This is a genomic window from Sorangium sp. So ce124, assembly GCF_051525235.1.
In the GTDB taxonomy this organism is placed as follows: Bacteria; Myxococcota_A; Polyangia; order Polyangiales; family Polyangiaceae; genus Sorangium; species Sorangium atrum.
The window spans coordinates 2,415,762-2,473,432 of the sequence record NZ_CP150312.1 but is presented as its reverse complement, the minus strand read 5'-3'; the positions used below and the strand labels follow the sequence as shown (position 1 = coordinate 2,473,432).

At 72.9% G+C, this 57,671-nt stretch carries 37 protein-coding genes (2 of these 37 cut by a window edge); 16 read left to right on the top strand and 21 right to left on the bottom strand.

Going from position 1 to position 57,671, the window contains the following annotated elements; all coding sequences use genetic code 11:
* The 9 genes from hemC to WMF19_RS09340 form a co-directional block, all read right to left on the bottom strand.
* Positions 1–661: the 5' portion of a hydroxymethylbilane synthase gene (gene hemC / locus WMF19_RS09380; protein WP_437328409.1), read on the bottom strand. Its footprint begins 245 nt before the window's first position; only the first 661 of its 906 coding nucleotides appear in the window; the start codon lies at positions 659–661; its stop codon lies off the left edge, out of view.
* A complete protein-coding gene (hemA, locus tag WMF19_RS09375; RefSeq protein WP_437898774.1) occupies positions 658–2,253 on the bottom strand; it encodes a glutamyl-tRNA reductase in 1,596 nt (531 codons plus the stop codon). Before hemA ends, hemC begins: the two co-directional genes overlap by 4 nt.
* 5 nt (positions 2,254–2,258) lie before the next feature.
* Positions 2,259–3,170: a cytochrome C assembly family protein gene (locus tag WMF19_RS09370; RefSeq protein WP_437898773.1), complete on the bottom strand. Its 912-nt coding sequence runs from the start codon at positions 3,168–3,170 to the stop codon at positions 2,259–2,261.
* 153 nt (positions 3,171–3,323) lie between these two features.
* Positions 3,324–3,725, bottom strand: coding sequence for a hypothetical protein (locus WMF19_RS09365; RefSeq protein WP_437898772.1), 402 nt, complete (start codon positions 3,723–3,725; stop codon positions 3,324–3,326).
* Between the two features lie 161 nt (positions 3,726–3,886).
* The gene (gene pssA / locus WMF19_RS09360) at positions 3,887–4,705 is read right to left on the bottom strand and encodes a CDP-diacylglycerol--serine O-phosphatidyltransferase (protein ID WP_437328406.1); all 819 of its coding nucleotides are present in this window, start codon (positions 4,703–4,705) and stop codon (positions 3,887–3,889) included.
* A 160-nt stretch (positions 4,706–4,865) separates the two neighbouring features.
* Positions 4,866–8,408 (bottom strand): hypothetical protein, encoded by a 3,543-nt coding sequence (locus WMF19_RS09355; protein ID WP_437898771.1) that lies wholly within the window; start codon positions 8,406–8,408, stop codon positions 4,866–4,868.
* A complete protein-coding gene (locus tag WMF19_RS09350; protein WP_272101308.1) occupies positions 8,405–9,577 on the bottom strand; it encodes a hypothetical protein in 1,173 nt (390 codons plus the stop codon). The genes WMF19_RS09355 and WMF19_RS09350 overlap by 4 nt, the downstream gene beginning before the upstream one ends.
* Before the next feature lie 223 nt (positions 9,578–9,800).
* Complete coding sequence (locus WMF19_RS09345; RefSeq protein WP_437898770.1) at positions 9,801–10,595, bottom strand: hypothetical protein; 795 nt, start codon at positions 10,593–10,595, stop codon at positions 9,801–9,803.
* A gap of 192 nt (positions 10,596–10,787) precedes the next feature.
* Positions 10,788–14,786 carry a protein kinase domain-containing protein gene (locus WMF19_RS09340; RefSeq protein WP_437898769.1) on the bottom strand — a complete coding sequence of 1,333 codons (3,999 nt, stop codon included), beginning with the start codon at positions 14,784–14,786 and terminating at the stop codon, positions 10,788–10,790.
* A 620-nt stretch (positions 14,787–15,406) separates the two neighbouring features.
* On the opposite strand from WMF19_RS09340, the gene WMF19_RS09335 reads away from it, so the two are divergent.
* From WMF19_RS09335 to WMF19_RS09310, 6 genes are all read left to right on the top strand, one after another.
* Entirely contained in the window at positions 15,407–19,684 is a 4,278-nt protein-coding gene (locus tag WMF19_RS09335; RefSeq protein WP_437898768.1) for a HEAT repeat domain-containing protein, read from the top strand.
* Positions 19,681–20,271 carry a hypothetical protein gene (locus WMF19_RS09330; RefSeq protein WP_437898767.1) on the top strand — a complete coding sequence of 197 codons (591 nt, stop codon included), beginning with the start codon at positions 19,681–19,683 and terminating at the stop codon, positions 20,269–20,271. The genes WMF19_RS09335 and WMF19_RS09330 overlap by 4 nt, the downstream gene beginning before the upstream one ends.
* Positions 20,259–21,329, top strand: coding sequence for a tRNA (adenosine(37)-N6)-threonylcarbamoyltransferase complex transferase subunit TsaD (tsaD, locus tag WMF19_RS09325; protein ID WP_437898766.1), 1,071 nt, complete (start codon positions 20,259–20,261; stop codon positions 21,327–21,329). The genes WMF19_RS09330 and tsaD overlap by 13 nt, the downstream gene beginning before the upstream one ends.
* 266 nt (positions 21,330–21,595) lie before the next feature.
* Positions 21,596–22,615, top strand: a complete 1,020-nt coding sequence (locus WMF19_RS09320; RefSeq protein WP_437328399.1) for a hypothetical protein — start codon at positions 21,596–21,598, stop codon at positions 22,613–22,615.
* Complete coding sequence (locus tag WMF19_RS09315; RefSeq protein WP_437898765.1) at positions 22,605–24,365, top strand: hypothetical protein; 1,761 nt, start codon at positions 22,605–22,607, stop codon at positions 24,363–24,365. Before WMF19_RS09320 ends, WMF19_RS09315 begins: the two co-directional genes overlap by 11 nt.
* 11 nt (positions 24,366–24,376) lie before the next feature.
* The gene (locus WMF19_RS09310; RefSeq protein WP_437898764.1) at positions 24,377–25,417 is read left to right on the top strand and encodes a PEGA domain-containing protein; all 1,041 of its coding nucleotides are present in this window, start codon (positions 24,377–24,379) and stop codon (positions 25,415–25,417) included.
* A gap of 1,198 nt (positions 25,418–26,615) precedes the next feature.
* Here the strand turns inward: WMF19_RS09310 and WMF19_RS09305 are convergent.
* A complete protein-coding gene (locus tag WMF19_RS09305) occupies positions 26,616–26,900 on the bottom strand; it encodes a hypothetical protein (protein WP_437898763.1) in 285 nt (94 codons plus the stop codon).
* 1,069 nt (positions 26,901–27,969) lie between these two features.
* Between WMF19_RS09305 and WMF19_RS09300 the strand changes: the two genes are divergently transcribed.
* From WMF19_RS09300 to WMF19_RS09270, 7 genes are all read left to right on the top strand, one after another.
* The gene (locus WMF19_RS09300) at positions 27,970–28,551 is read left to right on the top strand and encodes a hypothetical protein (protein WP_437898761.1); all 582 of its coding nucleotides are present in this window, start codon (positions 27,970–27,972) and stop codon (positions 28,549–28,551) included.
* A 31-nt stretch (positions 28,552–28,582) separates the two neighbouring features.
* Positions 28,583–30,166: a PGRS family protein gene (locus WMF19_RS09295; RefSeq protein ID WP_437898760.1), complete on the top strand. Its 1,584-nt coding sequence runs from the start codon at positions 28,583–28,585 to the stop codon at positions 30,164–30,166.
* A gap of 344 nt (positions 30,167–30,510) precedes the next feature.
* On the top strand, positions 30,511–32,130 hold the full coding sequence (locus WMF19_RS09290) for a protein kinase domain-containing protein (protein WP_437898759.1): 1,620 nt from the start codon (positions 30,511–30,513) through the stop codon (positions 32,128–32,130).
* Positions 32,131–32,401: 271 nt separating this feature from the next.
* Complete coding sequence (locus WMF19_RS09285; RefSeq protein WP_437898758.1) at positions 32,402–33,433, top strand: PEGA domain-containing protein; 1,032 nt, start codon at positions 32,402–32,404, stop codon at positions 33,431–33,433.
* A 300-nt stretch (positions 33,434–33,733) separates the two neighbouring features.
* Positions 33,734–35,155 carry a hypothetical protein gene (locus WMF19_RS09280; RefSeq protein ID WP_437898757.1) on the top strand — a complete coding sequence of 474 codons (1,422 nt, stop codon included), beginning with the start codon at positions 33,734–33,736 and terminating at the stop codon, positions 35,153–35,155.
* A 154-nt stretch (positions 35,156–35,309) separates the two neighbouring features.
* Positions 35,310–36,329 (top strand): tetratricopeptide repeat protein, encoded by a 1,020-nt coding sequence (locus WMF19_RS09275; RefSeq protein ID WP_437898756.1) that lies wholly within the window; start codon positions 35,310–35,312, stop codon positions 36,327–36,329.
* A 294-nt stretch (positions 36,330–36,623) separates the two neighbouring features.
* Entirely contained in the window at positions 36,624–38,018 is a 1,395-nt protein-coding gene (locus tag WMF19_RS09270) for a hypothetical protein (protein ID WP_437898755.1), read from the top strand.
* A gap of 57 nt (positions 38,019–38,075) precedes the next feature.
* Here the strand turns inward: WMF19_RS09270 and WMF19_RS09265 are convergent, their stop codons facing one another.
* The 3 genes from WMF19_RS09265 to WMF19_RS09255 form a co-directional block, all read right to left on the bottom strand.
* On the bottom strand, positions 38,076–40,046 hold the full coding sequence (locus WMF19_RS09265) for a protein kinase domain-containing protein (RefSeq protein WP_437898754.1): 1,971 nt from the start codon (positions 40,044–40,046) through the stop codon (positions 38,076–38,078).
* 5 nt (positions 40,047–40,051) lie between these two features.
* The gene (locus WMF19_RS09260) at positions 40,052–41,677 is read right to left on the bottom strand and encodes a protein kinase domain-containing protein (protein WP_437898753.1); all 1,626 of its coding nucleotides are present in this window, start codon (positions 41,675–41,677) and stop codon (positions 40,052–40,054) included.
* A 251-nt stretch (positions 41,678–41,928) separates the two neighbouring features.
* Complete coding sequence (locus WMF19_RS09255) at positions 41,929–44,445, bottom strand: protein kinase domain-containing protein (RefSeq protein WP_437898752.1); 2,517 nt, start codon at positions 44,443–44,445, stop codon at positions 41,929–41,931.
* A gap of 361 nt (positions 44,446–44,806) precedes the next feature.
* Here WMF19_RS09255 and WMF19_RS09250 point away from each other — a divergent pair, with 361 nt between their 5' ends.
* Positions 44,807–45,172: a cupin domain-containing protein gene (locus tag WMF19_RS09250; RefSeq protein ID WP_437898751.1), complete on the top strand. Its 366-nt coding sequence runs from the start codon at positions 44,807–44,809 to the stop codon at positions 45,170–45,172.
* A gap of 50 nt (positions 45,173–45,222) precedes the next feature.
* On the opposite strand, the gene WMF19_RS09245 is transcribed toward WMF19_RS09250, so the two are convergent.
* The 8 genes from WMF19_RS09245 to WMF19_RS09210 form a co-directional block, all read right to left on the bottom strand.
* A complete protein-coding gene (locus tag WMF19_RS09245) occupies positions 45,223–47,874 on the bottom strand; it encodes a transglycosylase SLT domain-containing protein (protein WP_437898750.1) in 2,652 nt (883 codons plus the stop codon).
* Positions 47,875–47,990: 116 nt separating this feature from the next.
* Positions 47,991–49,073, bottom strand: a complete 1,083-nt coding sequence (gene cheB, locus WMF19_RS09240; protein ID WP_272101288.1) for a chemotaxis-specific protein-glutamate methyltransferase CheB — start codon at positions 49,071–49,073, stop codon at positions 47,991–47,993.
* 93 nt (positions 49,074–49,166) lie between these two features.
* Complete coding sequence (locus WMF19_RS09235) at positions 49,167–50,093, bottom strand: CheR family methyltransferase (protein WP_437898749.1); 927 nt, start codon at positions 50,091–50,093, stop codon at positions 49,167–49,169.
* Positions 50,090–52,207: a HEAT repeat domain-containing protein gene (locus WMF19_RS09230; RefSeq protein WP_437898748.1), complete on the bottom strand. Its 2,118-nt coding sequence runs from the start codon at positions 52,205–52,207 to the stop codon at positions 50,090–50,092. Before WMF19_RS09230 ends, WMF19_RS09235 begins: the two co-directional genes overlap by 4 nt.
* On the bottom strand, positions 52,204–52,695 hold the full coding sequence (locus tag WMF19_RS09225; protein ID WP_012234231.1) for a chemotaxis protein CheW: 492 nt from the start codon (positions 52,693–52,695) through the stop codon (positions 52,204–52,206). Before WMF19_RS09225 ends, WMF19_RS09230 begins: the two co-directional genes overlap by 4 nt.
* Positions 52,696–52,751: 56 nt before the next feature.
* Positions 52,752–53,288, bottom strand: a complete 537-nt coding sequence (locus WMF19_RS09220; RefSeq protein WP_012234230.1) for a chemotaxis protein CheW — start codon at positions 53,286–53,288, stop codon at positions 52,752–52,754.
* Positions 53,281–55,545 carry a chemotaxis protein CheA gene (locus WMF19_RS09215; RefSeq protein ID WP_272101285.1) on the bottom strand — a complete coding sequence of 755 codons (2,265 nt, stop codon included), beginning with the start codon at positions 55,543–55,545 and terminating at the stop codon, positions 53,281–53,283. The genes WMF19_RS09220 and WMF19_RS09215 overlap by 8 nt, the downstream gene beginning before the upstream one ends.
* On the bottom strand, positions 55,545–56,084 hold the full coding sequence (locus WMF19_RS09210) for a response regulator (RefSeq protein WP_437898747.1): 540 nt from the start codon (positions 56,082–56,084) through the stop codon (positions 55,545–55,547). The genes WMF19_RS09215 and WMF19_RS09210 overlap by 1 nt, the downstream gene beginning before the upstream one ends.
* A gap of 363 nt (positions 56,085–56,447) precedes the next feature.
* Here WMF19_RS09210 and WMF19_RS09205 point away from each other — a divergent pair, with 363 nt between their 5' ends.
* Positions 56,448–57,560 carry a VWA domain-containing protein gene (locus WMF19_RS09205; RefSeq protein ID WP_437898746.1) on the top strand — a complete coding sequence of 371 codons (1,113 nt, stop codon included), beginning with the start codon at positions 56,448–56,450 and terminating at the stop codon, positions 57,558–57,560.
* Between the two features lie 82 nt (positions 57,561–57,642).
* Positions 57,643–57,671, top strand: the beginning of a protein-coding gene (locus WMF19_RS09200) for a CHAT domain-containing protein (protein WP_437898745.1). It continues 2,758 nt past the right edge of the window; 29 of the gene's 2,787 nt are visible here — the first part of the coding sequence; its start codon is at positions 57,643–57,645; its stop codon lies beyond the right edge, outside the window.

Sequence of the window (57,671 nt, the reverse complement as noted above, 5' to 3'; positions counted from 1 at the left end):
GCGCGAGCGTCGACAGGACGTCGCGCACGCTGGCGTCCGCCGTGCGGCACTCGATGCCGAGCGCGCCCTGCCCGATCGCGGGCAACGACACCTCGGGCGACAGCACCTCCGTGGCGCGGCCTTCGAGGCCGAGCCGCTTCAGGCCGGCGAGCGCCAGCACCACCGCGTCGAACACGCCGTCGAACACCTTGCGGAGCCGGGTGTCGACGTTGCCACGGACCGGCTCGATCACGAGATCCGGGCGCGCCTCGCGCAGCGCGACCGCCCGGCGGAGGCTCGAGGTCCCGACCCGGGCGCCCGCCGGCAGCTCCGCGAGCAGGGCGCCGCTCCGGGTGACGAGCGCGTCGCGCGGGTCCTCCCGCGCGGGGATGCAGGCGAGGCACAGCGCCGGGGCGATCTCGGCGGGAACATCCTTGATCGAGTGGACCGCGAAGTCGGCGCGCCGGTCGAGGAGCGCCTCTTCGAGCTCCTTGATGAACAGCCCCTTGCCGCCGATGTCCTGGAGCGAGCGATCCTGCGTCCTGTCGCCCGAGGTCACCACCTCGAGCTCGCGCAGGGAGAGATCGGGCACCGCCGCTTCGAGGGAACGAGCGAAGGCGCGGGACTGGGCGAGGGCGAGCGCCGAGCGGCGCGTTGCGAGGGTGAGCTCCGTGGGCATCACGCTCCCTTTAGCCCAGCTGCGCTCACGGCCGCGGCTGGATTCGCGACGGCCATGACACCCGCCTCGGCGGGTTGGGGGCGCCCGCTGGGCTGCCGCGCGTAAACGCCGTTGTCCTCCGCAGCCTGGGGGCGCGGATCGGCGTGCCGGGGCGAGGCACCGCTCCGAGCGCCGGAGGCCGGAGGCGCTGCCCCGCGGGCGGAGCGAGGCGTGGGAGGCCCATCCACCACGCCGCGCAGCTCCCCCTCGGCGAGCGCCGGGGCGGTGGCGTTTTCGGCCTGCGCGCCGTCGATGTCGAACAGCTCCCGGAGCGAGTCGACGTGCTCGGCGACGCGGGGATCGCTGGCCATCGCGCGGAGCCGGGTGGTGGGCACGTGGAGCAGCTTGTTCGTGGCGGCGTCGATCATCATCGCGAGGGCCTGGCGCTCGGCCGCGCCGAGGTGCCGGAGCTTGCCAGAGAGGCTGCGCTCGACCTCGGCCGCGAGGATGGATCGCGTGCGGGCCCGCAAGCCCACGATCGTGGGCGTCAGGGCGCGCTCGAGCGTCCACGCCTCGAAGGCCTGCGCCTCGTCCGCGACGATCGCCTCGGCCCGCGCCGCCTCGGCGGCGCGCCCCTCGACGGACTGCGCCACGATCTGCGAGAGGTCGTCGACGTCGTAGAGGTACACGCTGTCGAGCTTGTTGACGGCGGGGTCGATGTCACGCGGGACGGCGATGTCGATGAGAAACAGGCTCCTGCCCTTCCTGGCCTTGCGGGCTCGGCGGACGAGGTCGGGCGTGACCACGTAATTGGGGCTCGAGGTCGACGAGATCACGATGTCGGCGTCGATGACGGAGCGCTCGAGGTCGGCCCAGGGGCGAGGCTCGCCGCCGACCTCGCGGGCGAGCGCGGCGGCGCGGTCCGGGCTGCGGTTGACAACGATGAGGCGGGCGCCGGCGCGGACGAGGAGCTTCGAGGCGGCCTCGGCCATGTCGCCGGCGCCGATGAGCAGCGCCGTGTGACCGGCGAGATCGGCGAAGATCTGGCGGGCGAGATCGATGGCGACGCTGGAGACCGAGACCTGCCCGGCGCCGATCGCCGTCTCCGTGCGCACGCGCTTGCCGACCTTGATGGCGCGGTGGGCCGCGCGGCCGAGCCGGACGCCGAGGGTCTTCGCCCCGCGGGCCACCTCGATGGCCTCCTTCATCTGTCCGAGGATCTGCGGCTCCCCGACGACCATCGAGTCGAGCGACGCGGCGACGCGGAAGAGGTGGAGGACAGCGTCGCTCCCGACGCGGCCCGCGAGGTGGCCGCGGACGGCGTCTCCGCCGAGGCCGACGAGCGTCGCGACGGCGGCGCGCAGCGCCTCGTTGTGGCGCGAGAGCTCCTCGTCCGAAGGCGGCGGAACGCTCCCGGGGCGGGACGGCGCGAGCGCTTGCTGGCGGGGAGAGGCGTAGATCTCGACGCGGTTGCAGGTGGAGAGGACGAGCGCCTCGCCGATGGCGGGGTGAGCCGTGAGGCGCGCGAGCACCTCGGGCAGCCGATCCCGGCCGATCGCGAGCCGCTCGCGGACCTCGATGGGCGCGGTCTTGTGGGAGAGCCCGACGAAGATCACCTGCGCTAGCCTCCGAGCCCCGCGGCGGGACGGACGAGATAGATGACGAGCACCGCCCCGGCGCAGGCGAGCCCCGCGATGGTGCCGTACGCCGCGCGGCGGCCGCGCCAGCCAGCGGCGGCGCGCAAGAGCAGCACGAGCGCGATGAGGAGCCACGTGGCGTAGCCGAAGATGGCGCGCATCACCTCCTCGGTGTTGCCCATCTCGAGCCGGTGCGCCCAGTACGTCCCCGTGACGATGCCGAGCGTCAGCAAGGGGAAGCCGGCGCTCAGGAAGATGTGGACCGCGCGGTCGAGCGTGTCGAGCGGCGGGAGGTTGCCCATGCGCTCCACGTGCCGCTTCTGCTTGAGCCGCTTCTCCTGGACGAGGTAGAGCGCGGCAGAGGCGCCGGCGAGCAGAAAGAGGGCGATCCCGAGCAGGTTGGCCATGATGTGGGCCGCGATGAACAGCGGGCTGAACTTCGGCTCGGGGTGCGGCTTGCCGAGGAAGAACGTGCCGAGCAGGAAGGCGAGCCCGAGCGGCCCGATGAGGAGCCCGAGCGCGTCGACGCGGAAGCGACGGCGGGCGACGAGGTAAACGCCGATCGCGAGGAGGGACGCGACCGAGAGCATGAAATGAACCGAGTGGACCGGGCAGACCCGCGCGACGAAGCTGGCGAGCGTGACGTAGGTCGCGTGCCCGAGGGCGCCCAGGCCGAGCAGCAGGGGCGCGTGCCGGGAGGTGGGGGCGGCAAGGGCAGCGCTCGGCCGAGCGCCTGGCTCGTGGACGCGGCCCCCGGCGCCGAAGAGGCCCGCGAGGTCGCCCGCGGAGGGGAGCCGCGCGCGGCTGCGCGCGACGTCGAGGAAGAAGAGCGCGCTGGCAGCGCTGTAGAACAGCAGGGCGAGCGCGAAGCTGATCCCGGAGATGACCTCGGGCATGGCCCCCGTTATAGCCTGCCTCACCGGGGATGGCCCGCCGGCCGCAGCGGCGGGAGCGTACTCTCGTAGGCCCAGGCCCGACAGCGCGGGAGCGCCGGGAGAGGCGGGCGCGGCGCGCCGGCGAAGGCGCCGAAGCAACCGGGCGGGGCGGCGCTACAGGTTGCTGGTGAGGAACGCGGCCAGGAGCTCTTCGTCGCTCGTCGGGCTGCTGCTGGTCGCGGTCCCCGCCGGCGCGGCCTTGCGGTGCTCGGCGAACGTGCCCACCGGGGCGCCGATGAACCCCGGGATCACGTCGTAGGCGTTGTCGCCGATGATCATGGACCCCTCGAGGATCTCCGCCCCGAGCTCCCGCAGGAACGCGCGCGTCTTGACCCTTCCGAGTACCTCGTGGACGTCCGCGGAGCCTGTCACCTCGCGGAGCACGCGGATCGCCTCGATGATCTTGTAGCGGCGGCCTTCGGTCTTGATCAGAAGCTCGTCGTTGTTCAGATCGACGCGGTCGCTCGCGATCCAGTCGTCGAGCGCGGCCTGCGGAAAGAACACGCGGTTCTTCATCTCCCGCAGTCTACTCAAAAATGAGCCGGAGCGGTTGGGCCGCGATGCCGGCGGCCAGGGGTGTGCCCGGGCCGACGCGTCTCAGGCCGCAGGCGTCTCAGGCCGCAGGCGTCTCAGGCCGCAGGCGCTTCAGGCCGCAGGCGCCTCAGGCCGCAGTCGCCTCAGGCCGCAGGGGGTACCCCGGGCGGAGGCACCGAGTCCCGCCGCAGGCCGCGGAGGCGCGCAGGCAGGTGCCAGAGCGACTCGAAGATCCCGAGCAGCACGTAGAAGCCGAGCAACCACACGAGCACGAACGCAGGCTGCAGCTGCGTCGAGATCACCGCGCTCGACCCGACAGCGAACGCCACGAAGAGCACCGTCCGAACGTTGAGCCGGAGGTCCTTGAAAGAGCGGAACCGGATGGTCGAGACCATCAGCAGCGACAGGATCGTCGTCGTGGCGAGGATCGCCGACGCGTAGCGCTCGCCGCCGATCTCGCCGGCGGCCGCGTGGTTCGCGACCACGATCGAGACAAGGATGCCCGCCGCGCCCGGGATCGGGAGGCCGACGATGTACTTCGAAGGCTTCGTGGGCTTGCCCGCCTCGCCCATGGAGAGGACGTTGAAGCGCGCCAGCCGGACCGCGCCGCACGCGGTGAAGAAGAACGACACGAGCAGCCCCGCGAGATCGAAGCGGTGCAGCGTCCACTGATACACGAGCATCGACGGCGCCACGCCGAACGAGACGATATCCGCCAGCGAGTCGATCTGCAGGCCGAAGGCGCTCTGGGTCTTCGTCATCCGCGCGACACGCCCGTCGAGGGTGTCGAAGAACATCGCGAAGACGATCAGCAGCGCGGCGCGGTAGAAATCATCTTCCGACTGCGCGGTCGCGGAGCGCCGGATCGAGTCGAAGCCACAGAAGATCGATGAGAGCGTGATCAGGTTCGGAAGCAGGAACAGCGTCTTCCTGAGCTCGAACCGCCGTCGCTTCCGGATCATGCCGCCTCCCGTTTAGGCAGGCCAGGCTATCGCCGCAGGGACCGCGAACGCAAGCGCCGAAGCGCACACGCGAGTCGCTAGAAGGTTACCGCGAGCCAGGATCCGGGATCGTTTCATTTCACCGTCGACTTCGTTTCATCGGTCGTTTTTCCGCCGTCGCTCAACGCGCGAGCCGCGCCATGCCCGGCTCACTCCATACCGCCTCCGGGACCTCCGCGCCGGGATCGAAGCGGCACACCATCGGGCGGAGCTCGACGGCCGGGCCGGTCGCTCCGCCCGCAGCAGCAGCCGAGCCCGCCGCCGCCCGGAACAACCACGACTGGGCGAGATCGCCTGGGATGATCGCGGACCGGGGAGCCCGCCCGATCGCTCGCGCCTCCCAGCCCGCGACGCACGGCGCCGCAGGCGTGCCGTGGAGCACCGTGGTGGAGGTCAGGAGCACCGTGACCTCGGGCGGGCCCGAGGGACCAGCGGCGTCGACGACGAGCACCGGGTGGCGTGTGCCCGGGAACAAGGCCGTGCTGCCGAGGAAGAACGGCGCCTCCTGGCGCGCGCTCGCCGCGCGTTCGGCGGCGGAGCAGGGGCGCGGCGCGTCTCCGAGGTCGAACGGCGTCGGCAGCGGCTGCGCGGGGCCGAGCGTGCCATCCGCGCGGAACGCCTGGAAGATCGACCACGCGACCGCGTGCCCGGGATCGGCGACCAGCGTCGTCACGCCGATCGACCGTCCAGCGTAGGTCCAGTCGGTGTGCACGATCCGATCGCGGTCCGCCGGCGGAGCGACCGAGACGGCGTCGACCGCCCAGTCGGCGCCCGGGCCCGGCGCGGCGGGCGCGCCGGCGGGAGGCGCCGGGCGGTGGGCGAGCAGCATCCCGATCATCGGGCCGTTCGACGCCTGCCGGACCATCCCCACGCCGACGGGCTGGCCGTCCGCCAGGACCGCGTCGGCGCGCACGTCGAGGCTGCCGTGAAGGCCCGCCGCGGGCCAGGACGGGAAGTCGAAGCGCTGGAGCTTCCCCGGCGGCTCGTAGAAGAACGTGAGCGCCGAGTGAGCGCTGGCGGAGTGCGGCCTTACGAAGAGCCCGCCCAGCGAGACCGACAGGAGCGCGGGATCGAAGAAGTCGTCGGGGGGCGGCGCGCGGCGCGATGCGGCGCCTGCCGGGCCCGCCTGCGGCCGGGCGCCCGCGCGCGGCTTTCGCGCGGCGTCGGGGATGACCTTCACGTCGCCGAGCTCGAACGGGCCGGCGTCGGGGATCGTGCCGCGGCCCGAGGTGCCATCCAGGAAGTTCTCCCAGGCGACCTCGACGTTGCGCATCGGGGCCCCCGGCGCCGCCGCGCCGCCTGGGATCCGCAGGCGCGCCACGGCGTAGCCCTCCATCTGGGAGGTGACGTTGGTCGCGACCCGCGCTCGCCCGAGCCCCGCCGGCACCGCGGGCAGCAGCGATCGCGTGACGACCCGCGCCTCCCCGGCGCCGGACTCGGGGAGCATCGCGGAGACGACGTCGACGGCTCCGCTCGGGGCGCGCGTGAGCAACGACCACACGGACCGGCCGCGCAAGAGCTCGTCGCCGTCGGGCAGGCCGAGGCCGCTCGAGTCGACATGGTCGACGCGCGTCCACTTCGAGGACGGCAGCGTCTCGCAGACGATGGGCGTGCGCGCGGAAGGCTGCGCGCGCGGGGCCGGATCCGGCGCGCGCGGCAGCGCGCCGTCGGCCTGGCCGCCCCAGCCGACGCGGGTCGCCGCGTCGCCGAAGAGGCAGCCGCTGGCGCCGCACGCGATGGCGAGCTGGGCCTGGGAGAGCTCGCGCGACAGGGCCGGCATCTCCGGGAGCTCCGCCCAGCTCACGCCGCCGTCGAGCGACTCCCAGAGCGCCGCGACATCGTCGCCGCTCTCTCTCGCGCGCGACGCGAGCGCGAGCACGCGCCGCCCGAAGCCGGCGAGCGCCGCGCTCTCCGCCGGCGGGGTCGTCGCCGTGAGCACCCGGCCGTCCTCGTCGGCGGTCAGGTACGTGAGCGAGCCGCGCTCCGAGAGCAGCAGGCCGACGGCGCCGTCTTCCGCCGCGCGCAGCGCGCTCTCCTCGACGATCTCGAACCCCTCCGGCGATCGACCGTCGCCCGGCCCGCCCTCGGCGTCCTCGTCCTCGCCCTCGTCGCCGTCGCCCCGCGGCGCCGGCGGCGCGGCGGTCGCGTCGAGCGGCCGCGGCGCGAAGGTCTCGCCGCCGTCGTGCGAGACGAACAGCGCGAGGCGCTCGTCCTTGCCGCGGTAGCCGAGGAAATACGCGGAGCGCCCGTCCGCCGAGAACGCGGGCAGCGCGGCGGGGGCGCTGAGCGTGGGGGCCGCCGCGAGGACGACCGCGGCGCGATCCTCCTCGTGGGCGCCGTCGTGGGTCAGGAGGAGCGGCGCGGTCGGCTTGCAGCTGTCCGCGCCGTCGCTCGTCTTGCAGACGCCGGTCAGGAGCGCCGCGCCCTCGGGCGCCACGGCGACGCCGACCTGGTCGATGTCGGGCGTCTCCAGCGTGGCGACCGGCGACCACGCGCCGCCGCCATCGTCGCTGCGGAGCACCCGCGCGGCGACGCGATCGCCGTCCGGCTCCGCGCACACGGCGACGACGCGCCGGCCGTTCACGCCGAGCTTGATGCTCCCGCAGTCGCCCGTGCCCGGTATGGCCGCTTCCTTGAGCGGCCCCTCGATGGGGCCGCTCGCGAGGAGCCACGGCGCGCCGGCGTCTTCCGGGCGGACCGCCTCGACGTAGCGATCGCCGCTCACCGCCGCTCGCCCGAGCGACACAGCGGACGCGGACGGGGCGCGCGGGATCGTCACGTCGAGCTCGACGTCTGCCCGCGGGAGCGTCGCCGCGCTGCGGGAGAACGCGGGCGTGCGCCGTGGGTCCCAGGTCGCCGACGCGAGGAGCCCCTCGGCGAGGAGCTCGCCCCCGAGGGTGCCGACCCGCGAGAGGCCCATCGTCGGGAGCGGCGCGCGCGCCCAGGTGCCCCCGCCGTCCTCGCTGGCGAACAGCGCCTCCGGCAGCGCGAGCACGAGCGCGCGGCCGCCGTCGGCCATGGCGACGCCGAAGGCGCGCGGCTGGGCCCCGCCCTGCCCCGCGGCGCCGTCGAGCAGGACCGGCTTCCAGCCGAGCTCCTCGCGCCACCGGAGCAGCCCGCCGCCCCGGGTCACCCCGATCAACGAGCCGCCGGCGCCCGCGACCTGCAGGAGCGGCTCGGGCGGAGAGAGCGCCCGCGTGAGCTGGCCGAGCGGCGAGGAGGCCTCGTAGATCGCGCCGCTCGCGCCGACGAACATCCAGGAGGCCGGCGAGCGCCGCACGATCGCGGTGAGCTCCTCGGGCGCGGGCGAGGCGCTCGTCCTGCCCTGGCCGGCGCAGCGCTCGGCCTGCGCAGCGGGCCCGGCGGCGCTCGGCGGCGGCGCGGACGTCCGAGGATCGGGCGTCACCGTCCATCGCTGCCCTCCCTGGGCGACCACGACGCAGCCGGCACCGGCGAACGGCGCCCACGCGACAGCGGCGTCGGGCGCCGCCGGGTGGTAGCTCCAGCGCGCGGGCGAGGTGTAGGCCGCGCCCGCGGCGTCCGTCGACGGGAGGGCGGCCGCGGCAGGGCGGTGCGGCTGCGCCGGGGCGCCCGAGCAGCCCGCGAGCGCGCACGCCGACGCGAGCGCGATCGGCGCGCGGGTCCGCGACGGCGGCGCGGTCATTCGACCCAGCGGGCGACGAACAGGTTGGTCTCGCCAGGCTTCGCGCCGTACCGGTTCGAGGCGAAGACGACGTGCTCGCCGGTCGGCGAGAACATCGGGAAGCTGTCGAAGCCCTCGTAGAAGGTCACGCGCTCGACGGGCGGCACGCCGTCCGCCGTCGGGGGCGCGTCGGAGTCGACGAGGTAGAGGTCGAAGTTGGGCATGCCCCGGGCGCCCACCGGGGTGCTGAAATCCGAGGCGAAGAGGATCCGCCGCGAGTCCGGGAGGAAGTAGGGCGCGAAGTTGGCGCGGCCGTTCCTCGTCACCGGGCGCGGGTTCTGCCCGTCGGCGCTCGCGACGAAGATCTCGAGCGCGCTGGGGCGCACGAGCCCCTTGGCGAGCAACGCGCGGTAGTCGTCGAGCGCCGCTCCGGTGGGGCGGCTCGCCCGCCAGACCAGCTTGGTCGCGTCGGGGGAGAAGAAGGCGCCGCCGTCGTAGCCGGGCGTGCTCGTGATGCGCTTGACGTCCGAGCCGTCGAGCTTCGCTGTGTAGAGGTCGATGTCCCCGTCGCGCGTGCTCGTGAACACGAGGCGCGAGCCGTCGAACGCGACGGTCGCCTCGGCGTCGTAGCCCTTGCCCTGGATGAGGGGGCGGAGATCCGAGCCGTCGGCGTTCGCTGTGTAGATGTCGAACTCGTCGAGCGGCCACACGTACCCCTGCGAGTGGTCGGGCTTCGGCGGGCACGCCTCGCCGGCGGCGTGCGTGGACGCGAAGAGGACGCGCGCCTGGGCAGGGGCCGCGGGCGCAGGGAAGAGGAAGTAGCCGCAGGTGGTCTTGCCCTGGCCGTTCGAGACCCGGCGCACCTCGCCGCTCTCCAGATCCATGATGTACTGCTGGTCGCAGCTGTTCCCGTCGCGGGTCGACTGGAACACGACCTTCCTGCCGTCGGGCGACCAGTAGGCCTCGGCGTTCTCGCCGCCGAAGGTGAGCTGGCGGAGCTCGGCGAAGTGCTTCTCGCGCGGATCGGCGGCGACGCTCTTGCCGGCGCGGACGCGGAAGGGAAGCCACTCTGGCTTCGCCGTGGTCGTCGCCTCCGGGATCTGACCGAGCGGCTCCTTCGGTCGGGGTTCCGAGGAGGCGCAGGCGGCGAGCAGCAGGCAGGCGAGCGGGGCAGGCAGCCTTCGTTTCATGGCGGCGCGACCATAGTACGAAAGCGGCGAGCCGTCGCGGGGAGGCGGCCGCAGCGCGTCAGCCCGTGGCAAGGCGCGGGCGATGAACCGTGCGGTGGCGCGGTCGAGGAGCCGGCTCGGCTGCTGCTGCCGGAAAATCACGCGTTGGCGAACACACCCGAGAGGAGCCCGTGACAGTCGCGCTGGCCACCGACGAGGCCCACGCGGCGGAAACCAGGACCCGCTACTCCCGGAAGACGGTCACCGTCGTCGGGGTCGTATGGCCACCGCCAACGCAGTTCGGGAAGCTGCCGTCCGACGTCGGAGCGCCGCAGATGTCGTCGCAGTCGCCGAGGACGTCGACGATGCAGCCCTGCGTGTCGACGCCCGTCCCGCCGCACACGCGGCTGATGAGCGTCGAGCCGGGCGACTTGCACGCGAACCGGCGCTGCTCCGGCGCGAAGAGGTTGCCGAAATAGGCCGCCTCTCGGTTCGGAAAGGCCTCTCGCTCCGCTTGATCCGAGTCGAGGGCCTTGTGCTTGCCACGCATCGAGATAGGCACGCTCTCGCCAAGGTGGTTGATCCTGGCCAGCATGCAGGCCGAGACCCAGCCTTGACAGTGAGCGTTGCACTTCCCGTGTGCTCGGCCCCACTCGAGTGCGAGACCGATGTCCCCCTCGAAGGTATACGTCTCGCCGTCCAGAGAGACCTGCACGGATTGCCCCTCCGGGAGCGCGCAGCCCGCCACGTACGTCAAGAACTCGCGAGCCAGAGGATCCCGCAGCGCGCTCATGACATCGCTGCTGCTCGCGAGCCCGTCGCTCGTCAGCGGGTTGCCCGTGAGCGCTTCCGTGGCGAGCGTGTCTGTCGCGAACGCACTCTCCACGAGCGCTGTCTTCGTGAACGCGTTCCGCGTCACCACCTCTTGCTCCGCCGTGCCCCCGTCTCCCTCCAGGGGGTCCGCCTCGCCGACACAGGCCAGCAGATGGTTGGCGCTCAGGCCCAGGAACAAGATTGCGAGTCTGAAACGGTACTGCATAGCCCCCTCCACACAAATGAAACACGCATCAGGAATTTCCTCAACGACTTTTCCGGAGGAACCCTAAAATTCCGCACCTGCGGCGACGTCGTGAGAACGGCGAGGAAACGGCCGTTCAGGCGCGCTCGTGGGCGGCGCGCGGCTCCTGGAAGAGCTGCGAGCAGGAAATCCCACGTGCGGCGAAGCGCGAGCTCATGGAGCGTCTCGGTCGCCGAGCCATTGCGCCGCGAGCGCGAGCGTCTCGCCGTTGTCGAGCGCAGACAGAAACTGTTCCCGGTAGCGAGGATTCGAGATCTGCCCGGCACGGGACATCACGCTGTGGCGCGCCTGCGCGATCGCGGCGAGCGCCTCGTCCTGCCGGCCGCTCGCGAAGAGCGCCTCGGCCCGCACGAGCCGGATCAGCGATTCGCCCTCCTCGACCGCGCCGAGCGACTCCAGGAGGGAGAGCGCGTCGCCGGAGAGCGCGAGCGCCTCCTCGGCACAGCCCTTCCGGAGCAGGACCCGCGCGGAGAGGGCCCACGCCGCCGCGCGCAGCGGCGGCGCGTTCTGCAGGAGCTCCGCGGCCGCGCGGGCCTCGGCCTCGGCTGCGCCAAGATCGCCGGCGAGCAGCGCCGTCTTCCCGAGGTACGCGCGGGCGATCCCCTCGGCCCTCGGATCGCCCAGCCGCTGGAACGTCGCGATCGCCTCCTCCTCGACCCGCCGGGCCTCGTCGAGGTTGCCGCGGGCGATCATCACGTTGCCCAGGTTGCTGCGGGCGAACGCGGCCAGATCCGTGAGCTCCATCTGCTCCGCCGCGCGGAGCGCTGCGCGCAGCGCGGCCTCGGCCCCCTCGTAGTCGCCGAGCTCCATGGTGATGGCGCCGAGGTTCACCCGCAGCGAGCACGCGTTGCGGCGATCGCCGCTCCGCTCGAACACCGCGAGCGCCGCCTCGATGCCGTCGAGGCAGGCGCCGAGATCGCCGGAGGTCATGGTGCGGATGGCGCGCGCCTCGTAGAGCCTGGCGAGCACCTCGACGTCGAGCGGCCGCTCCTCCTCCCCGCTGCGCTCGAGGGCCTCGATGATCCCGTCCGCCACAGCGTAGCGGCCGCCGAAGGCGAGCCAGTTGGCCCCCTCGACGAGGCAGACGTCCCTCCCGGTCAGCGCGCCCTCGCGGGGCGACGCGCCCCGCGCCGTCGACACCCAGGACTCCACGCGATCGAAGGCCCCCTGCTTGCCAGCGGCCATGACCACCCAGGTCACGGCGGAGTACCAGGACGGCGAGCCCGGCTCGAACAGCGCGACGGCCTCGAGCGCGCGCTGCTCGGCCACGGCGAAATCGCCACGCCACACGCGGGCCTCCGCGTCGACGAGGAGCAGCCCGCCCGCCTCTGCCCCGGTCGCGCCGCACGCGAGGCCGCGCTCGGCGTGGCGAATCGCGGCGAGGAGATCGTTGCCGCGCAGCGCCTGCTCCGCCGCGCGCCGGTACCATGCCGCCGCGCGCCCCGGCTCGGCGCCGCGCTCGAAGTGCTCCGCGAGCTCCGCCGCGTCGCCCTTCCCCTCCCCTTCGAGCCACTCGGCCACAAGCCGGTGGCCGAGCCGCCGGTCGTACTCCGTCAGCGCCCCGTACGCCGCCTCCCGCACAAGGCCGTGCCGGAAGCTGTACTCGGGATCGTCCGCGCGCGCCTCGATCGGAGGGCCGGGATCGAGCGCCGCGGCCCGGCGCGCCGGCGAGGCGTCGCGCTCGGGCCCCCCGCGCGCGGACGACGTGGAGGAGAAGCCCTCGCCGTGCGCGCCGCCCCGGCCAGGCTGCCGCCTCTGGACGATCACCTCGCGCTCGACGAGCTCGGCGAGCCAGTCTGCCACCTCGGCGTCGGCGCCGCCGAGCAGCGCGGCGACGCCGGCGGGCCGGAAGCTCTGGCCGAAGACGCTCGCCGCCCGGAGGACACGCCGCGCCTCGGGAGCGAGCGCCTCGAGCCGTGCCTGCACCATCGCCAGCACCGTCTCCGGCAGCGCGGCCCCGCGCCCCTCGGCGGCAGCACGGATCTGCTCTTCCAGGAAGAAGGCGTTGCCGTCGGCCCGCTCGACCAGCGTGCCGATCATCTCGTCGGTGACGGCGCCGCCGAGCGCCTGGCGCGCGAGCCGCTCGCTGGCGCGGCGCGAGAGCCCCGCGAGCTCGATCTCCTGCAGGCCGCGGCCGGCCCACAGCTTCGGGAACATCTCGCGCACCTCGGGCCTGCCGAGCGCCAGCACCATGAACGGCGCGTCGCGCAGGTTGCGGAGGGCGCTGTTGATCATGCCCACCGTGGGCAGGTCGCCCCAGTGCATGTCCTCGAGGACGAGCAGCACCGGCTGCGCCGCGCACTCGGCGCGCAGGAACTCCTCCCACGCGAGGTGCAGCTGATCGCCCATCAGCACGGAGCTCCGCCGCGCCGCCCTGAGCGCCTCGCTGGCCTCGTCCGGGAAGGGCGTCCCCACGAGCTCGCCGAGGAAGGGCGCGACGTGGGCGACGCGCTCGCCGTGGCGACCGACGCGCTCGCGGATCTTGCGATGCACCGCCGCGGCCGGCGCGCCGTCGGCGACGCCGAGCGCGCGGCGGAGCACCTGCGCCAGGAGGCCGAAGGCAGAGCCGGCGCTCATGGGATCGCCGCGCGCGATCCAGACCGCCATCGGCTCGTCCCGCGCCCGGAGGCGCCGGAGCAGCTCGACGCGCAAGCGCGATTTGCCCATGCCGGCGGGGGCCGTCACCAGCACCGCGGACGGGGTCTGCTCCTCGATGCACTGGACGAAGGTCGCCTCCAGGAGCGACAGCTCGCGGTCGCGGCCCACGCACGGCGTCGGCTTGCCCAGGAGGCGCGGCACCGCCTCGAGGTCGTCGCACTCGCCGCGCAGGAGGTGGCCTGCGTGATCCGACCCGAGATCGAACCGCGCGCCGAGCAGGCTGGCCGTGACCTCGTCGATGCGGACGACGCCGAGCCGCGCCTCGTCGCCGGCGAGCAGCGCGGCGGCCTGATCGATGAGCTTGCCGATCGGAGAGCGGGCGGTGATCTCGGCGCGCCCCGAGACGAGCGCGACGGGCGCGCCGCCGAGCAGCACCTGCATCGCGAGCGCGCACCGCGCCCCCCGGGCGGCGAGGTCGGTCGGCGCGACGAGGCCGGACAGCACGACGACGGGAGAGCGCGCCTCGATGATCTCGAGGCGGCCCTGGTGGCGCTCGGCCAGGGCGCTGAGCGCGCGCACCCGGAGCGCGTCCTCGCCCTCGGACCGGGTGGCGTCGCTGTCGAGCGCGCCGTCGCGGGCGACGAGGAGGCAGATCATCCGGCGCTCGCCGGTCGTCAGCTCGGGCGTAGGGCCGCCGATGGACAGGGGGACGCCGCGCCGCGAGCCAGGCGCGAGATCGCCGAGCGCCCCGAGCTCGGCGGCCACGGCCGCTCCGTCGCGGGGGCGGTCGCGCGGGGCCTTGGCGAGCATGCGCGTCACGAGGTCGTCGAGCGCGGCCGGGACCTCGCCGCGGAGCTCCCGGAGCCGGGGCGGATCCTCGAGGAGGACCTTCACGAGCACCGAGAGGCCGTCGTTGCCGACGAACGGGGGCCGGCCGGTGAGGCAGCGGTAGAGGATGCAGCCGAGGGCGAAGACGTCGGCGCGGGCGTCGATGGCGACCTCGCCGCGCGCCTGCTCGGGGGCCATGTAGCCGGGGGTGCCGAGCATCACGCCGGGCATGGTGAGCTCCTGGCCGGCGTCCGCGACGCGCACGACGCCGAAGTCGAGCAGGGTGACCTCGTCGACGGAGCCGCCGACGAGCAGGAGGTTGCTTGGCTTGAGGTCGCGGTGGACGACGCCGAGCCGGTGGAGGGCGCCAAGCGTGGAGGCGACGCGCACGCCGAGCGAGAGGCTCTCGGGGACGGTGAGCGGCTCGCGGAGCAAGCGCTCGGCGAGGGTCTCGCCCGAGAGCCACTGCATCGCGAGGTAGAGATCGCCGCCCTCGGTCGTGCCGTGGGCGACGTACCCGACGACCCCGGGGTGACGGAGCGCGGCGAGCGCGTGCGCCTCCCGGCGGAAGCGGTGCGACTCCTGCGGGCCCGTGCGCTGGAGGAGCTTCAGCGCGACCGGCTCGCCCGTGAGCCGATCGCGGGCGCGGAAGATCTGCGCCATGCCGCCGGAGGTCGCGTGACCTTCGATCTCGAAGCGGTCGGCGACGATGTCACCAGCGCGCATCAGCGGTACCCCCGAGACGACCCAGAGAGCCGCAGCGCTCGCCTGTGGGGTGCTTCGGACGAGCCCATCGCAGTGACCGAGGATATCCAGAACGGCGGCGCTCCCCGTCAGCAAATTGTGCTGTAAGCAAGGCAACCTCAGGGACCGCAGCGCGATGAGCGCGCGGCGAGGGCGGATCCAAGGTTGTGCGCCTCACCACAACGAACAACGATGTGCCCGACGTCTGCCCGAGTCGATCAGCCCTGCGAGGGTCCGTCCTTGGCGCCGGAGAGGGCCTCGTCGACCAGCCTTACCGTGACAGAGCTTCTCGGGCTCCCGGCCGGCGGGGTCCTGATAGGACATCACCGCTCGTGAGGTTCGAGCGCTCCCTCATCGAGGAGATAGCGGTGCTTCGCATAGAGGCCCTGGAGCCCGCTGCGGATCCCTCCCTCGTGGTCTCGTAAGAGAGGGTCTTTCCCCGGCCGCCCCCGGCGCGTCAAGCGCTCGGCCGGAATTGGAAAGACGTCTGCTGAGCTCAGCGGCCTCGCAGGTCCCGCATCCGCGCCGCCCCGATCGCGCCCGTTCCGGCGCCGCGGCTGCTCCGCGTGGCCCGCCGCGCACGGTCGATCTACCCTACCCAGGTGCGATCCCACGTTCTGGCCGGCTGCCTCGCGGTCCTGATCCCCGCGGCCGCGACGCTCGCGATCCCGCACGCCGAGGCCGCGGATTTCGATCCGTCCGGCCGCGGCAAGCGGCCCAGGCCGAAGGCCCCCAAGCCCGGCGGCGGCAAGCCCGGCGGCGGTGGCAAGCCCGGCCCCGCCGCGCGGCCGCAGCCCGCGAAGCCGGCGCAGGCGAAGCCGGAGCCGGCCGAGACCGGCGACGGGAAGCGGGGCGGCCCGTCGAGCGACGCGCTGATCGCTCGCTACACGGCCATCGTCATGAGCCAGCCGAGCGCGCCCTTCCCGCTCCAGCGCCTCGCCCAGCTCTACCGCGAGCGCGACGGGAACCTGAAGAAGCTCGTCGAGGAGTTCGAGCGCCGCGCCGCGCAGCCCGGGGCCGACGCCTGGGCCTCCAAGGTCGTGCTCGCCGGCGTCTACAAGCAGGACGGGCGCTACGACGACGCCATCAAGACGTACGAGGCCGCCATCGCGGACCGGCCCGGGGACCCGGCGGCCATGATGGCGCTCGCCCAGCTCGAGGCGGATCGCGGCGACAAGGCCCGCGCGCGCGCGCACTACGAGAAGGCGCTGCCGCTGCTCAAGGTCCCCGCGGACGTCGAGCAGACCCGGCGCACGCTGCTCGCGCTCTGCCTCGACCTCTCCGACTTCGACGCGGCCAAGGCGCAGCACGACGCGCTCGTGAAGAACGCGCAGGGCTCGCTCTTCGTGAAGGCCGAGCTCGGGCGCGAGCTCTCCGCGCGCGGGCACCACGCGCGCGCCGAGGCCGAGTTCCGCGAGCTCGTGAAGGCCGCGGCGGGCGACAACCGGGCGCTCGCGCCGGCGCTGCGCGATCTCGGGCAGTCGCTCGCCAGGCAGAAGAAGATGGACGAGGCGCTCGCCGTGCTGAAGCGGGCGCTCGCCATCGCCGGCAGCGCCGCCGGGGTGCGGGCCGAGATCCTGCTCATCATGACCGACGCGTTCCGCGCCGAGGGCAAGCTCGCGGAGCTCATCGCGATCCTCGAGGCCGAGAAGGGGCAGGACTTCCAGCGGCTCGCGACCCTGGGCGCCCTGTACGAGGAGACCGGCGACGTCGACAAGGCGATCGGGATCTACAGGAAGGCCCTCGCGCTCGACGGCAAGCACATCGACACGCGGCTCCGGCTCGTCCACCTGCTCCAGACCGCCGGCGAGCTCGACGCCGCGATCCGCGAGTACGAGCTCCTGATCAAGGCGGCCCCGGGCAACGCGGACTTCGTCTTCGAGCTGTGCGAGACGCTCATCCAGCGGGGCGACCGGCCCAAGGCGCTCGCGCTGCTCACCCAGCTCGAGGGGCGCGTCGCGGACGAGGCCGAGACGCTCGCGGCCGTCGCCGATTTCTACGAGCGGGTGGAGGAGAAGGACCGGGCCCTCAAGGTGCTCCAGCGGCTCGCCGGGGCCGCGGGCGGCGATCCGAGCCACCTCGTCGACCTGGGCGACCGGTACTTCCAGGCCGGCGACAAGAAGAAGGCGCTGGAGACGTGGGCGCGCATCAAGCAGGTCGTGCCGAGCCGGGCGCGCGCCGCGGCCACGCTCGGCGAGGTGTACCTCGACCACGACATGGTGGCGGAGGCGCTCGCCGCGCTCCGGGAGGCCGCGCAGCTCGAGCCCGCGAACAGCCGCTACAAGAAGGCGCTCGCGATCGCGCTGGAGCGCACCGCGAGCGCGCTCGGCAACGCGGGGCCGCGCTACACCGAGGCGCGCGAGCTCTGGGAGCAGCTGCTCGCCGGGGCGGGCAACGACAAGCTGCTCGCGCGCGAGGCGCGCACCCACATCGTCAGCCTCTGGTCGCTCACCCACGAGCTGCCGAGCCGCGTCGCGCCGCTCGGCGCGCGCTTCAACGCGACCCCGCCCGACCTGGAGGCGGGGCGGCTGCTCGCGGAGGTGCAGCGCAAGCTGCACCGGCTGCCCGACGCCGAGGCCACGCTCCGGAGGCTCGTCCAGGCGGCGCCGGGGGACGAGGACTCGCTCCTCGCGCTGGAGCGCGTGCTCGTGCTCCAGCAGAACCTCCTCGGCGCGATCGACGTGCTGGGCAAGCTCGTCGAGGTGAACCCGAAGCGGGCCCGCGAGTTCTACCAGCGCATGGCGCAGTACGCCGCGGAGCTGTACCGCGACGACGACGCGATCCGGTACGCCGCGCGGGCCGTCGAGCTGTCGCCCGAGGACGCGAGCGGCCACCAGAAGCTCGGCGACATGTACCGCCGGCGGCAGGACTTCCCGCGCGCGATCGCCGAGTACCGGCAGGCGCTCGCGAAGAACGACCGGCTGTTCCCCGTGTACTTCGACCTCGCCGAGCTGCTGCTCACCGCGGGGCAGGCCGAGGAGGCCGACCGGCTCTTCCGCCGGGTGGTGCGGGCGTCGAACGACGAGGAGCTCGTCGCGCGCGCGGCGCGGATGTCGATGCAGGTGAACCTCGGCCGGGGCTCGCTCGAGGTGCTCGAGCGCGAGCTCCTGCCGGTCGCGGTCGGCAACCCGCAGAAGCCGCTCTACCGGCGGCTGCTCGTGGAGCTCTACGGCGCGATGACCTTCCCGCTGATGCAGAAGGTCCGCGGCGAGGGCCGCGCGGGGGGCGCGGCGGCGCGCGCGGAGCTCGCGAAGATCGGCGCCCGCGCCGTGAAGCCGCTGCTCGACGCGCTCGCGGACGAGAAGGAGTCGCAGCAGAAGGTCGCGATCGAGGTGCTGGCCTACGTCGAGAACAAGGGCGCCGGGCCGGCGCTCTACAACTTCGCGATCGGCCAGGCGGACAAGGGCCTGCGCGCCCGCGCGATGATCGCGTGCGGCGCGCTGCGCGACCCGGCCATGCTGGAGCGCTACGAGCAGATGCTCGCGCCGCGCGACGCGGCCGCGAGCGTGCTGCCGAACGACGCGGTCGCGGTCGCCGCGACCTGGGGCGTGGCGCGGCTCGCGGCGGGCGGCGGGCGGCCGGCGGCGAAGGCGGAGGCGCTGCTCGCGCGGCTCCTGTCGTCGCCGGCGCCGGAGGTGCGGGCGCTCGCGGCGCTCGGCCTCGGGCTGACGCACGACCGGAAGCACGCGGCGGCGCTGTCCGCGGTCGCGAGGGCGCCCGAGGCCGGATCCATGCCGCGCGCGGCCGCGGTGCGCGCGCTGGGCGAGCTCGGGGGCGGCGGCGAGGGGCCCGCGCTGTTCATGTCGCTCGCCGACTCGAGCGAGCCGGAGCTGCGCCGCGCGGCGCTGATCACGCTCGCGCGGCTCGGCGGCGGCAGCGCGGGACCCGGCGGCGGCGGCGCCGGCGAGGCCGAGGCGGTCGCCGCGGGCGGGGCCGCGCAGGCGATCGCGGCCGGCGCGTTCTCGTCCGACGAGGGCCTGCGCGCCGCCGCGGTGTCGGCGGCGGTCGCGCTCACGCGGCGCGCGTACCCGCGCACGCGTGAGCCGCTGCCGGTGCCGGACGGCGCGCTGACGGTGAAGGACGCGCTCGCGGGGCTCGACCCCGATCCGCCCGGCCCGGAGGATCGCGCGGCGGCGCTCGTTGCGCTCGGCCCGGCGCTGCAGAAGGCTGCGGTCGCCGCGGTCGCGACGTCGCCCGAGCGGGCCCTGGTCGTCGCGGACGCGATCCTGTCGCGCGGCGCGGCCGTGTCGGGCGGCGATCGCGGCGCCGGCGTGGGCGGCGCGGCGCTCGGGCTCGCGCCCTTCACGGACGGGCGCGCGGCGCTCGCCCCGGAGCCGAGGCGGCAGGTGGAGGCCGCCGTGGAGGGGATCGCCGCGGCGGTGGTGAGCGGGTTCGTGGCGCTCGTGCGGCACCCGGCGATCGAGGTGCGCACGCGCGCGGTCGAGCTGCTCGCGACCCGGCCCGAGCCGGAGGCGCAGGCCGCTGTGGTCGACGCGCTCGGCGATCCCGAGGAGAGCGTGCGGCGCGCGGCGCTCTCGGCGCTCGGCGCGGTCCGGCACGGGCCGACGATCGCGGCCGTCTCGGAGCTCCTGCGGTCCTCGTCGAGCTGGCCGCTGCGCGTGCGCGCGGCGGAGGCGCTGGGTCGGCTCGGCGCGCCGGGCGGGGGCGCGGGCGGCGGCAGGCCGAGTCAGGTCGCGGAGACGCTCCGCGAGGCGGCCCGCGCCGACGCGTATGCCCTGGTGCGCGAGGCGGCGGCCCGCGCCCTGGCCTCCGCGGACCGCGCGGCGGCGGCGCCGGTGCTCCGGCAGCTCGCGGCGAGCGATCCCGAGCCGCGCGTCCGCCAGACCGCGGCCGAGCTGATGCGGAGCGCCGCGCCTTGAGCCGCGCCGCTCCGCCCGGGCCGCGGCGCGTCGCGCTGCGGCTCGCGCCGCTAGCCCTCGCCGGCGCGATGAGCGCCGGCGGGGCGGCCGGCTGCGACGACCTGAGCCGGTTCTCGACGGCCGACGGGGAGGCGTACTGCGGCGCGATCACGCTGGGAGGCGCGTTCCGCGCCGGCCTGAGCCCTCGGGTGCAGATGCGGCTCACGCTCGACGCGGACGGGCTCGACGGGCCGGAGCCGCCGGGCGCGCTGTGGACCTACGAGGCGCCCGACGGGGCCACGGCCGAGCGGCGCCTCCTCGACGGCGCGCCGCTGCGGCCGATCGGCGCGCTCGCCCACGATCCGCTGTCGCGGCTGGAGTTCGGGGAGGGCCGGGAGCGCAACGCGATCTACGCGGTCGACGCGTCGGAGCCAGAGGCGGAGCCGCTGCTCGCGGTGCTATCGCTGCGCACGGACGAGTCGGTCGAGGTGCGCCTGCTCCGGCCGGGCCGGGCGCCGCTCGCGTCGGGCGAGGCAGAAGCGGCGGGGCAGCGGCAGGTGTTTGGCAATTTCAGGCTGACGCGGCGGACAGGGACATGCGGGTTCTAGGGATCGAGACATCGTGTGATGAGACGGCGGCGGCGGTGGTCACCGAGGGAGGCGACGTCCTCTCCGACGTCGTGCGCAGCCAGGTGGCGCTGCACGCGCCTTACGGGGGCGTCGTGCCGGAGGTCGCGGCGCGCGATCACGCGCGCGCGGTGGTCCCGGTGGTGCGCGAGGCGCTCTCGCGCGCGGGCATCTCGGCGGCGGATCTCGACGGCGTGGCGGTGACGTCGCGGCCGGGGCTCGCCGGGGCATTGCTCGTCGGCCTGCAGGCCGCGAAGGGGCTCGCGTGGGCCGCGGGCAAGCCGCTCGTGGGCGTCGATCACCTCGTGGGGCACCTGCTCGCGGTGTTCCTGCGGCGGGGCGGCGCGCCTCTCGTCGACGAGCATGAGCGGCCGTCGTTCCCGTACGTGGCGCTGCTCGCCTCGGGCGGGCACACGGCGATCTACCGGGTGGACGGCCCTGCGATCGGCGCGATCCGGGAGCTCGGCGCGACGCGCGACGACGCGGCGGGCGAGGCGTTCGACAAGGTGGCGAAGCTGCTCGGCCTCGGGTATCCGGGCGGGCCGGTGGTCGATCGGCTCGCGGCCGGGGGAGACGCGGCGGCCGCGGCGGACGCGGTGCCGGCGCTGATGGCGCGCAAGGAGTCGCTGGAGTTCAGCTTCTCGGGCATCAAGAGCGCGGTCGCGCGGCACGTGGCGAAGCGGGGGCGGCCGGAGGGGCAGGCGCTCCGCGACCTGTGCGCGGCGTTCCAGGGGGCGGTGGTCGACGCGCTCGTGCAGAAGACCGTGCGGGCCGCCCGGGCCGAGGGGATCGGGCGGGTGGTCCTCGGCGGCGGCGTCGCGGCGAACCAGGGGCTCCGCGCGAAGATGGCCGCGGCGTGCGAGCGGCGGGGCCTCGCGCTGTTCGTGCCGCCGCTCGCGAGCTGCACGGACAACGGGGCGATGATCGCGTATGCGGGCGCGCTGCGGCTCGCGGCCGGGGAGCGGGACACGCTGGATCTCGCGCCCGAGACGAGGACGGCGCTGCCGCGGGTGACCCGCAAGGGCGGTGGCGCGAGGTGATCGGGACAGGCCCGTAGCGGGAGCGGCGCGAGGGCGCGGAGGACGCGGGTCCTGTGCGCGTGGGGACATGACGTCCGATGGCGGACGATGGCGGACGATGAAGTCATGGCTCGTGCTGGGGATTACCTCGGACTTGTACGCTGCGGCGAGCCGTGGTCTGATGCGTTCTCAGGATCCAGGCCGGCCCGCGCTCGCCGTTCTTCCGGCCGCGCGGGACAGGACAAGGGTGGGATAGCCCGCCCGGCGGGGCGCGAGGATTGTAAGCCATGCAGGTTGTTCTACCGATAGTGCTCGGGTTGATCGCGGTGGCGTGCGGCGCAGGCGCCGTGTTCCTGCTGATGCAGGCCACGCAGCTGAAGCGGCAGCTCCAGGACGCGAACCAGCACATCGAGGCGCTCCGGCAGGCCAAGGGCCAGCTCGATCAGATGAGGGCGCAGTACGGGCAGCTCCAGCAGGCGCTCGAGCTCGCGAGGAACGACGATCGCCAGAAGGTCGACTGGCTCGATGCCCAGCAGAAGGAGATCGACTGGTACAAGAGCGAGCTCGAGAGCCGGCCGAAGATCACGCAGAAGCGGTACAAGATCCTGACGCTCGGCATCAAGTGGACCGGCAAGACGTCGCTCACGCTCAAGTGGGCGAATCCCCTCGTGGATCTGGGCACGCTGCAGGGGACGAAGATCGAGCGTTACGAGCGGACTGTCAGCCACGTCCTCACGAAAGAGGTGCTGACAGAGCACGTGTTCGAGATCGGCGACTGGGGCGGCGAGCACATCGTGGACGCGCAGCAGGAGCTCATCATGGAGGAGATCCATGGGCTCCTGATGGTCGTGGATCTGGCGGGCAAGGACGGTCAGAAGATCGAGCCGGCGAGAATCCAGGAGCAGCTCCGGGAGTTTCAGCCGCAGTCGCTGCAGTTCTTCTTCAGCCCGAAGACGCTGGCCTCGTGCAAGGCGGTCGTGCTCTTCATCAACAAGTCCGATGTCCTCTCCGGGACGCCGGCCGAGGTGGAGCGGGAGGCGCGCGGCTATTACAAGTCGCTCATCGACAGCCTGGAGCGGTACAAGAACAACATCGACATTCGCGTGCTCGTCGGGTCGGCGAGCTACGGGCACAGCACACATCACCTGTTCTCGCACTTCGTGGAGAAGATCCTCCCGAAGAACGCGTATGATCCTCAGCTCCTGCAGCGGATGAAGCAGGACATCAGCGGGCATTCGGCGTTGTCGCGGACCGCGGCGCTCCCTGCCCCGCCGGTGCCGCAGCAGGTCAGGCCCAATGTACGGTAGCGAGGGCGCTTCGGGGTATGTGATCCCGCGGTACCGCGCGCCGGCGGACGCGGCGTGGTACCACGTGCTGCACGGGAACATCCCGGGGCACCAGATCGACTTCATGTACTGCCCGGAGGTGCCGCAAGGGCCCCTCACGACGACGCAGTTCAGCCACCTCGCGCGGCTGATGAAGTACATCGAGCCTGCGACGGGGGCGACGCACGCGTTCGCGATCGGCAACCTGTCGAGGGATGACACGCAGCACGAGCCTGGCCACGGGGCGATGGGGCTCATCTTCGGCTTCCGGATCGGCGGGGCGGTCGACCACGCCGGGCGGGGGAACCCGCCGTTCGCGCACGGGATCGTCGCGGTGGACAGGGACCTCGGGTATACGACGCTGCTCGAGGCAGCGGCGACGTTTTACCGGCACGTGATGAACGCGACGGAGGTCAACTCGTCGGCGGGCATGTTCTATCGCGAGTACGTGAGTGCGGTGCGGGAGGCGCCGGAGCGGGTGGCGCACGTGCTGGAGCGGTATGTCGAGGAGTTCGGCGATCTGCCGTATCTCCGGCGGAGCGGCGCGACGTGGGACTGGGTGGCGGACGAGGGGGCGCAGCCGAAGCGGGTGGTGATCGTCCACAAGCCGGATGAGCCCTTCGGGTCGATCGCGCTCGCGGCGGCGAAGATCGCGACGGTGCTGTACCGGTCGAACATCAAGTGGACGTCGATCACGAGCGGGCGGGAGGCGGATATCCCGGGCGGGGTCTCGGTGCGGTTCGTGCGGGAGCGCGACGTCACGATGGAGGATCGGCACGGGGTGCTGATCCGGATCGAGGAGGTCGCGGAGGACGAGGCGGAGATCGCGCGGGGGATGTTCGGGGCGCGGCCGCAGGGCGAGGTGGAGGAGAAGCCGCAGTTCGGCGGCGGATGGCGCGAGCGGTTGGCGGCGCAGCAGGGCGGGACGGGGCCGCTTGGCGTGGCGGGCGCGATGCCGGGGGTGGCGCTGCAGGAGCGGCGGGCGCCGGGGTCGATGCCGCCGTCGCAGAAGGGCGTCGGGGCGGGGCCGGCGTCGCAGCAGGTCGGGCCGAAGGGGACGCTGGTCATCGATTCGGAGAAGCTGCTCGGGAGCGCGGCGCTGACGGCGGGGGGCGAGGCCGGGGGCACGGGGCCCGTGCGGATGGGACAGGCGGGCCCGGGGAACGCCGTTCCGGCGCGGGCGGCGGGCGGCGTTGCGGGACGGGCGGCGAGCGGCGGGGCGTGGAGCGCGCCGGCGGCGGCGCCGCTGTCGAGCGTCGGCGGGGAGGAGCGCGACGATATCCCGGTCATCGTGGAGAAGCCGGCGTCGTCGCGGACGTGGATCTGGGCCGTCGCGGGGCTCGGCTTCGTGGCCGTGGCGGGCATGGTCGCGGTGCTGGTATCGCAGGGGGCGCCCGGAGGAGGGACTGCAGCGCCGGAGGCGACGGGGCCGGGCGTGGCGCTGCCTGCGGGGAGCGCGGCGGCGCCGGGGCCGAGCGCTGAGGCTGGCGCTGCGACGACGGGGTCGCCCGCCACGACGGCGCAACCGGAGGCGACGGCGAAGCCGCAGGCGGGGCAGGAGCAGCCGCAGCAGGGTGAGCCGCAGCCGAAGACGCAGCCGTCGGGGCGGACCAGGAACACCAAGGTCGGTGGGGCCGCGACCGGGCGCTTTGAACCGAAGCCCAGAGGGGGTAAGGTGCCGCCGTCGAGCAATGCCGTGCCGCCTCTCCCCGAAGGGAAGCCTGAGTTCTGATGACTCCGACGATGAGGAAGCGACCGCTGCTGTGGAGCTTGAGCGTGGCCGTGGCGTTGACGGCGCAGGCGGCGGGCGCGCAGCAGCCGGCCACCGCGGCCGCCGCCGGCGAGACCGACGCGCTGACGGACAAGGCGCGACAGCTCTACGAAGAGGGTAGACAGGCGGCGGCGGCGGGGAAATGGGCCGATGCACACGCGTCGTTCCTCGCGGCGTGGGCGATCAAGCCACATTACCAGATCGCGTCGAATCTGGGGGTCGCGTGCCTCAAGCTGGGCAAGCACCGCGACGCAGCGGAGTACCTGACGCGGTATCTGCGCGAGGCGCCGGCAACCAAGGTGAACGAGCGGCAGAACGCCGAGGCGTCGCTGAAGGAGGCGCTCGCGAAGGTCGCATCCGTGACGGTGCAGGTGACGCCGGCAGGGGCGGAGGTGACGGTCGACGGGGCGGTCGTGGGCAAGGCGCCGCTCGTGGATCGGGTGTTCTTGGCACCGGGCGAGCACGAGATCGGGGCGAAGCTCGAGGGGTACGCGCCTGCGACGCGTCCCTTCGCGGCAGTGGCGGGCCGTGCGGAGACGGTGGTGGTGCAGCTGGAGCGGGCGCCGGCCGCCCAGATCGGAGGGAGCGTTCACGCGCCGATTCTTCCGAGATTGGAAATGCCGCGCGGCAAGGTGCGGACGGCGGTGCTCGTGGGCGGTGGGATCGCGGCCGGCGTGGGTGTAGCGACGGGCGTGGTGCTCACGGTGCTGGCCAATGGGCGGGCGGGGGACGCCGAGCAGATGAGGCAAGAATTGGTCACGGAAGGCGACGGGTTCGCCTTGTGCCCTGACATCAACCGGTCGAAATGCGCAGACCTGAAGGACACGGTCCTCGCCAAGGTCGATTTGACGAATGCGGCGTTCTGGAGCTTCGTCACGGGCGGAGCCATCGGCGCTGGCACCCTTGTTTACGGGCTCGTGACGTTGAAGCCGGCCGAATCGCGTCCAACCGTACAGGTGGTGCCACTCCTGGGAACAGGGGCTTCCGGGCTCCTGATCAGCGGAACGTTCTGAGCTGGGGTCCGTGGAACAGAGGAGATTCAGAATGCGTCATCGTGCCCATCTCGCTGCTGTGCTCTTTCTGGCGGTAGCAGTCATGGGCGCCCAGTCCGTCGGATGCGTGGACCGCTATGAGCCAGCCGAGGGTTGCGAAGGCCCTGCTGGCTGCACCACCACCGGAAGTGGTACGGGTGGCCAACCCGACCCGGCGAAGAACTGTGACCTCACGGACAAGAACTTGTCGCCCGATGGGTCCTGTGGAGTCTTCGTGAGGTCGAGCGCTATCGCCGGTGGAACTGGGAGCAAGGAGCGACCGTTCCAGACGTTCGACGAGGCCGCCGCGAAGCGACCGAAGCGGGTCTATGTCTGCGGCGAGATGGGAGAGGCGTATACTGAGCAGGCCGGCGTGACCTTCACTGACGGAGTGAAGATATACGGCGGCTTCACGGCCTGCGACGGAGCCTGGACATGGTCACCCGAGACACGGGCGACGCTCCAGGGAGGGGAAGACGCCATTGCCCTCAAGCTGAACGGAGGCGCGAACCGGCTGGAGAACCTCAATGTCATCGCCGGGGAGGCCACCGAACCGGACGACACCGAACCGGACGCCAACAAGTCGGGGAAGTCATCGATTGCGCTACTGGCGAACGGCGGGACGGTCTACATCGTCAACGCCACGCTCAAGGCATCGAATGCCACGAGCGGTGCGGCGGGGATCCTGCCCAAGGCCGACGCTCCGCTCGCCGGTATTGACGGCGTTCCGGGTGGTTCGGCGTGCACCTCCGGAGGTGGGCGGAAGGGACCAGCAGGTCCAATCACACGTTGCGGGGACGTACAATCTGCGGGCGGGAAAGGGGGCGATAGCGGTGCCGTCTCAGACCCTCTCGGCACCCCCACGTTCTCAGCCGCAGGGTCTGGGGAACCTGGCACGCCGAGCACATCAGAAGCCCCCGCCGGGCCAGGCGGCAACGGCCAATTGACGAATTCTTCTTCATGCACCATGGGTATGAGCGGCGCCGATGGCCCCCCCGGGGCCTCGGCCCCGTCTTCTGATGGCCTGGGATCCATCGGCGCGGAGGGCTACAAAGTGGCTCTCGCAAACCCAGGTGGCCCAGGCGAGCCGGGGCGAGGTGGTGGCGGCGGCGGCGGTGCAATGGGTGGAAATGCAAGCTGCCAGGGCTCGAGGGTTGCGGTGGGTGGAGCCAGCGGCGGTTCAGGCGGTAGCGGGGGCTGCGGGGGTCGAGGGGGCCCCGGCGGACATAGCGGGGGCTCCAGCGTCGCGTTGATCGCTGTCGATGCATCGATCACCCTCGACGATGTCGAGCTGATTGCCGGTGATGGCGGGGACGGCGGCATGGGCGGGGTAGGCGAAGCAGGCGGCAAGAGGAGTGTGGGCGGCAGAGAAGGGGACGGCGACGGTACTGCGGCTGTCAAAGAGAGCTGCCCGGGTGGTGGCGGCGGTAAAGGCGGAGACGGCGGCCCGGGCGGCGGTGGCCATGGAGGTCACTCCATCGGCGTCGCCTTGCGTGGCGGGGAGTTGCAAATACTCCATCCACGTCCGTTCACCCCTGGCAATCACGGTAAGGGCGGCATGGGCGGCCCACAAGCAAGCGCCACTCAGAGCGATGGTGCACCAGGCAAAGACGGCCGCGTCCAAGAGTGCTGGGATTTCGCCAAGAATGAAGCTTGTTCGGCAACCTCTCCGTCGCACCCGGACAATTGAATTCGGCGGGCCAGTTCGACCTTCGAACCAGGCAGGGCGTGCGGCAATGCTTCGATCGCGAACCTCGAACGACGACACGCCCTCGCCAGGAAGGGCATCGCGGCCTTGGTTCTGGGGGGCCGTTACATAGTCCCGCGAACCTCGCCATCATGCTGCGCCGAGCGCGCCGATGTGCATGGCCAATGATCATCTACCTTACATCCCCTTGCGTGACGTACCAGCATCGATCCCTGGATCCATCAACGATGATCCTTCGACTCGCTTGGAGCGTGCCGGTGCACGACCTCGGCATCTACAGGAGTGCTGCCTGAGCTGGAGGAGACGATGAGGTACGGGTCGACAGGAGTATGCCTTCTTCTCGGCGTCCTCTGCGCGTCGCCTGCGGCGGCGCAGGACCGGCAGACATCGCCGCAAAGCAAGGCAGCCGCCGTCGCGCTCGCCGAGCAGGGATGGGCCCACTACGAGGCGCAGCGATACGCCGAGGCGCTCCTCGTGTTTCGTCAGGCCGAGGCGAAAGCGCACGCGTCCCCGTTCCTGCTCATGGTGGCGCGCTGCTACGTCCAGCTGGGCCGCCTCCTCGAGGCGCGCGATGTGTATCGGCTCGTCGTGGACGAGAAGCTCGCGCCCGGTGCTCCGTCTGCTTTCGCGGAGGCGAAAGCCAGCGCGATGAAGGAGCTCGCCGAGCTGGAAGCACGCACCCCGACCGTGGAAATCACCGTCACGGGGGACCGTTCCTGCCGGGCTGGAGTTGACGCTCGATGGCCTCCCCATCCAGCTTGCTACCCCTGTGCAGCGCGATCCCGGCGATCACCCCCTGGTCGTCCGCACGCCCGGGCGCCGTCCCTTGACCAAGACGGTTCACCTGACCGAGGGAGCGAGGGAACAGGTCAAGATCGATCAGGCCGCGCTCGATGCGCTGCCGACCGATGAGCGGCCGGAAGACAAGCGGGTGCCTGCCCCGACCGTGAAGGGGCGCCCAGGCACGTCTCCGTCTCCGGCAGCGAGGACGCCGCGCAGCAACTTGCAGACGCCAATTGAGCCGCGGACGCCGTTGCTCGTAGCGGGCGGGGTCGTGGCGGGCGCCGGCATCGTGACGGGCGTGGTCTTCGCGGTGCTCACCGGCAATCGAGCCGATCACGCGGAAGAGGTCAGGAATGAGCTGAGCACTCGCTGGAACGGCGAGCGTCGGTGTCCCGATGGGGATGTTGCGAAGTGTAGGGATCTTAAGGACGCGGTGCTCGACGAGATCCACTTCAGCAACATCGCATTCGGGAGTCTTGTCGCAGGCGGAGCGATCGGGGTCGGTACACTGGTCTACGGACTGGTGACGAAGGAGCCTGAGCCTCCGAATCCGGTCCAGGGCACACGCGTGACGCCGCTCATCGGCCCCGGCACAGCCGGGGTTTCGTTGAGCGGAAGGTTTTGAGCTCACCAACGTCGAAGGAGAAGGCCGTACTATGCGTCGCCGCACCCATGTTGCTGCTTTGATCTTCCTGGGAACGATGGCCGTAGGGTCCCTGGGGGCTCGATGCGACAGCGACGAGGAGGTGGCGGCACAGGCGTTGGAAGCTGGCTCCAGCGGCTCCAGCGGAACAGTAGGAGGGCGGCCCGATCCGCCGCCGCAGTGTGTGCCAGGAGAGGGCGAAGGGTGGAAGAAGGCGGACGCGACGTGCGGCGTGTTCGTGAGGCTCGATGCAGACGATGAGAACGCCGGGACGCCGGACGCGGCGGTGAAATCGTTGGGAAAAGCCATCGCCCTCGCGACCGCCCTCCCCGATGCCACGAAGAAGAACGTGTATGCCTGCGCCGAGACGTTCGAAGAGAAGGTCGAGATCCAGGCAGATGTGACGCTGTTTGGTGGACTCGACTGCGAGAACGGCTGGCAATGGATCGGCGAACAGAAACGGACGACGCTGACGGCCGAGGCTGGGACCATCCCTCTCACGATGCATGGGGGCGGCTCAGTTAGGATGGAGGACGTGCATGTCCTTGCTGAATCCATTCTGACGTCTGGAGCGTCGTCCATCGCAGCCGTGGCCGATGGTGTCACCGTCTCGCTGGCGCGCTGCACGATTGAGGCAAGTGATGCTGCACCTGGCGCCGATCAACGCCAGGACTCGGACAAGGCCACGGGCGGGAGCGATGGGAATCCAGGTGAAGGTGGGTGCATGGCCTCTATTACCGCCGGCGGTGCCGAGCAATTCAACGACTGCAAAGATGGGGGCGAGGTCTCCATCAGCGGCGTTGGCGGAGCAGGACAACCGAACAGCGGTAGCAACGGCGGTGATGGCACACCGGGTGGCTCGGCCAATGGCGGAGCCGGGCAGACGGCAGGGGGAACTCTCTGCCTCCCCGGCAACGCTGGCGCAGATGGCATGCCCGGCAAGCCAGGCACCGGGGGCACGGCCCTCGGCAGCCTCGCACAAGGTGGGTATACCGGCAAAGCCGGCGATTCCGGCCTACCCGGAGCCAAGGCGCAGGGTGGCGGCGGCGGTGGCGGCGCTCGCGGTGTTCCCAACACTCCCAACCCCGGGCGTTCCTGCCCCGACCCCAATGCCAAAGGAGTCGGCGGCCCCAGCGGCGGCTCGGGCGGCGCCGGCGGCTGCGGTGGCAAGGGCGGCCCCGGGGGTTCCGCCGGCGGCGCGAGCATCGCGCTCATCAGCCTTGACTCCACTCTACAGCTCCACGACGTCATCCTAAAGACAGGCAGCGGAGGCAAGGGAGGCAACGGCGCTCCAGGACAGCCCGGCGGCACCGGCGGTGCCGGCGGTGAGGGCGGCAAGGCGCTATCGGGCGCCTCCAACCTTGGCAACGCCTGCAACGGCGGCCGCGGCGGCAGCGGCGGTCAGGGCGGTCGCGGCGGCGGCGGCCGCGGCGGTCACTCCATCGGCATCGCCTTTCGCGGCACGCCGCCGCCCATGGACGCGAACGATCTCCAGTTCGAGCTCGGCGAGCCCGGCCTCGGCGGCGAGGGGGACGGAAACGAGGGCGACGGCGCCCCCGGAGTCAAGGCGCCGACGCTCGATTTCGCCTCCCCGTGACGCCATGGCCCCATCGATGGCCCCTCGTGCGTCTCGCGCTCCCCCGATGGCCCCGCGGTCGCGCCAGCGGCGTCGCTCGGCGCGGCCCGCTTCCCGAGACATCACCGCTCCGCCAAGTCGAGCGCAGCCACGCTGTCAGCACCCCTAACCTCAGCATCGGCCGCGCGCCCGAGCTTCCGTCCGCCATGCCCTCATCAGGAGAACCCCGGTCGGCACCCCATCACCGCCTGCCCGTGCCGCCATCCCCCAACCGCCGCCACCCGATCCACCCCCGCTCGCCCTCATCCTCTTCCTCCCCCGCCTCCGGATCCGCTAGCCTCTTCCCTCCTCTCGAACTCCCGCCCATGCACCTCGGCGCCGGCTCCGTCCTCATCGACAAGTACCGCCTCGAGCGCCCGCTCTCCCGCGGCGGCATGGGCTCGGTCTGGGTCGCGCACCACCTCCAGCTCGGCACGCCGGTCGCCGTCAAGTTCATGGACCCGGCCTACGCCAGCTCTCCCGCGTTTCGCACCCGCTTCGAGCGCGAGGCGCGCGCGGCCGCCCAGCTCAGGACCCCGCACGTCGTCAAGGTGCAGGACTTCGGCATTCACGAGGGCGTCCCCTACCTCGTCATGGAGCTCCTCCAGGGCGAGGACCTCAACGCGCGCCTCCTGCGGCGCGGCCGCCTCCCGCTGCTGGAGGCGCATCGCATCCTCGCCCAGACCGGCAAGGCCCTGCGCAGCGCGCACGACGCCGGCCTCGTCCATCGCGACCTCAAGCCCGCCAACCTCTTCCTCGCGCGCGTCGACGGCGAGGACGAGGACATGGTGAAGCTCCTCGACTTCGGCATCGCCAAGGAGACCACCTCGAAGCTCGTCGCCGATGCCTCCACGACCGGCGAGGTCATGGGCTCGCCCCACTACATGAGCCCGGAGCAGCTCCGCGCCGAGCGCGACGTCGACGCGCGCAGCGACCTCTGGGCGCTCGGGGTCATCCTGTTCCGCATGGTCACGGGATACCTCCCGTTCCCCGGCGATGTGCTCGCGCAGGTCATGACCAGGATCCTCGTCGCCCCGATCCCCTCCGCGACCCAGCTCGCCCCCGGCCTGCCCCCGACCATCGACGCCTTCTTCCACCGGGCGCTGGCGCGCGATCGGGCCCACCGGTTCCAGACCGTCCGCGAGCTGGTCGACGAGTTCGCGCGCATCGCGGGCGCGCCGCGGTTCGCGTCCTCCGTGTCCGACGCGCACGGACCGTTCCACCCGTCTCCCACCGGATTCGTTCCGGGCATGGGGACGCCCCTGCCTGGGATGCCCCCGGGGCCGGGCGGCACGACGCCCGCCGGGCCGCTCGCGCCGTCACCGGCGCCGCTGACGGCGGCCGTCTCGGCGGGCACGCTGACCGGCACGATCGATCCCGCCAGGCCGTCCGGCGGACGCCGCTCCTTCGCGTGGACGACATGGATCCTCGTCGCGGGAGCAGCGGCCACCGTCAGCGGGATCGGCGTGACCCTGGGAGCGCGCTTTGGCCAGCAAGGTGAGCCTCCCTCCTCCGCAGGTGCCCCGGCGACCGCCGAGCTCGCGGCCTCCGGTCCGGGGCAGGCCACCGGCGAAACGCCGTCCGACAACCCCGCGATGCGCCCCTCGCCGCCATCGACCGCTGCGCCTCTCGTCGAGCCATCCGCGCCGGTGATGGACGCTGGCCCGGACCCCACTGCAACACCCTCCGCGCAGCCCCCCACGCCACCCAGCGCGCCAGCTGCCGAGCCCCACGCTCCAGCCCCCGCCGGCGCCGGCGCCCCGGCTGCCCGTCCTACGAACACGCCGACGGTCGAGCCCAGCCCGTACCCAGCAGAGAGCGGCGAGCAACCTCGGAGCCGCCCGACGGCCGACAGCCCCGCCCCTCAGCGACGACCGCTGCAGCCATCCCCCCGCAGCCCGCCGCCGCAGCCCTCGAAGGAAGCGAAGCCAAGGTGGGGGATCTGAGGACGAGCTCAAGGACGGAAGCAGCCGCCGCCGGTGCCCCGGGCGCGTGCCCTTCCGCGCGTGAAGCCACGCGTCAACGCCCCCTGCGACGCAGGAACGGCCGCGGGACGCTGCGGAGCTGCTGCACCATCACGCTCTGTATGAAACGGGACCATCAAATGCTTCCCTGATCGCACAGAAGAGGTACGGTTCGAGCTCCAGGGTAGGCAAGGTGCTGCTGTACCCTTCCCTTGCTCCCGACGCAGCTCCCTGAAGCAACGCCCGACCTATCATGACGACGAAACGCCCGCTGCTGTGGACCATGAGCGTTGCCATCGCCTTGCTGGCGCCCGCCGCCGCGGCGCAGCCGGCGCCCCCTCGGGCCGAGGCGCAGGAGAGCGACGCGCTGACGGACAGGGCGCGCCAGCTCTTCGCAGACGGGGTGAAAGCGGCCAACGCGGGGAAGTGGGCCGATGCGCACGCGGCGTTCCTCGCGGCGTGGGGGCTCAAGCCGCACTACCAGATCGCCTCGAACCTCGGCGTGGCCTGCCTCCGGGTGGGCAAGCCGCGCGACGCGGCCGAGTACCTCACGCGCTACCTCCGCGAGGCCCCCGCGACGAAGGTCCAGGAGCGGCAGCGCGCGGAGGCGTCGCTGCAGGAGGCGCGGGCGCAGGTCGCGGCCGTCACCGTGGAGGTCGCGCCAGGCGGCGCCGAGGTGACGGTCGACGGGGCGATCGTCGGGCGAGCGCCGCTCGCGGATCCCGTGTTCCTCGATCCGGGACGGCATGAGGTCGGAGCGAAGCTCGACGGGTATGTGTCGCAGGCGCAGTCGGTCGAAGCGACCGCGGGGGGCACGGAGACGGTGGCCATCAAGCTGCAGCGCCCGCCGACGCCGGACGCGAGGCGTGCTGGCATTGAAACGAGCGTCTTGCCGGCGCCCGGGGTACCGCAGGGGGGTATGAGGACGGCCGTGCTCGTCGGGGGTGGCATCGCAACCGGCGTTGGCGCCGCGGCAGGCGTGCTCTTCACGGTGCTCGCGAACAACAGGGCCGGAGATGCGGAAACGCAGAAGATTGCGCTGCTCGCCGGAGGTAGGAATCCGTGCACCGCCCGGCCCGCACCAGCGGCGTGTACACAGCAAGGCCAGGCGGTCGACGAGAAGCGGCTGTACAGCAATGTGGCGTTCTGGAGCTTCGCTGGAGCCGGGACGGTTGGCCTCGGGACGCTGCTTTATGCCTTCGTGAGCACCCCCAAGGCCCCCGTGCAGGTGACGCCCACGGTGGGAATCAACGACGTGGGGCTCGCGGTGGGCGGGGTGTTCTGACGACGGTGACCTGAAGATGATGGAGGATGGCTGATGCCTCGGATTGCTCGTACCGCCGCGCTGTTCGTCCTCGGCCCGATGGCCGCCAGCCTCGCTCCGGCGGGCTGTTTCCCGTTCCCGCCCCAGGACGATTGCGAGCACAAGCCCATGAGCTGTGAACCGAATCAGGGCGGCGCAGGGGGAGCAGGAGGCACGGGCGTCGGGGGGACCGGAGGCGCCGCGGGGAGCGGGGGCGCGGGCGGGAGCGGAGGTGCTGGGGGGAGCGGGGGTGCAGGGGGAGGGCCGCCGCCCCTGGTGTGCGTGCCCAGCGACCAGGGCTGGACCGCGGACGCGCGCTGCGGCGTGTTCGTGTCGGCCACGGCGAGCGACGGCGGGAACGGGACGCCCCAGGCACCGGTGAAGACGCTTGCCGAGGCCATCGCGCTCGCCGCTCAGATCGAGGACGAGAGCGCGCGGCGCGTGTACGCGTGCGCCGAGGAGTTCCAGGAAACGCTCACGGTGGCTTCGAGCGTGACCGTCTTTGGCGCGCTCGATTGCGCCGCGAACTGGCGGTGGGGGGATCAACCGAAGACCACGCTGAGGGCGACGCCCGGAGCCGTGCCGCTGACGATGCGCGTCGTCGGTGGGGCGGTGCACCTGGAGGATCTCCATATCATCGCTCCGCCGATCGCCGAGGAGGACGCGGGGACCTCCGCCATCGCAGCGATCGCCGATCACTCCAAGGTCGACCTGGTCCGGTGTGTGCTCGAGGCAGGGGATGCGGCGCCCGGGACCTCGGGGGCCGCACCTCCCCCTCCGCGCGACCAGGCGCCCGACGGCATCGCAGGCAATCCCGCTTGCTCGGCAGCTGCGGTTGGAACAGCACTGCCGGAGACGAATGGTTGCGGCACCACCGTGGATACCACCGACGACTCGCGCGGCGGTCGGGGAGGAAATGGTTTCGATAACCGCGGGACCTCCGGTGACATCGGCTATCCAGACGAGAAGAACAACGACAACGCCGGGGGATACAATAGTTCAACCGCGACGTGCAGCGCAGGCAGGAGGGGCAGCGACGGCGATCTTGGCATAGCTGGCGCAGGGGCACGCGGTGTCGGCCAGCTCTCCAGCACCGGCTACGCCGGTAAACCCGGCGGTGATGGCCAGCGCGGGAAGACCGCCCAGGGCGGCGGGGGCGGGGGTGGCTCCCGCGGGAGTACCGAATGCCCGGGGACCAACGATGGCGGCGCGAGCGGCGGCAACGGCGGCGCAGGCGGCTGCGGCGGTGCAGGCGGCAAGGGCGGCGCTCCAGGGGGGTCGAGCATTGCGCTGCTGAGCCTCAACGCAAGACTCACGTTCCATGAGGTCCGCCTCATCGCCGGCGATGGCGGCAGGGGCGGCGACGGCGCCGCCGGCCAGAACGGCGGGTTGGGAGGGAACGGCGGGGCGGGCGGGGAGGGTCAGAATTTTGGTCCCAACAATTCCGTTCGTGATGCCTGTGGCGGCGGGCGGGGAGGCAACGGCGGCAACGGCGGCAACGGCGGCGGCGGTCAGGGCGGCCATTCCCTCGGCATCGCCTTCCTGGGTACGCCGGACACCGTCCCGTCGCTCGACGGCGTCACAATCGAGTTCGGCGCGGCCGGCGACGGCGGCGAAGGCAGCGACGTCGCGCACGACGGCGACGCGGGGCTAGCGCTCCCGCTCCTGGATTTCGGGGTTTCACCGCCTGCGCCAGGGCCGTGATACCCCGCCGGCATTTCCGCCTCGGTCTGCCCTCGCCCGCGCACAGATCCGGCCGCCCTCGGCAACACGCTGAAACTCAACTCGACCGCCCACGGCCCCCATGCACGTCTTCGCCATGAGAGCCCGCCGACGACTCCCCCTGGGTCTGCTCCTCGTGCTCGCGCTCCCGGCCATGCCGGCCACCGCGATCTCCCAGCCGGCCCCGTCGACCGCGCAAACCAAGGCGGCGGCCCGAGCCCTCGCCGACAAGGCCTGGGAGCTCTTCAAGGCCGGCCGCTACGAGGAGGCGCTCGCAGCCTTCCGCGACGCGGACGCACAGGTGCACGCGCCGCCGTTCCTGCTGTTCGCGGCGCGCTCCTGCGAGCGGCTCGGCCGCCTGCTCGAGGCGCGCTCGCTCTACCAGCGTGTCGTGGACGAGCCGATCGAGGCCAGCGCTCCGCAGGAGTTCCAGCAGGCCCGGGCGGACGCCCGTGTCGAGTTCGCCGCGCTCGCGTCACGCATCCCGACTTTGGAGATCGCGGTCACGGGCGCGGCGCCGAGCGCAGTAGAGCTGACGCTGGACGGCGAGCGGGTCGTTCAGACCGTGCCGGTGGAACGCGACCCCGGCGAGCACACGGTCGTCGCGACCGTGTCTGGGCAGGCTCCGGTGACGAGGACGATCCAGTTGAGCGAAGGCGTGAAAGAGCGCCTCTCCATCGTTCTGGCGCCCGCCCCCGCACCGGGGGCGGGATCGGCGCGCCCCTCGGGCGATGCCGTCCACGTCGCCAGGAGCGACGTGAACATGGCCGCGCTCATTGGCGGCGGGGTCGCGACTGGCGCCGGAGCGCTTGCGGGCGTCGTGTTCACGCTCGTCGCCAACAGCAAAGCGAGCGATGCGAGGCGGCAGAAGAGCGTGATCGACGCCCTGGAGGGCGGACCCGTCACCGTCAACTGCGCGAACCCCACTGGCAGCGAACAGACGCAGCAGTGCAGCAAGCTGCGCTCGCTGGTCGACGACCAGTATCTTTTCAGCAACCTGGCGCTCTGGAGCTTCATCGGCGCAGGCGCGAGCGCGGTGGGGACGCTCGGCTACACCTGGCTTGCTGCAGCGCCGAGCAAGCCTGAGCAGCAGGTGCATCTCTTTCCGCTCGTGATGCCCGGTGGCGGCGGACTCGTCGCCGGCGGCGTGTTCTGAGCCGAGGAACCCATGAACCGACGGACCCAGAGGGCAATACGGCTTGGTGCGCGTAGAGCCTCGGTGCTGGCCCTGGCCTCGATGGCAGCAGCGCTCCCGGCGGCGAGCTGCCTCGGACCCGACTGTAGCGAACTGCATCAATGCGGTGGCGGGCGCGGGATGGGTGGAGAGACAGACGGAGCAGGAACCGGCGGTGGGGCAGGTTCCGGCGGCGCGGGGGCCGGCGGCGCAGCAGTGAGCGGAGGTGCTGCGGGGACCGGGGGTGCAGGGGGAGGGCTGACGCCCGTAGGGTGCGTGCCCAGCGACGGGCGGACCTGGACCGCGGACGCGGCCTGCGGCGTGTTCGTGTCGGCCACGGCGAGCGACGGGGGTGACGGGAGCCCGGGTGCACCGGTGAAGACGCTCGCGGACGCCATCCAGCGCGCCGCGCAGATCGAGGACAAGGCGGCGCGGCGCGTGTACGCGTGCGCCCAGACGTTCAACGAATCGCTCACCGTCACGGCGGGGGTGAGCCTCTACGGTGGCCTCGATTGCGACGCAGCCTGGCAATGGGGGGAGGCGAACGAGACCACCCTCACGGCGCCGCCCGGGGTTGTGCCCCTGGCCATGCGCGCCGAAGGCGAGACCGTGCGCCTGGCGAATCTTCATGTCATCGCTCCAGCGATCGATCCGGACAGCGCGGGGACCTCCGCCATCGCAGCGATCGCCGAGCGCTGCGCCGTCGACCTGGCGCGGTGCACCTTCGAGGCGGGCGATGCGGCGCCCGGTGCCCCGGGGGCGGCCCCTCCTCCGCAACCCGCGCGACTCCCCCAAGGCACCCGGGGGAACGCTGCATGCTCGGCAAACGACGTATCCATTGCCCCGCCGCAGCCCGATACGTGCGGTACTGCGGACACCTCCGACGACTCGATCGGCGGGAGGGGCGGGCGTGGCCTCGAGGACCGCGCGACCGATGGCGGCAGCGGTTCTCCCGGTGGGGAGGACAATCCCAACGCTGGCGCATACGTTGCCGAAAGCAGAGGGTGTACCCAGGGCCAGACAGGCAGAGCGGGTGAGGACGGCGCACCGGGCGCAGGGGCACACGGCATCGGCCAGCTCTCCAGCGCCGGCTACGCCGGGTTGTCCGGCGGCGACGGCCAACGCGGGAAGACGGCCCAGGGCGGCGGGGGTGGCGGCGGCACCCGCGAGAGCACCCAATGCCCTGTTGGCACCCGCGGCGGCGCCAGCGGCGGCAACGGCGGCACGGGTGGCTGCGGCGGTGCTGGCGGCAGGGGTGGCTCTCCCGGCGGGTCGAGCATCGCCCTGGTGAGCGTCAACGCAACACTCACGTTCCGTGACGGTGTCCGGCTGATCGCCCGTAAAGGTGGCAACGGCGGCGACGGCGCCGGCGGCCAGGACGGCGGACCTGGCGCGTATGGAGGGCCGGGCGGGATGGGTCGGGGCAGTGATGTGGTCGAAGGATGCCGCGGCGGGCAGGGAGGCCAGGGAGGCTCCGGCGGCCGGGGAGGCGGCGGTCAGGGCGGCCATTCCCTCGCCATCGCCTTCCTGGGCACGCCGGACACCGTCCCGTCCCTCGATGGCGTCATGGTCCAACTGGGCGTGCCCGGCGCAGGCGGCGCTGGCAGCGATGTCGGCCATGAGGGCGGTGCGGGTCAGGCCAGCATGCTCCTGGATTTCTCGTCTCGGTGAGCACCGGCGCCATGACTCCCGCCGCCGTCTCCTCCTCGCCCCCGCGCGCAACACCGCTCAGGGAGCGTAGGGATCCTTCTTCTTCGCCTGGTCCCGCAGGCAGTTCGTCCGCATGAACCCTGTCTTGCCCGCGCACGGATCCGCGGGTTGCCGCCGGACCGCCGGTGGCTGTGCAGGCCGCGACGCTGCAGGCGCAGGCTGCGCCGGAGGCTGAATCCGGGGCTGCGCCGCGACGACCGACCGCGCCGGAGCAGGCGCCGCAGCAGGTGGCGACGCCACGACCGCCGACACCGCCGCCGGCGGATTCGGCGCCTCCACCGCCGGCTGACTCCGCTCCACCGACGCCGGCTCCACGCCCTCCGGCCCCGCGTCCGGCGCGCTGTTCGCCCCACCGGCATCCACCGGCTCATCCACGCTGGGCGGCTCAGCCGCCGCCGAAGCCTGCGGCGCAGCGGTCGCCGGCGGAGGCGGCGGGTCCGGCGGCCTTTCCGCGCTCGCGGCGCTCTCGAGCCCGGCCTCCGGCATCGTCTCGATCCCGGCCGCGTTCTCGGTCGGCGCTGGCGAGCGCAACACGACGAAGAGCGCTGCGCCGACCAGACCAGCCGCGCCGGCGGCGAGCGCCGCGATGGCCGGGCCAGGAAGGCGCTTCCAGCCTCCGTGCCGCCGCGGCGGCGTCTGCGGCGCCTGCAGAGGCACCGGCGTGGCGCGCGCTGCCCAGGGCGACGGCTGCGCGCCTCGGCCTGCCTGAGGGCCGGACACGAGCGGCGCGGTCGTCGATTTCCCCGGCTCGCCGTGGCCCCACGCGGGCGACGCGCCCAGCGCTGCCTCGGCGCTCGCCATGGCCTCCGGCTCGAGCCTCTGGGTCAGCTCGGCGTTCCACTCCCGCTCCGGCGCCCCGCTCGCGCTCGGCGACACCGGCGCCCCGCTCGCCATCGGCGACACCGGCGCCCCGCTCGCCATCGGCGACACCGGCACCCCCGCCGGCGGCACCGGCACCCCCGCCGGCGGCACCCCGCTCGCCATCGGCAGCACCGGCATCCCCGCCGGCGGCACCCCGCTCGCCATCGGTGACACCGGCGCCCCTGACGCCGCCGCGCCGGGAAATGCGTGCGCCTCCATGGCCGCCATCTGCCCCCCACCCCCGCCCCCGACGGCAAATCCCGCCCTCGCGCCCGCAGCCGTGTACCCCTCGAGGAGGTCCGCCACCTCCGCCGCCGATCCGATCCGCTCGTCCCGGTGGCGCGCCATGCACCGCGCCACGAGCTCCACGAGCCCCGGGTCCACCCGCCGCACGTACCGGGAGACCTTGGGCATCTCCCCCGTCAGGATGCCGGTGAAGACCGCCCTCGCGTCCCCCTGGAACGGCCGCATGCCCGTCAGCATCTCGAACATCACAACGCCGAGCGACCAGATATCGGCCCGGTGATCGACGTTCGGCTCGGCCCTCACCTGCTCCGGGCTCATGTAGAGCGGCGATCCCACCGCGCCCCCCGTCGCCGTGCGGATGCCGTCATTCACGGAGAGGTTCTTCGCGACCCCGAAATCGAGCACCTTCACCACCGGCTCGTCCGCGTCGGCCTCGCGGTGCAGGAAGATGTTCGCCGGCTTCAGATCGCGGTGGACGATGTGCAGCGCGTGCACCGCCGCGAGCCCCCTCGCCACGTCTCGCCCGATCGACGCCGCCACGTCCGCGTCGAGCCGCCGCCTGCGCACGAGCAGGTCCGCGAGCGTCTCTCCGGTGAGCAGCTGCATCACCAGGAAGGGCTCGCCGAACTCGGTCTCCCCCATGTCGTACATGTCGATGACATTGCGGTGCCGCAGCGCCCCGCCATTGCGCCCTTCGCGCTGCAGGCGCCTCCGGAGCTCGGGATCCGGGCGGTGAATCAGCTTCAACGCCACCTCACGCGAGGTGGACAGGTTGAGCGCCGCCCACACGACGCCCATGGATCCCTCTCCCAGCCGCCGCACCAGCTTGTACTTCTCGGCAATCACCAGGCCGGCAGCGATCTGCGTGAAGGAGGTGGACATCGAGCTCAGCAGGGTGGGTCGAGGCGCATCGCCGCGATGGGCGAGGTCGCTTTACCTATCGCAAACGAGAGGGCGGCGCGGAAGGTAGCACGCTCTCCGCCGGGGTCCCTCGGGAGCTCCACCTCACCGCGCCGCAAGAGATATCCCGCGGCCATGCCGATCCCTAGGAGGATCGCCGCCGCGACCACGGCCATCGCGATCCACACGACAGGCGAGCGGGCGGGCACAGGAGGCGGCCTCTTCAGCTCGCGGAGCGGATCGAGCGGCACCGTGCCGCCGAGCGACAGCGCCTGCTCGAGGGGAGCGACCGGACGCGCCAGAGACGCGCTAGCCGCTGACGCGCTGGACGCGCTGGCCGCGGATCGATAGGCGGCCGCCTGCTCCGGTGACATCTTGAGCGTCCCGCGGTCCCCCAGCAGAGGATTGCTCGGCATCCGCTCCCGATGCCCCGGTTGCCCCGGTGTCGTCATGCCCCCGCCCGCCGCCGGCTGCTCCGGCCACGCGCCCGCCGCCGGCCGCGCCGGCCATGGGACCACCGCCGGCTGCGCCGGCGCCGCGATCGCCCCTCGAGGCCCTGACACCGGCGTGTTCGGGTGTCCCGGCAGGGCCTGCAGATGCGCCATGGACGCTGGGAGCGGCGTCCCGGTCGCCGGCGTCGGCGATCGCCCAGGAGCCGCCCCACCCCACGACCCTCGCCCGAGCTGCTGCGGGCTCTCGTGCCGCAGGTCCGGCGACGACCCCGGCCTCGAGGGCACGCGCTGCGGCGCCGGCGGCGTGACGAACGGCTCGAGCGCCGCCGCGACCTCGGCCGCCGAGCGCGGTCTCTTCTCGCGATCGCGCTGGAGACATTGTGTCACGAGGGCATCGAGGCCGGGATCGATCTGCCAGACGGACTGGGACACCGCCGGGATGTCGCCGTGCAGCACGTTTCTCAGGAGCTCATGCGCCTTGCCCTGGATCGGCCGCCTGCTCGTGAGCATCTCGAACATCACGACGCCGAGCGCCCAGAGGTCCGCGCGCGTGTCGATATCGCTCTGCGCCCGCACCTGCTCCGGGCTCATGTACGCCGGCGAGCCGATGAGGATGCCTGTCGCGGTCCTCGCCTGTTGAGGACCCGCGAGGAACTTGCTCACGCCGAAGTCGAGTATCTTGACGGTGGCATCGCTGTCGCCAGGCTCGGTGTGAAGAAAGATGTTGGACGGCTTCAGATCGCGGTGGATGATGCCCCGCTCGTGCGCGGCGGAGAGGCCGCGCGCGATGTCCCGAGCGATGCGCGAGGCATCGTGGATCTCCAGCTTGCGCTTGCGCTTGAGCAAGGACGAGAGCGTCTCTCCGGAGAGCAGGGGCATGACGAGGAACGGGTCGCCGTTCTCCGTCTCGGCAGCATCGTAGATATCGACGATGTTGCGGTGGCTCACGGCGCCGCAGGCGCGCGCCTCCCGCAGCAGCCGGACGCGGAGCTCCGGGTCGGGCCGCACCAGCAGCTTGAGCGCGACCTCGCGAGAGGTAGCCTCGTTGTGCGCTGCCCAGACGACGCCCATCGCCCCTTCGCCGATCCGCCGGAGAAGGCGGTACTTGCCGCAAATGAGCGCACCTGGCGGCGGCGCGGCAGGAACCGAAGGGGACTGCATGGGATGGTCTCGCTGGAGGACGGACGTGGCAGCAGGTCGACGGTGCCTGGGAAGAAGTGTCGCAGGTGAGGCAGCGCACCGTCAAGAAAAGCCGCCGGCCGGGCTCGCAGAGCGCAAAACCGCTCCGACGCCTCCGCTGTAGACGCGCGCTCAGCGCGCGTGATCGTCGCCGCCTCGCCGCTGCCCGGGAATCGCGGCGCGACCGTGGCGCCACCTCGGGAGGGGCGGCCCGCGCCGCGGAGAGGTCGAGTCTATTTCTTGAGCTTCGCCTCGCACTGCTTCTTCGCCAAGAACCTGAGATGAGCGCACGAGGCCGGGGACGGCGCAGCCTTCGCGGGCTGCGACGTCGCAGGCTGCGATGTCACGGGAGGCGCCCCGAGCGTCGAGCTGCCCGGCTTCGCGCCGCTCGCCGTCCCCGCCGCCGCGCCCGCCCCGCCGCCTGGCGCCGCCGCGCCCGCTCCGCCGCCTGACGCCGCCGCAGCGGCTGCGCTGCTCGCCGGAAGGACGCTCGGCGCCGACGGCACGGGCGGCGCCAACGCCGAGGAGCCCGGCGGCGCCTCCGCGGATGGCGCCGAGGGCTCCTGCGCCGACGGCTCTGCGTTCCGCGGCGGCGCTTCCCCGCGCTCCGGCGCGGCGACCGTGTCTCCGGCTCGGTCCAACGACGGCATCGCGCTCCCGGACACTTCCGGCGCGGCCGACGATGTCTCCGGCGACCTCAGCGAGATGAGCATCCCCACGACGATCAGCGACAGCGCGGCAGCCACGATCGCGAGCGTCGCGGCCGTACGCTTGCGCCTCGGTTCCTCACCGTGCGGGGCCCGCTCGTGAGCGTCCTGGGCCTGGTGCACCCCGACCTGGTGGACCGACGGGTGGTTCGAGACGAGCGGGGTCGTCGACGAGCTTCCCGCTTGCCGCGGCGCGCCCGTTGCCGTGGCCCCGCCCGGCCTGGAGTCCGAGGCGCTCGCGCCCGCTTCCGGGCCGAGCCTCGCGGCCGGCGCCGAGCTCCAGCTCGGCTGCGCGGCGATGCCTCCCGGCGGCAGCGCGCCAGCAGGGCCGAGGCCCCCCGGCCCCACCCGGCCCTCGGGCATCGGCGGTGCGTTCATGCGCACCGTCATCGCCCAGGAGCCCTGCTGCGGCGCCGCCACGGGCGCAGGCTGCACCGGAGCGGCTTGCACCGCGCTCGCCTGGGACGGCTCCGGCGCTGCAAACGCCGCCACCGACGACGACGTCCGCGGCGCAGCGGCGGCAGGCCCCGCCGCCGAATACGCCCCCGACCCAGGGAGCGGCCCCGCGGGCCCGGCCGCATCCGCGTTCTGCCGCGTGAGGGGCAAGGTCGCCACGTCCTCTTCCCGCGAGGCGCGCACCACGGACGCCGCGGCCAGGTGCTGGCCCGAGCTGCCCGGACGCCGAGGAACCGCGCCCGCCGCATGGCCGGCCCCCGACGCTGGCCCCCCATCCGCCACGCGGCTCATGCCCGACGCTGGCCCCGCAGCCACCTGCCCCGGCCCCAGCGACGGCGACCTCTGCGCCTCAGGCGACTCCTGCATCGGGAGCGGGGCCCGCGGCCCCCCACCGAGCAGCGCCAGCGGCAGCGCTCCCGCGCCCACCTCGACGCTCCCCGGCCGGTTCACGACCGACCCGGGTTGCGCCACCGACGCAGGCTGCGCCGCAAGCGCCGACCCGGGTTGCGCCATCGAGGCAGGCTGCGCCGCAAGCGCCGACCCGGGTTGCGCCGCGAGCGCCGACCCGGGTTGCGCCGCGAGCGCCGCCCCGGGTTGCGCCGCGAGCGCCACCGTGCCGCCTTGCGACTCCTGCCAGCCGGCGTCCACGTCCTCGTCCGGGGGCGCCTCCCGCCCCTCCGGCGACGACTGCCGCAGCGCCGCGTCCCTGCCCGGGCCCACGCCGCGCTCCGTGTACCGATCGAGCAGCGCCGCGACCTCCGCCGCAGAGCCGATCCGCTCCGCGCGATCCCTGCGCATGCAGCGGGCGATCAGGTCGACGAGCCCCTGGTCCACCCGCCTCAGGTACTTGGACACGGTGGGGATCTCGCCGGTCAAGATCCCCATGAACACCGCCTGCGCGTCCCCCTGGAACGGGCGCATGCCCGTCAGCATCTCGAACAACACCACGCCGAGCGCCCAGATGTCGGCCCGGTGATCGACGTTCGGCTCGGCCCTCACCTGCTCCGGGCTCATGTAGAGGGGCGACCCCACCGCGCCGCCCTGCACCGTGTGCAGGCCGTCGTTGACCGAGAGGTTCTTGGCGACCCCGAAATCGAGCACCTTCACCACCGGCTCGTCCATGTCCGGCTCGCGGTGCAGGAAGATGTTCGCCGGCTTCAGATCGCGGTGGATGATGTGCATCGCGTGCGCCGCCGCGAGCCCCCTCGCCACGTCTCGCCCGATCGACGCCGCCACGGGCGGGTCGAGCCGACGCCGCCGCGCGAGCAGCTCGGCCACGGTCTCCCCCGTGAGCAGCTGCATCACCAGGAACGGCTCCCCGGCCTCGGTCTCCCCCATGTCGTAGATGTCGATGACGTTCCGGTGCCGCAGCGCCCCGCTGTTGCGCGCCTCGCGCTGCAGCCGCAGCCGGAACTCGGTCTCCGGCCGGTGGATCAGCTTCAGCGCCACCTCGCGGGCGGTCGCCACGTTCACCGCCGCCCAGACGACGCCCATCGCCCCCTCGCCGATCTGGCGCAGGAGCCGGTACTTCTTGTCGATCAGCACACCGGACGCGAGCAATGTCGAGCTCTTCGGCGAGGGCATCATCGGCTTTCCGGAAGCGCGGCACGCCCCCCCATCACGGAGCGCGCACGGACGGCCGCGACAAGCAGCGCGAGGCGAGCACCGGCGCCCCCACGAGGCCCCCACCGCCCAGCGCTCGCGCCGCGCGCTCCGTCATCCATCCGCGCCCGTGCGACGTGACATCCGGTCCCCAGGTCCACGGGACAGCCTCCTGAGCGGGGCATCCTACAGCAGTTCTCCCTGGCGCGATACGTTCCCTGCGACGACGAACGCACGAAGAACACCGACGAGGAAAGAGGGAGAGGCCCGATTCGCTCCAGCCAGGCGCGGACCCACGCTCGTCGCCAAAGCCGGCGAATCACTCGTGGAGGAAAGCGAGGCGCACATGAGCGACACAACCATCATGAAGGTCTCCTCCGGCCGCTCTCCGAAAGGCCAGATGGGACAAAAATACCTGGCCTCCGGGATCCAGGTCTCGATGCGACTCTGGGAACGCGAGCCGCCAGGCGACGCCAAACAGCCGACCGCGCGGGATTACGAGACCGTGGGGTTCGTCATCGCTGGACGGGCCGAGCTGCTCATCGAGGGGCAAATGGTGCGCCTCGAGCCGGGCGACTCCTGGACGGTCCCCAGAGGGGCGTCGCACTCCTACAAGATCATCGAACCGTTCACCGCCGTGGAGGCGACGAGCCCGCCCGCTGGCGTCCACGGGCGAGACGAGACCGGGGCGACGCCCTCTGGCAAGACCTGAGACAGCGACGCGGGGGTCTCGCCCCCCGGAAGCCCGAGCTCACCCAGACGTCACAGCGCGGTGCCAGCGCCGGACGCGGGCTTCTCCTTGTCCTGCGCTCCCTTGGCGCGCCCCGCCGGCTGCTCCGCGGCGGCACGCCCCGCCGGCTTCTTGTCGTCCGCTCCGCCCGCCGCCGGCTTCTTCTCGCCCTCGGCGGCCTTCTTCTCCTCCGGCGTCGCTCCGGCCAGGTCGCCCGCGCCCGCCGTCCCGGCGCCGCCGGGCTTCCCCTCGCCCGCGCCCACCTCGACGGGCGTCACGAGCACCGCCGGCTTCACCGGCTCGGCCGCCGCCTTGTCGCCGTCGTCCACCGCGCCCGCGGCCGGCGCCGACGCCACGCGGACCTCCTCCTCGCGCGGCTCGACCGGCGTCGGGTCGTCCGGATGCGAGGTCGGCACGTACACCACCAGCCGATCCCCGGGCATCAGCGGGCTCCGCCTCGAGCGCTGGTTGATCCGCTCCAGGCTGCCGACGCTGAGGCCGTACCGGCTCGCCAGCTTGCTGAACGAATCCCCCTCCCGCACCGCGATCTCGATGCGCTTCCGCCCCTTCAGCCCCTCGAAGTGCGCGAAGAACTCCTCCGAGCCGACCTCCATGACGCGCGCGTCGCCCTCGTCGAGCAAGAACACGCCGTCGTTGCGCTGCGACCTCGGGACGAACAGCTGGAGCGTCATCCCCTCATGGAGCGACGCCCCGGGCGCCAGCGTGTTCCAGCGGCAGATCTCGTCGGGCGTCACCGAGAGCACCGCCGCCAGATCCCGCAGCGCGTCGCCCGCGACCACCCGATAGAACACCCGCCGGCGCCCCTCATAGGAGAAGCGCTGCGCCGGGACCACCACGACCGGCTTCCCCTCCGACGACAGCGGCGCGCCGCTCGCGAGCAGGTGCTCGGCCGCCGCCGCCCCGACGCCCTCCGCCGCCGGGACGAACAGCAGCGCCCCGGGGCGCACCGGCTCGCCAGGGCGCAGGCCGTTCAACGTCTGCAGCGTCCACCGCGTCGTCCGCCGGAACGTCGCGATGTCGTCGAGCGACTCGCCCCAGCGGACGAGGTAGCGCTCCAGCTTCGGCTCGCGCTCCAGGAGCTTCGGCATCGACTTCGCCGCACGCGCCCCCGCCCCCGCGGGCACCCGGACCTCCCAGCGCGCCTGCTCCTTCGCTTCCACCGGCGACGGCGGCGTGCGCTTCGCGACGAGCTGCGGGTTGAGCGCCTCGATCTCCGGCGCCCCCGCGCCCGACGCCGCCGCCACCGCCTGCAGCGACACCCCGGAGCCGAGCGAGATCTTGTCGAACGTCACCGCCGGATCGAGCTCCACGTCGTCGCAGCCGAACACCGACGGGTTCCGCGCCACGATCGCGATCGCGAGGATCTTCGGCACATAGAGCGCCGTCTCGAGCGGCATCCCCGCCTCGAGCCGCGACAGCTCCCAGAAGTCGTTCGTGTTGTACTTCCGGATCGACGCGAGCAGCCCCCCGTACCCCATGTTGTACGCCGCGAACGCGAGCTCCCAGCCGCCGAAACGCCGCCGGAGATCCGAGAGGTACCGCGCCGCCGCCAGGGTGGATCGCTCTGGATCCAGGCGCTCGTCGACCCAGCGGTCGACGGTGAGGCCGTAGATGCGCGCCCCCTCCGGCATGAACTGCCAGAGGCCGGCCGCGCCGGCCGGGGACTGGATGGTCGGGTCGAAGCCGCTCTCGACGAGCGAGAGCCAGAGGAGATCCTCCGGGAGCCCCTGCTCGCGGAGGATGCGGCGGATGGCGGCGCCGTAGCGGCCGCTCTTCTTGATCCACGTGACCACGGCGGAGCGGCCGCGCGGGTCGTCCTTGTAGTACTCGAGGTAGCGCACCACCCGGCCGTCCCAGCGGACCGGGACCTCGGGCAGATCGAGCTGGCGCAGCCAGGAGATGTCGCGGGTCTCCGCCGCCTCCGCCGGCGGGGCGGGCAGGCCTGCAGGCGGCAGGCCGGAGACCTCGAGGCGCGGCTCGCCCGCGCCGAGCAGGAGCGTGCCGTCGACCGGCCACGCGGGCCCGGCGCTCGGGGCCGCGCCGGGGAAGAGCGCCAGGTCGATCGCGCGCAGCGTGCGGAGCTCGGGCGACTCGCCGGTGCTCGTCCCCGCCGGCGTCGCGGTGCCCGCGATGACCCGCCGCGCCGCCTCGTCGGGCACGCCGGGCTCCCCCGGCTTGCGCGTGCTCTTCGCCGCACCCTTCTTCGTCGACGCCTTCGATCGCCCAGCGGCCTTCGCCGGCGTCTTGGCCGCGCTCTTCGCGCCGCCCTTCCCGCCAGACACGGCCGCCACCCTGACCGGCGCAGGCTTCTCCGCCTTGCCCTCGGCCGACCCATCCTTCTTCGCGTCGACCTTGGCCGGCTCCGCCTTGCCCTCGGCCGACCCATCCTTCTTCGCGTCGGCCTTCGCGGGCTCAGCTTTCGCGGGCTCCGCCTTCGCCGGCTCCGCCTTCGCCGCGTCGGCCTTTGCCGGCTCCGCCTTCGCGGGCTCAGCTTTCGCCGCGTCGGCCTTCGCCGGCTCCGCCTTCTTCGCGTCGGCCTTCGCCGGCTCCGCCTTCTTCGCGTCGGCCTTCGCGGGCTCCGCCTTCGAACCGGCCGCAGGCGCCGCTACCTCCGAAGGAGGCGCCGCAAGGCCGTCGAAAGCGACGCCCGAGAGGGCGGCCAACCAGCCAAGACATACAAGCCTGCGTGCGGCGCGTCGGATCCGCATGTCAGGGACCGACCTGTCTCACGATGCGCCCGAGGGGTCAACTTTGGCTGCCCGCTGAAACCCAGCTCACCTTAGGAAAGCAGCGCGATGAAATCGCCGATCGCCGTGAAAGGCAGGCTCTCGTTCACGACCCCGGCCCGCACCGCGGCCCCGGGCATGCCGTAGACCACCGCGGAATCCTCGCTCTCGGCCACCACCGTGCCCCCGGCCGCGCGCACCGCCCGCGCGCCGTTCACCCCGTCGTCGCCCATCCCCGTCAGGATGATGCCCACCGCGCGGCTGCCGCCCACCTGCGCCACGCTCCGGAACAGCCGGTCCGCGCTCGGAACGTACCGATCCCCGGGCGCCGGCGCCCCCACCCGGATCCGGATGTCGCCGCTCAACCCGACCCCGCTGCCCGGCGTCACCGCGATCTCCATGCACATCCTACCCGGGCACACATAGGCCTTGCGGGCCACCACCTGCTCGCCGTTCTGCGCCTCGACCACCCGGAGGCCGCCCTTCCGATCGAGCCGCTCCGCGAACGTGCGGGTGAACTTGTCCGGCATGTGCTGCGCGATGAAGATCGCGCCGGGGAAGCGATCCGGGATCCGGTTGAAGATCTCGAGGAGCGCCGTGGGCCCGCCCGTCGACGAGCCGACCGCCACGAGGTGGCGCAGCGAGACGCCGAGCCGCGACGACTCCTGCACCGCGCGCGGCGACGCGGGCTGCGCCGCCCGCGCCGGGGCCGGCGCAGCCGGCATCGGCGACCGGGGGCGGAGGTAGCGCACCAGCAGGACCTTCTGGATGATCTCCCGCCGGATCTGCGCGTCCGCCGTGAACTGCCGGTCCGGCTTCGCCACGAAGTCGACGGCGCCCAGCTCGAGCGCCTTGAAGACGTTCTCCTTGTGGCTGTAGCTCGAGACGATGATGACGGGCGTCGGCTGCCTCGCCATCAGGATGCGCAGGAAGGTGAAGCCGTCCATGCGCGGCATCTCGAGATCCAGCGTGATCGCGTCCGGCCGGAGCTGCGCGGCCTGACGGAGCGCGTCGTCGCCGTCACCGGCCTTGCCCACGACCTCGATCTCGTCGCTTCCGCTCAAGATCTCGGCGATGTTGCGCCGGTTGTACGCGGAGTCGTCGACGACGAGCACGCGCAGGGGAGCGAATGTCATGAGCGCAAAACCTTCCGCCGGAGGTTCATTCTACCCCACCCGGAGCGCCATGGGACCAACCGTCGCCTGCGCAGCCTCGACTTCGTCGGCACCTCATCCGCCCTCCTCCCCGCCGCCCCGGTCCGGGCCGCCCCGATCGGGCGAGATCTCCGGGATCCCCAGACGCAGCGTGGCCGCCGGCTTGCGATACACGAGATCCTCCCGAAGGTGCACGAGCTCGAACGCGGTCGTGACGTTGAGGAGCGACTCGGAGTGGCCCAGCAGGAGGAAGCCGCAGGACGAGAGGCGCTCGTAGAAGATGTCGATCACGCGGCGCCGCGAATCCTCGTCCAGATAGATGAGGACGTTGCGGCAAAAGATGACGTCCACGCGCCCGACCACCGCCGCGCGCGACGAGTCGAGCAGGTTCAGGTGGCCGAACTGGCAGAGCGTCCGCAGCTCGTCCGCCACGTGGAACCCGTCCGGGCGCTCCACGAAGTAGCGCCGCTTGAGCTCGGGCGGCGTCGCGCGGAACGACGAGGCGCCGTACACCCCCCTGCGCGCCGCGATCACGCAGCGGCGGGAGATGTCGCTGCCGAAGATGCGGACCTCGCGGCGCTCCGCGGCGCCCGACTCCCGCGCGGCGATCGCGATCGAGTAGACCTCCTCGCCCGTCGAGCAGCCCGCGCTCCAGATGGACAGCCGGCCCCTGGCGCCCCCCGCCTTGACGATCATGGGCACGAGCTCGGTCATGAGCGCGCGCAGCTGGTAGTCCTCGCGGAAGAAATATGTCTCGTTGACCGTGATGAGCTCGAGCGCCTCGTCGAGCTCGGCGCGCCCGCGGCTGTGGAAGCGCAGGTACTCGTGGTACTGCGCGAACGACGAGAGCCCGAGCTCGACGACCCGCTCGCGGAGCCGGCGCTCCATCGACGTGCGCGCCTCGGGCCCGAACTGGAGCCCGCAGTGCTTGTTGAACAGGTCGCGCAGCCTCTGGAACTCGTCAGGCAAGAGGCGGATCTCGTCGTCCCGCCGCCGGTTCACAGCACCTTCCCCGACGGCGGCCCGCCGGCCGTCCCCGAGGGGGACGCCGCGCCCTCACCGCCGTCGACGGCCACGGGCGCGCTCAGCCGCTCCGCGGCGTCGCCCCAGGGAGGATCCGAGCGGAACGGCGCGCCCCCCTGCGCCGCGGCCGCGACGAGATCGGGCTCCCCCGACGCGCGCACCAGCCCGAGCAGCTCGCGCGCGCGCGCCCGCTCGTCGCTCGCGCGGTCCGCGAGCGACGCGTACAGGCGGCCCAGCGCGCGCGCCGCGGCGAGCCGGACCTCGCGCTCCTCGTCGGCCAAGGAGACGCTCAGCACGTCGAGCGCGGAGACGCCCGCCGCCGCCGCGATCGCGGTCACGGCCGCCCGGCGCGCGCGCACGTCCCCCACCGACGCGACGCTCGTGAGGAACGCGATCTCCTCCGGCTCCGCGTCGCCGAGCGCCTCGATCACGATCGCCGCCGCGAGGTGGGTGTCCTCCGCCAGCGCGAGCCCGCGCGCGAGCTCGCGCGCCGTCGCGGGGTAGCGCTCCGTGAGCCCCGCGAGCGCGCTCTCCGCCGCGCGCGCCACCGGCAGCGAGATCGCGCGCGTCTGCGAGACGACGAGCGGGAAGTCGACGGCGGCCCCGATCTTCGCGAGCCCGTAGAGCGCGCTGGTCGCCACGAGCGTCGAGGGGCTCCGGACCGACCGCCGCACCGCGCCGAGCAGCTCGGCGAGCGTCGCCTCGACGGCGGGCTGCTCGCCCGAAAGCGCGCCCTCGCGCGCGCCCTGCTCCGCGATCGCCACGGCGCCGTCGAGGAGCGCGGCCGTCGCGTCGTCGACGCCCTCCCAGAGATCCGGGTCGGGATCGATGTGGCGCTCGAGGTAGGACAGCACCGAGGGCAGCGCCTCCGCGCCGAGCAGCCCCAGCGCGCGCTGCGCCGTCTCGACGAGCGCGGGCTCGATCATGGCCTGCACGGCGGCGTCGGCCGCGCCCGGGGCGCGCGCCATCGCCGCGAGCAAGAGCGCCTGGGCGCGCCCGCTCACCGGATCCGCGCCGAGGCCGCGCCACGACGGGGGCTCCGCGCCGCCCGAGCCCGGCGCGGCGCCGGCGGCCTGCACGAGGCGGGCGCCCACCTCGGGCGGCGCCGCCCGGAGCGCGTCCACCGCGTGCGGCGCGAGCGGCCCCTCGGCGAGCCGCGCGAGCGCCCGGACGAGCTGCGCGAACGCGCCGCCCCGCGCCGTCGCGAGCGCCCCGCAGAGCGCCCGCGGCGCCTCCGGGCTCTCCGCGAGCGCCGCGGCGACCAGCGCCGCCGGCCGGAGGATCGGGTCGTCGATGAGCGACGAGAGCACCCGCCACGGCACGGGCGCCTCGAGCCCGTTCAGCCCGTTCAGCGCGGTCAGTCGCACGAAGCGATCCCGATCGGCGAGCCGCTCGTACAGGATGTCCGTCACCCGCTCGCGCGCGATGAGCCCCATCCCGGCGATCGCCTCGATCGCGCTCTGGCGCAGGTTGTCGTCCTGCTCGGCGAGCGCCGCGTAGAGCGGGTCGAGCGCCGCCGGGTCGCGCGTGCGGCCGAGCGCGTCGACGACGAGCTTGCGCTCGTCCCCCGCGAGCGCGCCGAGCGCGTCGACGAGCGCCGGCGTGGCGTCGCGCCCGCAGTAGCCGAGCACCTCGATGGCCGCGTTCCTGAGGCCGACGTCCTCGCTCTTCTGGAGCGCGTCGAGGAGCGCCGCGACGAGGAGCTGCGGGGCGGACGGCCGCTCCCCCTCGGCGCCGGCGCCGGGCGAGGCCGGCCGCTCCCCCTCGGCGGCCTGCGCCGACGCGGAGGTCGGCGCGGCCTGGATCAGCCGGTGGCAGGCGTAGGTCGCCTCCTTGCGGACGCGCCAGTCGGGATCCCCGAGCGCGCGGAGCAGGAGCGGCAACGCCTCGACGACGTCGGCCCTGCCGAGCCGCGCGGCCGCCTGGCGGCGCTCCTCGGCGTCGTCCGCGGAGAGCGCCGCGGCGATGGCCGCGATCGGCATCGGCGTGCTCCGCGCGCTGGGCGAGATGGACTCGGGCTCGGCCGGCCAGGAGCCCGCGTCGCCCGCGCGCGGGCCCTCGAACGGGCCGAGATCGTCGAACGCGCGGCTCACGGGGCCTCCAGGAGGGCGCCCGACGCGGCGAGCGCGAGCGCGAGCTCGATGAAGCGCCCGACGTCGAGCACGAAGATCATCCGCTCGTCGTGGGTCGTCACCCCCGTGATGCCGCGCAGATCGCTGCTGCCGCCCACCGGCGGCGTCGGCCGGTAATCGCCGCTCGTCCCGAAGACCTCCGTCACCGCGTCGACGACGAGCCCCACCGTGTGCGTCCCCACGTCGACGAGGATCCACTTGGTGCTGCGGGTCGGATCGACCGGGGGCAGCCCGAAGCGCACGCGGAGCTCGATGACCGGCACCACCTCGCCGCGGTGGTTCGCGACGCCGGCGACCTCGGGGGGCGTGTGCGGCAGCGTGGTCACCTCGAGCGGGTTCACGATTTCGCGGACCCGCGTGATGTCGATCGCGTAGTGGACGTCGCCGACCACAAAGCCGACGAGGCTCTTCTGTGGGTCGGGACGGCTGCGCTCTCCAGTCAACGGCATCTGAGCCTCCGAGCGCCCGGGCTCTACGAGCCGCCCGGGCGCGGACGAATCGTCCCTTAGGACGCGAGTATGGCCTGCAGGTCGAGCAGGATGATGACGCGCGGCTGCGCCTCGCCCTGGGTGCCATCCGACGCGCTCGCCCCGTGCATGGGCCGGGCGATGCCGGCGATGTAGCCCGCCACGTCTCCCCCGAGCGCCGTCGCGGCGTGCTCGATCTCGGCGTCGGCGAGCCGGTAGACCTGCTGGACCTCGTCGACGAAGAGGCCGAGCGTCTCGCCGTTCGCCGCGTCGACGAGCAGGATGCGCGCCCGCCGCTGCGCGGCGCTCTCGTGCAGCCGCATCCTCCGCCGCAGATCGATGACGGTGACGAGCTGCCCGCGCACGCTGACGATGCCCATCGTCGAGTCCGGCGCGCGCGGCACCGGGGTGAGCGGGGGCGGCTTCAGGATCTCGCGCACGAGCGAGACGGGCGCGGCGTAGGTGTCGCCCGCGAGCGTGAACGCGAGGTACTCGGTCCGCGGGCCGCTCGCCTGCGCGCGCGAGTTCCGCTTCGAGACCGGTATCCGGGCGGGCCTTCGGGTGAGGTTAGCCATGGGTGCTCCGCGGATCGTTGCGCTGCCGGTCCCCGCCGTGGAGGATCTCCTCGATGAGCGCCGGGGCGTCGAGGACGAGCGCGATGCGCTGGTCGCCGAGCTCGGTGGCGCCGGAGAAGCCGCGCACCGAGGAGAGCGACGGGCCGAGCGCCTTGATCACGACGTCCTGCTGCCCGATGAGCGTGCTCACGACGAGGCCCAGCCTGCGCGCGCCGACCGACGCCACGACGATGTACTTGCGCTTGTTGCCCCCCTGGAGCCCGAGCGTCGCCCGGCCCCCGTCGCCCCGGCGCCCGCCGCCCACCGCGGCGCGCGCCGCCGAGCCGCCGCGCGCGCCGCCGAGCAGGCCGGCGATGCGCGCGCTGAGCTCCTCCTCCTCGTTCAGGCCGAAGAGCCGCGCCAGGTAGCAGAGCTGGAGCGTGCTGTTGCGCAGCGTGATCATCTCGCGGCCGTCGATCTGGCGCACCGTGGCCTCGTCGAGCGCGACCGCCTCCTGCACGTTGGTCAGCGGGATCGCGAACAGCCTGTCGGCGACCCGGACGATGAGCGCGCTGATGATCGCGAGCGTGATCGGCAGCGTGACCGTCATCTTGGTGCCGATGCCGGGCTCGCTGTGCACGTCGATGACGCCGCCGAGCTTGCTGATGTTCGTCTTCACGACGTCCATCCCGACGCCGCGCCCCGAGAGCTCGCTGACGTCGGTCTTGGTCGAGATGCCCGGCTGGAAGATGAGGTTCAGCACCTCGCGGTAGCTCGTCGTCCGCGCGTCCTCCGGCGTCATGACGCCGCGGCGCAGGGCGGCGTCGAGCAGCTTGTCGACGTCGATGCCCTTGCCGTCGTCCTCGATCTCGATGACGACGTGGTTGCCCTTCTGGAAGGCGTTCAGCGCGATCGTGCCGACCGCCGGCTTGCCCACCGCCTCGCGCATGCTCTTCGACTCGATGCCGTGGTCGATGGCGTTGCGCATCATGTGCATGAGCGGGTCGCTGAGCTCCTCGACGATGAGCTTGTCGACCTCGGTCTCGGCGCCCGTGATGACGAGGTTCACGAGCTTGTCGGCGTCGCGGCTGATCTGGCGGACGACGCGCGCGAGCTTGTCGAAGACCTGCCCGAGCGGCACCATCCGGACCTCGAGGATGCCCGCCTGCATCTGGGCGAGGTGCCGGTCGAACGTGCGCTGGAGCCTGTGGAGGTCGAGGGAGAGCTCGCGCTCGGTGGGCGCCGCGCGGAGCCGCTCGACGAGGCGGCCGAGCGCGGAGCGGACGAGGGCGAGCTCGCCGACGATGTTCATCAGCCGGTCGAGCTTGTGGATGTCGACCCGCACCGTCTGCGCGACGGAGCGGATCGAGCTGAGCTCCCCCTTGCGGTTGCCGCGCGCGCTCGACGGCGGGCTCGCCGCCGACATCGAGCCGGTCAGGTCGACGGCCCGCGACACGCCGGTCGGCGCGCCGCCCCGCAGCGCCGCGGACATCGACGGCATGCCCGGCGGGGCGACCCGGCCGTGGCCGTTGTTGTTGCGCCGCGGGATCTCCTCGACGGCGGCGCCCGCCTGGTGCAGCGCGCGCTGGAGCTCCTCGAGCGGCGCGCGCGAGGCCATCAGGATGTCGAGCTCGATCGAGTCCTGGTCCGCGCCCGCGCCGGTCGGCAGGTAGGTGATGATCTCGCCGTACGGCTTCGCGGTGATCTTCAGGTCGTCGAGGGCCTGATCGATCGTGGCGAGGTGGAACTGCACGCGGAGCCGGAACAGGGTCATCCCGCTCGCGATGTTCGTGCGCAGCCGGTGCTCCTCGTACTCGGTGAGCACGGAGAGCAGCCCCGGATCGAGGTCGTAGTTGTCGTCGGGGAGGCCGGCCGCGCTCGGGCCCGCGTCCTGGTGCAGCTGGCGCAGGAGGTCGTCGACCTCGGGCATCGGCGCGTCGCGCCCGTCCTTCTCGTTCTGGAGGATGCGCCCGTAGAGCTCGACGCTGCGGAACAGGAGGTCGAGGACCGACGCGTTGATCTCGATGCGCCCGAGGCGGAGGTTGTCGAGCAGCTCCTCGAGCTCGTGCGAGAGGGTGGCCATCCGGGTCGCGCCGAAGAGCCCGGCGAGCCCCTTCAGGGTGTGCACGGCGCGGAAGACGTCGTTGATGACGTCGGGGTCGACCTTGTTGGTCCGCACCGCCTCGTCGAGCGCGAGGAGGTCGCGCCCGAGCCCCTCGACGATCTCCTGCGCTTCCGAGAAGAACTCTTCGCGCGCCCGATCGCCGCTGTCGACCATCAGCCGCCGCCTCCCTCGCCGGAGCCGGGCTGCTTGGTGCGGGCCGCGGGCTCCTCCGCGTGGGGGGCCTCTGCGCGCGGAGAGGGCGCGGCCGCGCGCTCGTCGACGCCGGCGGCGCCGTCGGACGGCGAGGCGCCGGCCTGCGGCGCCTCGGCCCGCGCGTCGAGGCTCGCGACCACGGCGTCGCGCAGGGCCTCGGGCGTGAACGGCTTCGGGAGGAAGCGGTCGGCGCCGAGGCGGAGCCCGCGCTGGATGTCTCGCTCGGTCGCCTGCGTGGAGATGATGAGGATCGCGACGTGCCGGTAGCGGTCGCTCTGCCGGACGAAGCGGATCACCTCGAGCCCGTTGATGTCGGGCATGTTGATGTCGGTGATCACGAGGTCGAACGCGCCGCGCGGCAGGAGCCGGAGCGCGTCGAAGCCGTTCACGGCCTCCACGATGTCGACGTCGCCCGCGAGCCCCAGCACGCGGTCCTCCAGCGTCGAGCGGATGTACGCTCGCATTGCCGGCGAGTCCTCGACGATCAGGATGCGTGCCATGCGGCGACAGGGTAACGGAAATCGGCCCGGGGAGACCAACTCGCTGAGCGCCCGGAGGCGACGCGCGCGGTTTTCGACGCGCGGGGCTATGTACGGCGGTCTCCCTCCCGGAGTAAACCAGCGCGAGCGCCTCCCTGCACGATCGGCGAGGCGGCCGCGCGGGCGGCGCGTCTGGCGAGGCCGCGCTGGCGGCGCGGCCGAGCGGGGCCGCCCAGCGCCGCGCCGCCAGCGCCTCGGGGGTGTGGGGCCGCCTCCGCCGGCGCGGCCGTGCGGCCGTGCCCGCCCGGCGAGGCGGCCGCGGGGGGAGGGCCACCTGCGGCAGCGAATTGACATCGCGGCGTCCGATGCGCGCTAATCGCGCGCGTGAAAATCCTCCTTTGTTCTCCAGCGTTCCGGATCCTGCTCGCCGCCCTGTTCGCCCTGTCGAGCGTGGCGTGCGGCGGCGGGCTGCGGGTGACCCGGATCAACTCCGCCCAGAAGAAGCCGAACAACGTCTGGGTGTTCTTCAGCGTCGATGCCGGCGAGGACGAGCCGGTGGGCGGCCTCACGGCCGAGGACTTCGAGATCTACGAGGACGGTGACCTCGTCTCGAAGTTCGAGAGCAAGCAGACCATCCAGAACCCCGAGGTCGCGGCGGTCATGTACACGATGCTGCTCGTCGACATGAGCGGCAGCATCACCGAGTCGGGTCAGGCCGACGCCCTCGTCGACGCCGCGCAGTCGTTCAGCGATCGGGTCGGCAAGAGCCAGAAGGTCGGCGTCTATGCGTTCGACGGCGAGGTAAAAATCCACTCGGTGGTGCCGTTCACCGAGGCGCAGGGCTCGGTCCAGGGTGGGCTCGAGGGCCTCCGGAGCTACAAGCCGAAGGACACGTCGACGAACCTCCACGGCGGCGTGGTCGAGGGCATCCGGGAGCTCAAGAAGCAGCTCGACAAGGACCGGCGCCCCCTCAAGTTCGGCACGCTCGTCGTCTTCTCGGACGGCACCGATCGCGCGAACCGCGTGAGCCGCGAGGACATGCTGAACGAGCTCAAGAAGGAAGACTACGAGAACTACCAGATCTTCGTCGTCGGCGTCGGCGCCGAGATCGAGAAGGCGCGGCTCGACGAGATCGGGCGCGACGGGACCGAGCTCGCGGCGGACCAGGCGAAGGTCAAGGAGTCGTTCGACAAGATCGCGGCGAAGATCGAGGCGCACATGAAGCGCTTCTACCTGCTCTCGTACTGCACGCCGGCGCGCGCGGGGGAGCACGAGGTGGAGATCAAGGCGATCCGGAAGGATCCGTCGGCCTCGGGGTCGCTCGCGTGGAAGTTCAACGCCGACGGGTTCGGGCCGCCGCCGGAGTGCGATCCCAACACCCCGCCGTCGTTCGATCTGAAGGCGACCGCGCCCGCGGGCGACGACGGCGGCGGCGGCGGAGCGGGCGCGAAGGCGAGCTTCAAGGCGAACGCCAACGTGAAGGTCGAAGCGAAGTGAGGCGCGCCGCGGCCGCGCGAGGCGGCCGCGACGCCGTCCCAGCGGCTCGCCGCGCCCCGCGGCGGGCCTGCTCGATCAGCTGATGCGCAGCAAAGCGTTCCCCTGCTCCGC

What these genes read in the sequence shown, in the direction of transcription:
- WMF19_RS09295 (WP_437898760.1), top strand. Translation starts at nt 28,583, where the DNA reads ATGCGTCGCCGCACCCATGTTGCTGCTTTGATCTTCCTGGGAACGATG.
- WMF19_RS09310 (WP_437898764.1), top strand. Translation starts at nt 24,377, where the DNA reads ATGAGGAAGCGACCGCTGCTGTGGAGCTTGAGCGTGGCCGTGGCGTTG.
- WMF19_RS09220 (WP_012234230.1), bottom strand. Translation starts at nt 53,288, where the DNA reads ATGGCTAACCTCACCCGAAGGCCCGCCCGGATACCGGTCTCGAAGCGG.
- WMF19_RS09315 (WP_437898765.1), top strand. Translation starts at nt 22,605, where the DNA reads ATGTACGGTAGCGAGGGCGCTTCGGGGTATGTGATCCCGCGGTACCGC.
- WMF19_RS09355 (WP_437898771.1), bottom strand. Translation starts at nt 8,408, where the DNA reads ATGACCGCGCCGCCGTCGCGGACCCGCGCGCCGATCGCGCTCGCGTCG.
- WMF19_RS09345 (WP_437898770.1), bottom strand. Translation starts at nt 10,595, where the DNA reads ATGCAGTACCGTTTCAGACTCGCAATCTTGTTCCTGGGCCTGAGCGCC.
- WMF19_RS09250 (WP_437898751.1), top strand. Translation starts at nt 44,807, where the DNA reads ATGAGCGACACAACCATCATGAAGGTCTCCTCCGGCCGCTCTCCGAAA.
- WMF19_RS09265 (WP_437898754.1), bottom strand. Translation starts at nt 40,046, where the DNA reads ATGTCCACCTCCTTCACGCAGATCGCTGCCGGCCTGGTGATTGCCGAG.
- WMF19_RS09350 (WP_272101308.1), bottom strand. Translation starts at nt 9,577, where the DNA reads ATGAAACGAAGGCTGCCTGCCCCGCTCGCCTGCCTGCTGCTCGCCGCC.
- tsaD (WP_437898766.1), top strand. Translation starts at nt 20,259, where the DNA reads ATGCGGGTTCTAGGGATCGAGACATCGTGTGATGAGACGGCGGCGGCG.
- WMF19_RS09305 (WP_437898763.1), bottom strand. Translation starts at nt 26,900, where the DNA reads ATGGCCACCGCCGCCCGGGCCGCCGTCTCCGCCTTTACCGCCGCCACC.
- WMF19_RS09290 (WP_437898759.1), top strand. Translation starts at nt 30,511, where the DNA reads ATGCACCTCGGCGCCGGCTCCGTCCTCATCGACAAGTACCGCCTCGAG.
- WMF19_RS09285 (WP_437898758.1), top strand. Translation starts at nt 32,402, where the DNA reads ATGACGACGAAACGCCCGCTGCTGTGGACCATGAGCGTTGCCATCGCC.
- WMF19_RS09215 (WP_272101285.1), bottom strand. Translation starts at nt 55,545, where the DNA reads ATGGTCGACAGCGGCGATCGGGCGCGCGAAGAGTTCTTCTCGGAAGCG.
- WMF19_RS09255 (WP_437898752.1), bottom strand. Translation starts at nt 44,445, where the DNA reads ATGATGCCCTCGCCGAAGAGCTCGACATTGCTCGCGTCCGGTGTGCTG.
- WMF19_RS09320 (WP_437328399.1), top strand. Translation starts at nt 21,596, where the DNA reads ATGCAGGTTGTTCTACCGATAGTGCTCGGGTTGATCGCGGTGGCGTGC.
- pssA (WP_437328406.1), bottom strand. Translation starts at nt 4,705, where the DNA reads ATGATCCGGAAGCGACGGCGGTTCGAGCTCAGGAAGACGCTGTTCCTG.
- WMF19_RS09225 (WP_012234231.1), bottom strand. Translation starts at nt 52,695, where the DNA reads ATGCCGTTGACTGGAGAGCGCAGCCGTCCCGACCCACAGAAGAGCCTC.
- cheB (WP_272101288.1), bottom strand. Translation starts at nt 49,073, where the DNA reads ATGACATTCGCTCCCCTGCGCGTGCTCGTCGTCGACGACTCCGCGTAC.
- WMF19_RS09210 (WP_437898747.1), bottom strand. Translation starts at nt 56,084, where the DNA reads ATGGCACGCATCCTGATCGTCGAGGACTCGCCGGCAATGCGAGCGTAC.
- WMF19_RS09365 (WP_437898772.1), bottom strand. Translation starts at nt 3,725, where the DNA reads ATGAAGAACCGCGTGTTCTTTCCGCAGGCCGCGCTCGACGACTGGATC.
- WMF19_RS09340 (WP_437898769.1), bottom strand. Translation starts at nt 14,786, where the DNA reads ATGCGCGCTGGTGACATCGTCGCCGACCGCTTCGAGATCGAAGGTCAC.
- WMF19_RS09370 (WP_437898773.1), bottom strand. Translation starts at nt 3,170, where the DNA reads ATGCCCGAGGTCATCTCCGGGATCAGCTTCGCGCTCGCCCTGCTGTTC.
- WMF19_RS09260 (WP_437898753.1), bottom strand. Translation starts at nt 41,677, where the DNA reads ATGCAGTCCCCTTCGGTTCCTGCCGCGCCGCCGCCAGGTGCGCTCATT.